The organism is Parabacteroides sp. FAFU027, from assembly GCF_022808675.1.
GTDB lineage: Bacteria > Bacteroidota > Bacteroidia > Bacteroidales > UBA7332 > CAXXIC01.
On the sequence record NZ_JAKZKV010000009.1, the window covers coordinates 57672 to 115342 of the forward strand.

Here is a 57671-nt window from a genome sequence, read left to right on the forward strand (position 1 = left end):
CAACTGGTTGTCTGGATGGATAAAGTAATGGATAGATTTGCTCGATATTATCAGAAGTAATATCCGGAGTCTCCTGTGTAACCACAGGCACATCTCCCCACAAACGAACCATATCAAATAACATCCAGGCTCTCCATATTCTGGCTTCCGCTTTCCACTGTACTCTTTCAGCTGATGTAAGAGCCGGGTCAGGCACTGAATCTATGTTACAAATGATACGGTTGGCTGTAGTTATCTGACCCAGAAATGAATTCCAGTCTCGCTCAATGTTTTTGTTGGTGCCGTCCTGTGTCTGTTGTTCCAGACTGGTCAGTTCGCTACCGGAGGTTCCGCAATACGCATTGTCAGCATGTGTCTCTGTATAGACCAGGAAATCAAGATACCACCCTTCCTGTGAATTAGTGATGCTATTATACATGCTCTGATATTGCGCCAGCATTTCAGCCCGGGTTGCATATTTCACACTCGATGTATCGGTTTTCTGTCCGACTGTAAGTTCACTAAAACCGGAAATCGGATTTCTGTTCAGATCACAGGAAGCCAGCGAATAAACTACTGTTCCCAGCACCAATATATGTTTGAATACTTTTCTCATGGCATTTTACATTATAATTCGACATTTACCCCAAAAATGAAGGTTTTTACCTGTGGGTATGAGCCCCAGTCTATTCCCTGAACCATTGAACTTCCTCCCCATTGGTTAACCTCAGGGTCAAAGCCTTTGTATTTAGTCAGAGTCAACAGATTCTGAGCGGTAAGATAGGGTTGGATCTTTCCTATTGACCATTTCTTCAGTAGCCTGGAAGGTACATTATAAGATAGGGTCAGTGTTTTCAATCTCAGGTAACTGCCATCTTCAATAAAGCGGGTTGAAGTTCTGATGTTATCCGTATTTCTGACAGCTCTTGGTATATCGGTAATTTGTCCCAGAATCTTCCAGCGGCGAAGCACCTCGGTCGATTGGTTTTTAGCATCATACATACCTTCTGTTTCAATGCGTGAAGCGTTGTAAATGTCATTACCGTAAGACCCCTGGAAAAAGACATTCAGATTGAAGCCTTTATAAGAGAAATTGTTAGTCAGGCCATAGGTAAACTTCGGATTAGGATTACCGATATATGTTTTATCGCTGGATGTTATTTTGCCATTACCATCCAGATCTTTGTATTTGATATCACCGGTTTCAGGATCAACACCTTCACTGACATATCCCCAGAACATACCCAGCGGTTTACCTTCTGTCATGCGAACGGCATATTCGCTGGTTGCTTCAGAAGTAACCCCATCATAATATATCTTCTGCAATGTAAGTTTAGTCACTTTGTTTCGGTTCATCGAGAAATTAAAATCCGTTTCCCACTGGAATTTCCCGGTAATATTCTTGGAATTGATTCCAAATTCAAGACCTTTGTTTTGCATTTCACCCTCATTTCTATAGATGCTGCTTACTGAAGCGGTTGACGGAAGAGGCACATTCATCAACAGATTAGTTGTGTATTTGTAATATGCATCTGCATTCAGGGTTAATCTGTTGTTTAGCATCGTGAAATCCACACCGATATTGGATTGAGTGGTAGTTTCCCAGGTCAGATCTTCATTTTTCAAATTTGATGGATAAAGGGTCACCATCGCATCTGCTTTTCCGGTCTCCCACCAGTTTTGACGACTGATTCCGTAAAGCTGCAAATAGGAATAATCACCGATCCCCGATTGGTTACCTGTTTTACCCCAACCGCCACGCAATTTCAGGTCATTGATCCAGGAATAGGATTTCATAAAATCTTCCGATGAAATACGCCATGCCACTGAAGCTGATGGGAAATATCCCCAACGGCCTTTAGGGGCAAGTTTGGAAGAACCGTCTGAACGGAAATTTATGGTTGCCAGATATTTGCTGTTATAGTTGTACGCCAGACGTCCGATATAAGACATAATGGCCCAATCGGAAGCTGATGTTCCGTTACCCTGTGATACTTTATTCGCCGCATTCAGCGTTTTGATATCAGAACCGGAGAAGTGATCTGCTGTCTGATAGGATTGAGACCATTGCGAAGTTGTATAGGATGTACCTCCTAAGGCTGAAACAGTGTGTTTTCCAAATACTTTGTCATAAGTCAGAATGTTATCCATGATCAGGATGGTACTTAATGAGCGGGTATCGGATGCCGAACCATACTGTGAGCGTCCATACGAAGTAGATACCGGGTCTAGAAAGCTGGTATAGTTATAATAAACCCGGTCCAAAGAATTGGTTGTTTTATACTTCAATGCTGGAGAAAAAGTAATCTCTCCGGTTGCTGTTCCCAGAAAACGGTTATTATCCGTATTGTTATCCTTTGTCCGGGACATATTCTCTACCGGATGTGTTACATTGGCTCCGTAAAAATTATTATAGTACCAGCCCGGATTGGTTTCATCCCAGATTTTACCGTAAGTCGGAGTATTGATCACTGACAATACCACACCGGCACGGTTTGCCCCTGTACCTGAAATAATACCATTGCTGGAATAGTCTGAATAAGCCATATTGGTAGACAGTTTAAACCAGCTTCTGATTTGATTCTCGAGATTCGCTCTCAGGTTATACCGTTCGTAATAGGCTACTTTGATTACTCCGGCATCTTTGGTATAACCACCTGAGATAAAATATCTCATCTTGTCGTTTCCATTTGAAACGGACAACTGATAGTTTTGATTCAACCCTGTACGGTAGGTTTCATTAAACCAATCGGTTTCATCTTTCAGGCCGTCAGGCAACACTACTGCTCCGTTTTCATCCATCAGCTCTTTATATTGTGCCACGTTCAATGATTTCATGTGTTTAATCACATTACTGACCCCATAGTAAGAGCTTAGTGAAATTTTCGCATCTCCTTTGGCACCGTTTTTGGTCGTAATCAAAACCACACCATTTGATGCTCTTGAACCGTATATGGCTGCCGAAGAGGCATCTTTCAATATCTGCATTGATTCGATATCAGATGGTGCCAGAAAGTTAATCTCAGTCATGGGCACACCATCCACTACATACAACGGATCATTACTGGCAGTAATAGAAGAAGATCCGCGTACCCGCACCACCATACCGGCTCCGGGCTGTCCACTCGGCTGCATGACCTGTACTCCGGCAGCTTTACCTTGTATAGCTTGTGCTGCTGAAACGATCGGACGTTCTGTGATATCTTTTGTTGAAACAGTAGTAACAGCAGTAGTTACATCTTTGCGTTTCATCGTACCGTAACCCACTACCACAACTTCTTCCAGTTGTTTTGTATCTTCCTGCAGAATGATAGATACCGCTCCCGACTTACCGATATTCTTTTCTGCCGGTAAGAAACCGATGTATGAAACCGTTAATACGGTATTTTCCGGTGCCTGCATCGAGAAATTACCATTGACATCCGTAATCGTACCGTTTGTGGTTCCTTTTATCACAATATTAGCGCCAATAATGGGCTCACCTTTGGAATCTTTCACGGTCCCGGTAATCCCTTTTGACGACTTTTTTTCAACATTGATGATTTTATCGGGAGTCAGCACGATCAGGTTATTTTCTTTCTTCTCCCAGCTAATGCCAGTCCCGGTGAACAACTGTTTCAAGGCATTATCGATCGTTGAGTTCTTTACAGAAAGGGATGAGACTTTGTTGAGGGCAACAAAATCATTATTATAGAAGAACCGGTATTCTGTATTTTTCTCAATTGTCTTAAGTATCTGGCGAATAGGCTGATTTTTCACATTCACAGTAACCTGTGCAAACAGCCCTGATACGGCAAAAAAGCTCAAGACCACCAGACAGAAAAAGCGGGTATAATGACTTTTCCTGAAGATAGAATTGTTTTTCATAGTTTAATTCTTACATTTGTAAATTAGATGATTGACAATAAGTTGCTTAAAGTTTTTGCGGACATAAGCACACTACACAAATCATTGGCAAAGGGGAATGAGTTATGCGTTCCCCTCTTTTTTTTAAGGAGGAATCCGGTAAATTTTTCTCATAGATAACTGTATTATTTATTTACTCAGAATCGATTTGTAGAAAGAAGCCGTCTGCGTATTCTCCGACAAATAGATTATGGAGTCTTTCATGGAATATTTCAGGGGGGAAGTCATCGTAAATACCTGCAATATGCTTTCCAGACTGGTATTGCTGATTCTTCCCGTATAATGGTAGTCCTTAAGTTTTGACGATTTAAATATGATCCTTATGTTATAGTTACGTTCAAGAATAGAAGCGATATTTCCAAAGGATTCCCCTTCAAAGTTAAGTTCATTATTCCGCCATCCCGAATAAAGCTCCGCATCATCGACCTCCATCTTTTTCATACTCTGGTCACTTTTATCGTATACCACTTTTTGATTCGGGATTAACCTGATTTTATTTTTTGAATCACCCACCTCTACTTTTCCGTGAACCAACACTGCCGAAATCAGGTTTTCATCCGGATAAGCCTTCACATCAAAAGCGGTCCCCAGCGCCTCAACGGAAAAATCTCCGCTTTGAACAATAAAAGGAGCGTCTTTCTTTTTGGCCACTTCAAAATAGGCTTCTCCCTCTAGATTGACAATCCGCTCTTTTTGATTGAATCGGGTACCATAAGTGACCTTTGATCCTGAGTTTATCCACACATGACTTCCATCCGGTAATGTTATGCGTGCTTTCTGTCCCTTATCCACCGATATATTCATATCCGCCAAAGGTGCAAGCGTTGTGGTCCGGTTGTATAAAAACAGGGAGAGTCCGGTTGTCAATACCAGTAATACCGACGCAGCAATCAGACTGATTTGTTTCCAGTTTATAACCGGACGACCGGTTACTGCCGTCTTTTGCTGTATGTTCCGGAAAATGCGCTTTTGCACTTCCGGGTTCATTTTATCGGAAGCCTCTTCCCATTGTTTATCCATCCACCCTTTTTCGAAATCCTCTTTTCTGAGTTGAGACAACAAATGCAGGACTTCATCCCGCGTTGCCTTTCCTTCAAAGAATCGTTCCAGCAATATGATGTTATTATCTTTTTCCATTGTTTTCTTTCTTATAAGCCCGTTATCACCCGGTCTGTTCTGACTGAACTCCGGTTCTGATTTCCGGCCATCTGTATATTACACAATCCAAATCAAGTTATCCGTTACGCCCGATTAAAATATTCACTCTATTTAACTCACATAGAATTGAAAGAGTCCCAGCGCGATTATTTCACAATAAGGAGACAGATTTTCTCTCATAAACCGGGTTGCTTTTGTCAATTGGGACTCTACCGTATTTTCAGAGATATCCAGTAACGCTGCAATCTCTTTATTCGGCAAATGTTTTACCCGGCTCAGGATATACACCTTACGACGGGCAGGCGGTAATTGTTCGATCAGCTTATTGATCTGCTCCTCCAGCATTTTATACTCTACCTCTTTTTCCACCGTATTATCCAGCTCCGACGCATGCTCTATGATGTAATCGTGGTATAGATATTCCTGCATACGGTTCTTGATTACATTCAAAAACATATTCTTCCCCACGGTATATACAAATGAACCGAACGAACCTTCGGTCTCAATATGCCTGTGGATTTCCCAAATCCGGACAAATACATTTTGTACAATCTCTTCGGCCAGGTAAAAATCGCCCTTCGATATATTCAGGACATAGTTATAAAGCTTACCGCTGTATTTGCTGTATAGAATTTCGAAGCAAGAGATATCTCCGTTCTTTAATCTTTCGAGAAGTATCCGGTCATTATTTATATCTTCTTTCATAGTACTGGATATATTTTGCTCAGGTAAAAAGGGTTCAATTTAATCAATAAGGTCAATAAATAATCCCGGGTAAATGTAGGTTATCTATTCTGCTTATCAGATAAAGGTTAATTTGATGCCGGTTATTAGTGAATGATAGTATCCGATCCCTGATACATCATTATTTGTCGTTCACTACTGTAATACACAAACAATGAGGGAAGATCCGTTACGCTCTAATTGTTAATTAATCACAATACAATTTCAGAGGATAATGTTTCGCTTTTTGTCCGTAATCAGAAAGGAGCATCATTGTTACAAATATAATCAAAACGGCTGTATGACAGCACTTACACTGTTATAATAAAAAATTGCCCCTGTGACTAGCAGGGGCAATTTCGTTCTCACTTTAAGCTCTTCTATTTACAAAAGACAAATATTGAAATAATCCGGGAATTCAGTTGTCAGGACTTGTTGCTCTTTTCTATTTCATGACCTTAATACTACAATTAATACTCTTAGAACTAACCTTTACAATGCAGGATGGCATAGAATTAAAAGTCGATAAATTGGATGTTGCCGTCTGTTTTGCCAATAAAGTTCCCACAAACGAATAAACCGATACGGTAGAACCCGGTTCAAGCCCGGTCACAACCAGGTTATTATTCTCAAAATAAGCATTAACCGGTGAAGTATTAGCTGAAATGATTTGAGTCGGAACACCACTGAATACAGCAATTGATTCAGAACTTAATGCACCAGACTCGGCTACAGCAGTCACCTTGTAGGTTGCTCCGGATGTATAAGCCGCATCGGTAAAGCTGGCGTTCTTCGTAAAACCGATTACCTTATTGTTTTTCTTAACAACGTAACAAATAGCATAATCAGTCGCATTCCAGCTGATTGCGCCACCGGATGTAACAATGACGTTAGATGGGGCATTTGTCGGCTCGATGATGGCTCTCGGGTCCCAACCGTCTGAACCTGACATCACATTTTCATAAGTATATTGGGCAGCCTCTGCATCGGTAAACGAGCTCTTAGCAGTGCCTTTAACGGTATTGATAACGTTTCCGTTGGCATCTTTCACATCGTACTCATAGTTTGAGATACGTTGACTCATGTCAACCGGATTGCCGTTGGCATCCATCGTGTTGTAATCGGCAAAAATGGCCGGAATCGCTCCCATTTTGTACCACCAACCGGCTGGATATACCCCAATCTTAAGCGTGGTATTGAAGAACGATGCCATCGGAGAATTTGCCCACGGACGGCCTAAATATGTAGTATAAGAAGCATTCGGTCCATCGACTGTACAATTCTGGAATACATACCCCCATTTTGTACCAGCCAGATTTCCTGGAGCTACGATATATCCACCTGAAGGACGTGTACAGTAAATCAGACATTTATCAAAATAGACATCTCCACTTCCATAGATAAAGTCAACAGCTCCTTCAATACGACAATCCTTCACATAATGACGGTAAGAAGTACTTCCATAAGCCGTTAGGTAAGTATCCTGATAACTTCTCATCCAGCAATTGTTGAAAATAACACGGTCATTAAGCGCATACAGAGCCAATGCCTGAGGGCCGCTTACCGTTTCGTATCCGAATTGGTTTTCAAAACAAATGTTCTCAAAGTAACAGTTTGCTGATTTTACAACAACAGTTGCCCCCGGGTCAACCGCATACACTGTCGAATCAGGGAAAACAGTTGATTTACCGCATAATCTGGAATCGGTGATAATTACACTATCACGGCTCTGACCTATCAGGTTAAGATAAGGCTTGTTGGCCGGGATGTCAACGTGTCCTTTATATCGTCCGTTTTTAACAAAAATCAGCCATGGAATAGCCCGTCCCTCCGGAGCTGCATCAATTGCCCCCTGAACGGTGGAATAATCCCCTGTACCATCTTTGGCAACAACGGCATCAAACAGTTTGGCTGCCGGAACCGGACGGTTCATTGTGCGGAAATTCAGAGTCAATCCCGGATAAGCATTTCCGGACATATCGGTCAATGCTCCCGCTGGAATAGTAACGGCATAACCGGTATTGTAAGCGAGTTTACTATAGGTAAATGAGACGGTTTTGGAGCCAAATAATGGAGTCAGAACCGTAGAGCCAAGCGTGCAGTTTCCTGTTCCTGACTTTACCCTCTCATCGAAAGTTAGCACAATCGTACCATTTGCCGGAGCTGAAAAGGAACCTTCTGCCGGTACAGCAGAAACAAGAGTCGGAGGAGTAACATCATTGGCCTGAACTTTATCTGCATATACAAATACATTTGTGAGTGCAGTTCCGTCAGCATCAGTTGTATTTCCAAACAATGTGCTGGTTACATCAGGTACCCAACGGATATAGACTCTGTTCTGGTTTGAGTACTGAGCCGGAAGCGTATCATTAAAGTCGCTCCACGTAGTCGTTGAGACATTCATAGTCTTCAGGTCGGTGAAGTTGGTTCCATCCAGGGAAGCTTGCATTTTCTGTGTCAGGTAATGCTGGTAGTTACCGGCAATCTGTGATTTCACAACGATATTGTTATATCCGGTTGTCGAAAATGAAGTCTGGAAGTAACGTTGATTGGTTGCAAAACTGGTACCCGCAGTCCATTTGTAAGCACATGGCAAAGAGGGATTAAATGCTCCGGTATGAGACAACCAGCTGGCCACCGAACCATCCTGATTCAACATATCGAAAACGCCCTTATTCGCACTATCCGAATAATAATCCCCGGTTCTTGATGATTTGGGAGAATCCACCCGGAAATCCCAACCTGCAATAAACGGAATCTCGTCAAAAGTTGCAGCATAAGTGACATCGTTGTTAACCAACACAGTACGGGAAGTTGTAGTTGACAAATCATCCCAATAGCTGAATTTGGTTACATTGTTTGGAACGACAGTCATAGTCACCGTAGTTCCGGCCTCATACTTACCTCCGGTGGGAGCTGGACTTAACGATACCTGCCCCCATTGGCTTCCGGTCACATTTACATTAAAATTGTAAGTGGTCAGAGGTTGATAAACGGCAACCACAGAGGTGTCGGTCATCAGCTTAAAGGTAAATGGAGACGTGGATGACAATACATTTCCTTTTGAATCCTGCCACTCCTTAAACTGGTACCCAAAGCTACGGCTTGAAGCGGTCAGTGTCACATTTGTACCTTCATCAAACTCGTTACCTACCGGAGAAATGGAGATTCCACCCGCTCCTGCCGGAGATACCGTAGTCGTTACTTTATGCACTGGATTTACTGGAGGCACGTAAACAGTCCCTGAAATCCGGAGATAATCGATATTTAAATTAGCAGACGTACTTGTGGACGCAGTATTGGTCAATAACCGAACGATGACCTTATCTTTATTTTTCGCCGCAATGGTAGTTGAATAAGCTTTGTACAACCACCAACCAGCCAGTGCATTATAGTTGACTCCGGCATCTATCCATGAAGCGCCATTATCGGTTGAATAAACTAACCTCAGGAAATCGGCTGTATTACTTTGTCCTCCGGCAAAACTGAAGTTCACTGTAATATTATCATATCCTTTGGTCGGGAAAATAAACTGGAAAAAGTTCTTATGAACCGTTCCGTCCGTATAAACAGTATAAGTACAAGGTCCGGCATACTGGACTCTTGCCACATAGTTATTGTAACCGGAGCGCTGTTGCAGGGTAGTTCCCACTTCATTAAAGGCATAATTCAGAATCGCCGTTACAGCGGTATCCGGATAAACCTTAAATTTAGAGTTGCTGTTAAACGAGAGCGATGATGTCGCGGCAGTGGTAGTCGGGGTATAAACCGTACTATCGCCACTGGTTGACGTGGTGTACGTGTTGTTGAAGTTCCATGAGGCCAGCTTGATTTGCGCTTTCAGCCCCATGGAGGTTAACACTAAAATGGTGTACAACAGACACCGAAATAGAGATTTTCTCATAAATACTGGATTTAAAGTTAGCTATAGGTATTATTCAGAGTATTTTTTTCACCACAGAGAGGCTCGGAGAACTATAGAGATTCGGTAAGCCCTCGCTGTGACTCTCTGTGATAGAAAGATTTGAACAGCCGGATTTACTTTTTAATGATTCGGATAGTCTGAATGTGATTTTCTGAAATTACAGAACAGAGATAAATACCGGATGGGAATGCTGACAAATCGAGCTCTTCCCGATACATATCCGGAGCCTGATTACTCTTCCGGATAGTTTTGAGAATGCGTCCGTCAATCGTCATTAATGAGATATTCACATCAGATGTATTGGAAAGACCGTATTGTAAAGTCGTTTTACCGGTCGTCTGTGCCGGGAAACAGGAAATATTCCGGTTATCGGTTTTAAAAGCATTTACAGCCATCGGACTTGTTGATACCACACCTTTAATCAAAACTCCATACAAACAAATGGTTTTTCCCGATGCAGAACTGGTGTACCAGGGATATACACGCAGATAAAGGCTCTGACCGGCTGTAAGTTCGACCAGTTTATTATAAGTTACAGGATACATTTGGTTACTGGTATTAGCCACAGTACCACGATCACCAATCATTACCGTTGAATTTGGGTCGCTGAATAACGAGTCCTTTGAAATGTAAACTTTAAAACGCATTCCGCTACCTCCGGCGCCACCGCCATAAAGGCCAATCGAGTCAATATCAAAAACGGTTCCTTCAATGGCTGTTACCCCAAACTGCATAAAACGGTTATTTACGATGTCGATATCCCCTGCCGGCCATGTTCCGGCCGGATTGGAATTGGCAATCAGGTTACGTTGGTTTTTTGTTGTCGACGTCAAAGCAACACCCGTCCAACTGGTAGTTGCACCACTCCAGGTCGCGGTAGAGCCTGGTGCAGCGTAACTTTGCAAAGCCATATTGCTATATGTTTCAGGAATCACGTTTATCGGTCCCTGTGATACAGCGGCACCCGGTGCGGCTGAAAGTTCCCAGTAAGCACTGGCATTCTGACCGGTCAATGTAATACATTGCCCTGTCACACTAATCTTTTTGGTTTTAACACCATTCGTCAGGACAATACTGTCGTTGTAATTTCCTTCGACAGATGGTTTGAATTTCACATAGAAATTGGTCAGATTAATCGTCCCCAAAGTATAGTTAAACTGAAGTGTCTGACTGTAGGTTCCGTTTTGCGAAGTGGAAAGTGTATATCCATTCGGAGCCGTAACTGTTAAAGTTCCACTTTCCGGGGTCAAATCAGTACCACTTAAACTCAGCTGTGAAACCGAAGAAGCATTGACATAGCATTTTCCATAGGACAGACCGGTCGGACTCACCAGGATATCAGGATTAGCATTCAGGTAATTAGCAAGTATCCCCTGACGAATCAACTCTTTGACAGCCAAACGCGCATAAGTAGTGGCTCCGAAAATTCCTAAGTGAGTTCCATCACCCACGTTATAAATCAACGAGGTGGTTTGACTTTGACCAATACTTTCGCAATATGCTTTGGTCAGCAAGGTATGGTCAACCAACGCCACATTCATATCCGAAGCCACTTTTCGCATAGCCGCAGGATAATCAAGCGGACGACCAATTGAATCGGTGCCGATGTTGTGACAGGCTGTTGCTGTCATGGTACTGCCGGTGAATCCGTTACGCACAATCGGGGTAAACAGAATCGGAGTTGCACCCAGAGCACGCACTTCATTCACATACTTAATCAGGTATTGGGTATATTGTTCCCACGGATTTGTACCGATACCGGTGTAAGCTACTCCATAGTGTGCGCTTTGCCAACCAGCATCTTTTTCATCATTATGGCCAAACTGGATAATCACATAATCTCCGGATTTAATCTGAGGTTTTACGGTAGCCCAGAAACGGTAGTTGCCATAAGAATCTTTGTCTTCGTAAAAAGTTTTGGAACTAGTACCACTCTTTGCGCGGTCATTGACCACAGCGCCATTGACTACAAACTGAGTAAGCATTTGAGCCCATCCCCTTTGTCCGTTTGGATTAGAGGTAGAATCGGTCGATTTCTGTTCCATTGTTGAATCTCCGATAGTATGGATGGTCAACTGGGCATAGAGTAGGTTACAACAGAATGCAACCAAAAGGAACGCTGTAAAAATTCTGGATTTCATTTGTCTTTATTTATTTTGGATTAAACCTAACAGGTTTTTGAAACCTGTTAGGTTTTGTACAAGAGTCAACCTCTGTTTGTAAGTCTGAGTTAGCGGTTCAGAAGTTTAAATACCTTTACCGCATCTGGTGTGATTACCTGTAAAACTAAATTCTGATTTACCGGAATGGTAATATTATCGGTGGTACATTTCTTGCTGTAAAGCAACATTCCACTAAAGTTAAATACGTTGATTCTGGCGTTCTCAGGCAAATTATTCAGCAGGGCATATCCGGCATATTGACTAATCCGGATTTCATCACCGGTATTGGGTTTGACCGCAGACGCCACATTATTGATTTGCACGCTGTTTGACATTACACTTAAAGCTCCGAACTCGGATACAGCCTGAACTTTAACAGCCCCGCTTGTCATTGGCTGGTAGCTGGTCGATGTATTTACATTTACCACTTTACCATTTAGTGTTACGACATAGCAGATGGCATAATCAACCGCGTTCCAGGATACAGAACTACCGGATACAGTAACCACCGGAGCTTCTGTTTTTTCCGTTTTAACCTTCGGGTCCCAACCGTCAGTTCCTTTAGTCACATTTTCATAAGTAAACTGAGCGGCTTCGGCATCAGTAAATGAGTTTTTAGCAGTACCTTTAACAGTGGTTATTGACCCGTCCGTGTTAGTCACATCATATTCATATTGTGAAATACGCTGGCTCAAGTCAAGAAGATTGCCATTGGCATCCATCGTGTTGTAATCGGCAAAAATGGCAGGAATTCCACCCATCTTATACCACCATCCGGCAGGATAAATACTGATTTTGCAAATAGTATTGAAGAATGAGGTTTTAGGAGCCTCGTGCCATGGACGTCCGAGATAGGTTACAACCCCTTTGTTTCCATCAATGGTACAATTGCTGAATACATAACCCCACTGAGTACCCACACTATGATTCGGCGCTACAATGTAACCTCCGGTCGGACGTACACAGTAAATTGTACATTTATCAAAGTAGAAATCGCCTTGTCCGTAGATAAAGTCAACGGCTCCTTCTATTTTACAATCTGCCACGTAACCACGGTAGCCCATCTTACTGGCGGTCAGGTAGGTATCCTGATAGCTACGCATCCAACAGTTTTTGAAAATCATTTTATCATTATTAGTATATAATGCTAATGCCTGAGGACCTGCCTGTGATAGGTAGCCATAGCTGTTGCTAAAGGTGATATTCTCAAAATAGCAGTCGTTTGATTTGACCACTACGGTTGCACCCGGGTCAACACTATAAGTCGGAGTATTAGGGTCACCATCCTCACCTGACAAACGATTATCGGTAATCACCACACTGTCACGATACTGGCCAATCATGTGGATAAACGGCTTGGTTGAAGGAATATCAACGTGTTCGTTATAGGTGCCGTTTTTCACAAAAATCAGATACGGATTTGTGGCACCCGACGGAGCCGCATCAATAGCTGCCTGAATAGTTGTGTAAGTCCCGCTTCCATCTTTTGCGACAATGGCATCAAATACCTTAGCAATCGGTTGCGGACGGTTCATGGTTTTGAAATGAATGGTTATTCCGGCATAAGGATTTCCGGCAATATCGGTCAACGCACCGGCTGGTACCGTAAAGGTATAATCGGTATTATAGCTTAGTTTGCTATAGGCGAATGTTACTGTTTTTGACCCAAATGAAGGAGTTAAAGCAGTCGAGCCCAGTGTACAGCTTCCGGTTCCGGCTTTCAGCTTCTCATCAAAAGTCAATACAATCGACCCGTTTGCAGAAGCACTGGTCGAACCTTCAGCCGGTACGGTTGAAATAAGCGTAGGAGCAATCTCATCATTGATAACTACCTTGTCGGCATACACATAAATATTAGTCAGGGTAGTTCCATCTATGTCGGTGGCATTGCCTAACAATGGAGAACTGTTTGTATCTTCAATCCAGCGAACATATAATCTCGTCAGTCCTTCAGCTTCAGCCGGTAATGTGTCATTCAGATTCACCCAACCGGAGTTATAGACCGGAGTTACATCCACCTGTTTGCGGTCGGTAAAGGTTACCCCATCGACAGAGTATTGGAGCTTAACAACCGGATACATGTGATAGGAACCTCCCACCATCGACTTAATGCGAATATTCCTGTAACCCACTGTTGAAAAAGAGGTCTGGCAATATCGCGGAGTAGAAAAATTTGCTGCCGGATTTGACATACGGATGCAGGGATACGAAGGAGAAAAGAGCCCCGTACTGGCAGACCAGTTAGCGGTAGTTCCATCGGCATTCTTCAAAGAGAACAAGCCTATATTGGAAGTCTCGGAATAATAGTCACCCTGACGTTCAGAGTTAGGAGTCTGCGCGCTAAAATTCCAGCCGACAATAAACGGTATTTCATCGAATGAGGCGGTAAAGGTTGTATCTGATATAACCTGAATAGTGCGTGACAGTCCGGTCGTCTGGTCTTCCCAATTGAGGAAGTTTGTAACGGCATTCGGAATCGCTGACATAGTCACCACTGTACCCGTTTCATATTTTCCGTTAGTCGGAGATGGATTCAATGTCACCTTCCCCCACTGGCTTCCCTGAATATTTACGTTATAATTAAATGTAGAGACCGGTTCAAATACCGCTTTTATAGTCTTATCGGCATCAAGCACAACATTATAGGGATTATCAGTTGATAGTTCGTTATCCGAGCCATCCACCCACTTGATAAATTTATAGCCGAATGCTTTTGCGGCGGTAAGCTTTACCGAAGTATTTATATCGTATTTATCGCTGGCAGGGGTTCGGATAATCGTTCCGGCTTCTGCGATATTGCCGGATGTCAAAAGAGTTACCTGTTGGGCAGTCGATGTATAATCCCCCCATATTTTCAAATCAGTAAGATATGCGTTCTGAGCTGAATTGAGATTGGTAAATTTCAATTGGACGTTAGTGTTGTTCCCCGGGATGGAAATGGTGGTACTGTCACCACCTGCAGGGGTTGCATAACTATTATAAATCGAAACCCAATCGGCATCGCCATCTGCTTTTTTCCATACCTGGAAACCGCGGGAACTACCGGTAGCTGCTTCAACAAAATAGATTCGTGTAACTGACTTTAAAGCTGATGTCTGAATATACGGAGTAGTCGTTTTGGCACACATTAGATAACCGGCGGTACAGATGTTATAATTAAACTTCGTATTTGTTCCGGCAGAATCCACCGATACTTCACTTAAAGTAAATGTCAGTGTTTCTTTTGAGAAATCAGTGGTTTTGTCTATTGCTGTAGGCGTTGTCGACGACGCTGTCGTGGCCCAGGTTTGAAAGTTGTCAGAATAGAGCAGTTTTTCTTCTGACCATGAATTGATTGCAGCAAATAGCATTGCAATCAAAAAAACGGAAATTTTTTTCATGCGTAATGTTTTAAGAATTAGATACAAGAGAGCATACAGCAAGGACTATAACAGCCCTTTTGCTTTGGCAAATGTAGCAGTTGGGTTTGCCGGGCAACGGAGGTAAACGGGTAAAAACAGGTAGATGAACTGGTACAAGGTGAACTACAGTAGAAGTAGACCAAAAAACACTACATTTTGTACCAATTATTAGAAGTGGTAAGTTGTGAGTTATAAGTTGTAAGTTACGATTGTACCCTTTAGCGCAGGTTTGGTGTAGCATAACCCGTGCTGGAAATCCAAACAGCTTGCATCTGTTTTAGAGTTCGGAGAATTCTCTATTAATAAAATAATCCGGCAAATAGCCTTTCTTGGTATGTGACAGCTACAAGCTGTCTTTGTTTTGGGTACGTTACGCTTTCGTTAATCCCGCGCCAGCGGGAGAAAAAAAACCGTGCCCATCCGTCCAAATCCGTGTCATCCGTGTGCCATAAACAGCCCAATCCTACACTTTTCATGCGATCGCGCACAAAAAGTGTGCGATGTTTAACACTTTTACTGTGATCACGCACGGAAAGTGTGCGACGTTTAACACTTGGCGTGCGATTGCGCACCCAATTACTGCGTGATCGCACACTTTTGGTGCGTGCACGCATACTTTTTATACGTGAACGCAATAAAAGTGTGCGATAACGCACTCTTTTACTGCGATGATGCATTTCCGGTGAGGAATCCCCTTTAGCGTGGGTTTAGCGTAGCATAACCCATGCTGGAAATCCAAACAGCTTGTAGCTGTTTTAGAATTCAGAGAATTCTCTGTTATAAAATAGTCCGACAAATAACCTTGCTTTGGATGCAGCAGCTACAAGCTGTCTTTGTTTTTTGCACGGGTTACGCTTTCGCTAAAACCCGCGCCAGCGGGAGGCTAAACATCCTCGCATTATTCAGTGCCGCTCACCGGTGTTTCTGTAGTAACTTTACAATAAGATTACTCCTGCAACCATCATTTCCGGAGATTCCCTTTAATCCAATCCAAGATATGATGGCGGGTTATCTGTGAAATCCAATGTTCAGTCACAGGTGTAATCAATGCCTCTTTCTTACATTGCAGGGTATTATAGACAATATAGCTGGTGGTAGGCGGACAGACATTGTCGTTGTACCCCCAGGTCATAAATACCGGAACTTTTATTTGTCTTGCAAAATTGACAACATCGTAATACTCCAGCGTTTTGAGTTTCTCCGGGGTATCCATGCCCGTAAAATTGGTAAACAAATGAGGGTAACCACCGGCTCTGTTGTCCTTATAGCCGGCCATATCACTTAATGCCGGATGATTTGCGGCACAAGCCGTTACTCTGGAATCAAGCCCGGTGGCAACCAACGCGAGTGCGCCACCCTGACTTCCACCCTGGGCAATGACATTTTCACCATCCCATTGAGGCAAAGAGGTCAGGTAGTCAATTACACGCGGAAATGAAAGATAAACCTTTTTCATATAGTAGGAATCCCGGTCTTCAAGACCGTTCACTAAATAGCTGTTATTGCCATTTCCAAATGCCTTACTGATGGATTGATAGGTTTCGGTATCCAGATTCGGACGAATACCATGAATTTCCATATCGAAACGAATGCATCCGTTCTCGGCATAGAAGAGGTCCTTTGACGGCTCCATCGGTTTAATGCCTGCTCCGGGTGGAGATACCACTACCGGATATTTTCCCTCTTTTTTGGGCATAGTCAGGTAACCGTATATGTAACTTCCCTTTTTATACACCTGTAGTTTAACCAGATAACAGTCCACCTTATCATTGGAATATTCAGGAATAAATACTTTCACAACCTCCATCGGGCATTTTGCAGCTTCTGCCTTCGCCTTTTCCCAATAATCGGTAAAATCGGATGGATACTTTGTATAAGGAGTCAGTTTTTCAGGCTCAAAACCCAGTTTGATGTGATGTTTATACTCTTCACCATTCAGCGTTACGGTCAATTGGCAATCTTTAAATCCGGGACGGGACAGTGTACCCAACGATATTTCCGCCTTTCCGTTTTTCAGGATTACTGTTCCTGTTTTGGTAACAGGCATCATGTCCGGGCCAATACTGTATTCTATTTTTACATCACTTTTTAGAACACCGTATTCATAAAGTGACACCGTTATTTTGGCTTCTTCATTTAACCTGTATAGCCAGTTTGCATGGCTGGGTGTTGTCACCCAGAGTACATCGCTTTGGTAGGGATAGTTCTCTGCAAACGTAGAGACGAAAAGCAGGAAAGAAAATAGGAATAAGAAGGTTCGTTTCATTTGTCATTATATTTTTTAATTGTTTTCACCGGGAGCTCAGGACATGGAATATGATTCAGATTTATTAAAACAAAAATACGAGATAGCCTGATGCTAAATAAGAGTCAATCCGGTAAAAACAGGTAGATAAACTGGTATTATAGATTATGAAACATTCTTTTTCAGGCTCTATTCCCCTGATTTTTTGCCCGATTTGTATTCACTCGGATTCACACCGAATTTCTGTTTAAAGCAACGGCTGAAATACTTAGGGTCATTCATCCCGACATTAAAGGCGACCTGACTGATATTGGTTTCTCCGGCCTCGAGCATTTGAGCAGCCTTTTGCAGACGAAACTCCCGGATAAAATCAACCGGTGCCATTCCTGTCAGGCCTTTTATCTTTTTGAAAAATGAAGAGCGGCTGACTCCGATACTTGCTGAGATATCGTCGATGTTCATTTCGGCATTATCATAGTTTTCTTCGATAAACTTCATCGTTTTTTGGATAAATACTTCGTCCAGATTCGTCACTTCCGGTTTGGATAAAGCGATGACTCCGCCCGACAATGATGATTTGAAATAATCCTGAAGTTGCCCCCTGATTTTCAACAAATTCTCAATCCGGGCTTCGAGATAGGTCAGGCTAAACGGCTTGGTGATGTAATCGTCAACGCAAAGAGACATCGCATCCAGCTTGGTTTCCATGTCCGTCTTGGCAGTCAGGAGAATAAACGGAATATGGCTGGTATTCAGGTCTTGTTTGATAATGCGGGCAAAAGCAATACCATCCATATCCGGCATCATAATATCGGAAATTATCAAATCCGGCACATACGAAAGCGCCAACTCACAAGCTTCCCGTCCATTCTCTGCTTCATAGATTTCGTATTGCTGACATAACGACGACTTCAGGAAAGCGCGCAGTTCGCTATTGTCCTCTGCTATCAGAATTGAAAAACGCTCTTTGGTCTGCTCATTCGCCTCTTTTAGACTCACGTGCTGTTCAGCTGAGTTCTGTAAAGAAACTTCAGCGGCTTCAACCACCGGCTCCTTATCCTGCAACAGATACTCAACATCAGCACCAAAATGACTATTTCCTTTCCGGAAAATAACCATGAAAGCCGAACCTTTACCCGACTCACTTTCCACGTCAATGCTGGCTCGATGTAGTTCAACCAGCTCTTTAGTCAATGCAAGCCCGATGCCTGTTCCGGATTGAGTAGTCACATTTCTGGAGGCAAAGCTTTCGAATCGCTCAAATAGCAGTTTCAGCCGTTCCCGCGCAATTCCAGTTCCCTGGTCTTTTACCGTGACGGAAACACGATCTATATCTTCGTAAATGATTACATCAATACTCTTATCCGCCGGGGTGAATTTAAAGGCATTGGACAACAGGTTAAACAGTATCTTCTCAAACTTATCCTTATCCAACCACAAATGCGCACCGTTAGATTGGTCAACAATATTCAACCGGATATGCTTTTCTTCTGCCAGTTTGGTGAAACCCGAACAGATTTCCTCCACATAAGGAGCCACAGCGACCTCTTCAATAATGAGTTTCATCTTTTCACTCTGTATCTTTCGGAAATCCAAAATCTGATTGATAAGCCTCAACATCCGGTTCGTATTTTTCTGCACAATTTCCAGTTGGCTCTTTGCATTTTCAGAAAGCGATTCTTTCATAAGCAAGTACTCAACCGGAGAAGCAATCAGGGTCAGAGGCGTCCGTAGTTCATGCGAGATATCGGTAAAGAAGCGGAGCTTCATATTGGTGATGCGCTGCTCTATGGCCACTTCATTTCTTAACTTGTAAATCGTAAACCAAACATAAGCCACCACCAAAGTAAACAGGGCAAACATCAACAGATAAAAAACAAATCCCCAGGCCGATTCCCAGAAAGAGGGCATTTTCACAATCGTGACCGACTTCTCGTTATTCACCCAAAGTCCGTCGGAATTTGTTGATTTTACCCGAAACGTGTATGTTCCTTTGGGCAAATTAATATAGGTTGCCATCCGTTGGTTACCCACATAATTCCACCCTTTTTCCAGTCCATCCAGCTTATAGGCATACTGAATCGCCTGCGGATTTACATAATCAATAGCTGCGAATTCTATTGAAAAGGTATTTTGCTTGTGAGTCAGTTTCAGCTTCCGGGTTTCATCAATCGTTTGCTGTAACGGTGAGTCCTCCTCTCCTACCCGCACCTCTTTATTGAAAAGCTGCAAGCGGGTCAGGTATATCCGGGGTACAAAAGTGTTTTTCTTGATCCGGTATGGGTCAAAAAAGACGAATCCATTCGAACTTCCATATACAATTTTGCCGTCAGCAGTCTGACAAACCGCCGCTTCACTGAAATAGTAGTTATTTTCAGCAGTTGGTTTGTAGACATCAAATTTCTGAGTGGAGGGATGATAACTGAGTACCTGTGTCTGGGAGGACATCCACACATTCCCGTGCACGTCTTCCTGTAATGTATAGACAGCTGTGACCTCCTGCCCCTCGTTACTCTTCAAGGCTTCAAAGCGGACATTCTTTTCATCTCTTATGCCACCTTTAACGATATTAACACCACCGCCAATGGTTGTTACATAGAGATCTCCTTTTCGTGTTGGTAAAATACCCTGAACATCATTTCCGAAAATCGAATAAGAATCATCCGCCTGATGAATATAGCGTTTGAAGCGAATATCCTCCGGCTTACCGGTCATCGAACCGGAAACCAGCAATCCCTGAGTAGTTCCGATCAGCAAATGGCCGAAATTATCCCTCACAATACAACGGACTTTGGAACAATCTTTTATCGGAAAATTCCTCAACAAGTTATTGCTATTCACGAAACGCATCTGCCCCGAACCGGCATCCAGCAGATTGAGCCCTCCGCCATAAGTTCCAATCCACAACTGGTGACGGTTATCCTCATACATCCAATATACCTGGTCTGAACTGAGACTATATTTATCCCCCGGCACATTCCTGTAATTGGTTATGGAATATGCGCCCGGTGATTTCCGGACAAGTTTAAAGAGCCCCTTTCCTTTGGTTGCCAACCAGATAGCACCGGTGTAATCCTGCATAATATGATAAACCTGAGCCTCAAAGGGAAGATTTCCTCCCAGCTTTCCGTCAGCACCTAAAAGCCTTTTACTCTTCCGCTCTTTATCATACACATAAACATACCCTTTCTTGGAGCCTACCCATAATTGCCTTTCCGCATCTTCATAAACCGACCTGATTTCATTTATGGGAGAAAAAGAGGAAGTTTCAACCGGTTTAACAAAGGCAAATGGCTCATGCCGGAAAACCACCTTATCCACCCCCTGCAAATAGGTATTCAGCCATAAGTTGCCCTGTTTGTCGGGCAGAAAGGCGTGTACAAGATTGGTGATGCTTTTTCTGTCCCCACCCGATACAGGAAGTGGTTCCAGTCGTTTTTCAAGTTTATTGTACCTGAAAATTCCGCCCATTCGGGTTTTTAGCCAGAGATTATTGTTGATATCTTCGGTAATATTCCATTTGGTAACACGGGGATTTACAAATCCGGAAATATCAACCGGCAGATAACGTATGGTATGCGAAGATAATTCAAATAAAATCCCACCGGGATAACCGGCATCAATCCAGATATTTCCATCCCGGTCTTTATAGCTTCCCAATGCCGATTTATCCGGAATATTATTTATCTGATACGAATTAAATTGTCCGGTCGAAAAACGATAGGTATAAAAAACGGAGCTATTCGTCAAAATAAAAAGCTCATTCTGCCCTATACTCTGAAGGTCTGAAATATATTCGGAAAAAGGTGTTACGATTCGTCTGAGATTATCTGTTTTTGGGTCATAGACCAACAGAGTCCCTTTTTCCCCTCCGATATAGAGCTTTCCGGCATTTTCTGTAATAGCATAAAACGAGGTGCGGCCTTTACCTGCTACAAATGTGCGACTACCACCGTTTTTATTTAGCCGACAGATTCCTTTGGGTGTTAAGATCCAGGTATTTGAATGCTTATCTACAAAAATCTTATTGATTTTACCTGACGGAAGAACGCCTTTTTTAGGGGAATAATGAGTCAGTCTGAGATGATTAGAAGGTTCCGTATCCTTTACCCGAAAACAATCGTGTTCATTGTAAATCCACACAGAGCCATCCGGCTGCACCGAAACATTATTTTGCGGAAATGGCAGGTTATAGTTTTTATAATCACTTTCACATTGGGGAACCGGAAGAAACTGCTCGGTCTTAGGGTTGAATCTGTAAACGCGATCATCATCGGTTTGTAACCACAAATAGCCCTGTTTATCCTCCTTTATCCGGTCAACGCGTAAATTCGACAATGGGTAACTCCCATTCAATCCACCTTTAAAGCATCTGAAAGTATATCCGTCAAAATTATTCAATCCATCATACGTTCCAAACCACATCATGCCTTTACGATCCTGATGCATGCAGAGGAGGTGATTCTCTGACAATCCATGGTCAACGGAGTAATGGGTAATTTGAGGTGAAACCTGAGAACTTATTCCCCTGACTGATATCAATATCAGAACTGTAAAAAATAATGTTCTTAATGGCAATGAAAACAAAGGCATGACTGGTATATGAACTATGGTTGGATTTTGGGAGATAAAGGTATTAATTATTTTGTTCGACCAATTATCTGAGGAATAAATCATTTGTTTATCTAAAGAGTGAGTCTTTAAAGAGTTCAAAGCTAAACTCACTATAGTTCTCTTTGGGCTTTCTCCATGTTTACTCTATTTTGACTTTATGATAAAACAGGATGATACAGTGGTTACATAGAGATAAAATACTTTTTTCAAAGACTATTTCATCTCTGTTTCATAAGTGTATTTCTATCATATTTGATACATTTGTTCCTAAAGTCAATATAGAATAATCCTATACACAATCCTGACTCAAGGGAGTATTCACGCAACTGTATTTAACGTTCCTAATTGGATACGCGATTTTCGAAAGAATAAAAATTCGTCAGAATAAAGGGCAAAAAAAAAGAGCGACTCGTACGAATCGCTCTTTTTTGTTATTTATCTATCAGATAACAATTATTTTGCGCTATCACCTTTTTGTTGAGTTGCAGCAGCAGGAGTTTTAGTTTCGAAACCCGGATTAGCAACACCTGGTGTTGTTTGAGCGGCTTGTTGTACCTGTTGTTTCAAGGCGGCATCCTCTTCTGAAACAGTACCTGCTTTTGGGAAGAAAGCTGCAGACATAACGCTCAGCAACAAGATAGCAGCCGCAAGTCCCCAGGTAGCTTTTTCAAGAAAGTCGGTCGTTTTTCTAACGCCCATAATCTGATTGGTTGACGAAAATCCGGAAGCAAGGCCTCCTCCTTTAGAGTTTTGCACCAACACGATCAGTATCATGAACACTGCTGCAAGAACAACAAGAATGGTAATTAAAGTGTACATTTTTATTTATGCTTTTTTGACGTTATAAATGAGTTTCTCCAAAAAACGGATTTGGTCGGCAAAGTAAACACTTTTTTCCGGATATTTCAAGCTTAATTTTCGAATAATTTCGATGGCCCTGTAGTAGCGTTTTTGCTTAATGTAAATTTTAGCAAGACTTTCGGTGAGCAGATCATCATCATCGAGAATATTTACATCTTCGGCAAGCGGCAGTTCCTCCGGCTCAGGTTCATCCTTTAATACCGACAGGTTTTCCCGGATAGAATCGCCGGTACTGGCAAAATTGATAAATTCGTCAATCAACTCGTGATGCTTAAGCTTTGGCTCATCCTTTACCTCTTCACCGGATCCGGCAGGTGACTCTTCATTAACCAGCAAACTGGCATAATCCTGCGTAGCTATAGCCATACGGGCCGCTTTCTGGGTGGGCTGATTGGCGGTTGGCTGTAAAAGATTCGGGGCAAAATCCTGAAGGAAGGAGTCAATCATGGCAAAAGTATCCGCTGAAGCCGTCTCACTCTTTTGCTTTTTCTGCCGGGAATAAAACTCAAACACTTCGTTCCAGAGCTCCTCTTTGATTGCCAGGTAATAAAAAAGGTGGCGTCTGTCGGCAATAAAAACCGAGGCATGCTGCAATTCGGCAAAAAAATCAGGATGCCGCAACAGGTAAAGGTTCTTCAGATAAAGAATTCGGACCGGCTGACAATAGGGAGACTCATCCAATGCCTGTTTCAGTTGTCCCAACGTCTCTGTATTCAGCAACGAGGGATCATTTACCCATTTCAGTATATTTTCTACCATCACCTGTAAATTACCAGTTAGCCACCGTTGCATTATAGATATTATCGGTCAATTCATCGACAATCTCTTTAATAAGATCATCCTGCACCTGAGTCAGCATCTTGGTGCTTGGAAAATCGCGATAGGCCGAAAAGGACTGGTCAAAGCTCTGTTTTGGATCAATGCGGTTGGTGTATTTCACCCTGACGGTTACAGTCAGACGGGTTTCGGATGCATACGCATTCTCCTTTACCGCCTGGGGGGTCAGGTTGTATCCGGTAATTTCACCTTCAAGGGTAAGATCTCCATTTTGCTTCACAGGACGAAGGCGTGTCTGACGGTTGTAGATATCCCGTAGTCCTTCGGTAAACGCCTGCGACAAGGGCGCATACACCAGTGCCGCTTTTATCGGAAACTCGGTTATGGTGAAGGTTTTCACTTTAGTATAGTCAATGGATGCGCCATTAAACTTATAAGCAACAGTGCAGGCTTGCATCAGGAAAAGAATGGCAGAGGCCAGAATAATTTTCTTCATCAGGTAAATATTGTGCCGGTTTGTCACCAGATGTCTCTCTAAACCGGGGTATTTTAATTTTCTAATCCGTACTCTTTGATTTTACGGTAAAGTGTCCGCTCTGAAATATTCAGCTCTTTGGCAGCAGGACGGCGTTTGCCTTTGTATTTCTCCAGCACCTTTTTAATGAGGTCCTTTTCAACATCATTCAGTGTAAAGACCGGATCTTGTTCCACCTCGTAATCCTCAGTATATTGAATGTGCTCTACCGGTTCCGGTGTTTTGATCTGAATAGTTGGGACATGGGTTACGGGAGCCTGCACTACCGGTTCGGCATTGGTAAAAATGTTGACTTTAGACAAATCCGGCTCATTGCCCGACATGATATCATGAACCAGTTGTTTCAGTTCATGAATCTCTTTGCGCATATCAAACAACACCTGATAGAGAATTTCCCGTTCAGAGCCAAATGTCCGCTCCTCTTTCCCTTTGCCCAATATAGCAGGCAGACGTTCCATATCATAATTGGGAAGATAATTTCGCAGGATATCCGAACTGATCTCCCGGTTTTGCTCTATAATAGAAATCTGCTCGGTGATATTTTTCAACTGGCGGATATTCCCCGGGAAACGATACGATACCAGCATACGCTGGGCATCAGGAGTCAGATAGATAGCCGGCATGCGATATTTTTCGGCAAAATCAGCGGCAAATTTACGGAATAGCAGGTAAATATCGTCTCCCCGCTCACGTAAAGGAGGTACCTGAATGGGCACTGAATTTAAGCGGTAGAAAAGGTCTTCACGGAAACGGCCATCGGAAATGGCCTGTTCCATATTGAGGTTAGTAGCGGCAACGATACGCACATTAGTCTTCTGAACTTTGGAAGAACCTACCTTGATAAATTCGCCGGACTCCAACACACGCAACAGACGGGCCTGCGTAGGCAAAGGCAACTCCCCTACCTCATCCAGAAAAATGGTACCACCATCAGCCACCTCAAAATAACCTTTGCGGTCAGACAATGCTCCGGTAAAAGAGCCCTTTTCATGACCAAACAACTCGGAATCAATCGTACCTTCGGGAATAGCACCGCAGTTTACGGCAATGTAACTGCCATGTTTACGTCTGCTATTCTGATGAATAATCTGGGGAAAATACTCTTTCCCGACACCACTTTCACCGGTAATCAATACGGAAAGGTCTGTAGGTGCGACCTGTATCGCTATATCAATCGCCCGGTGGAGTCCCGGAGCATTTCCTATAATACCAAAACGTTGTTTTATCTGAACTATTTCTGATGCCGCCATCGCTGTTTTATTGAATTAAATCACTGAAAAACATTCTTCAAATCCTACCACCACCGTCTCCTGAACCGATGAATAACCTTTGTCCCCTTAAACATCCGTTTCAGGCGAATGCGTACAAACTGCTTCGTTACAAAATGTTCGTTCCATCCGATCCACAACAAAAAGAGCAATCCGTAATAAGAGAGCCGGAAAAGCTCATGCCAGAATTCAAATGAATAATATCCGTTCCCGGCAAACCATGGAATCAGTCCGATACGTAACAGGTTGTATAAATAAAGAACCACAAGACATATCGGCGTGTACCACACTTTTGCCCAAAAAGGTCCGCAATAAAAAATCATAATCAGCAAAAAGAGGTAAAGTTCTTTCACTGCTGTACATCCCCAGATGACCATAACGGTGTAGCCATTTTGCAGATAAAGCTCATCATTACGGGCGAAAACCTCAAAACCAAGCATCTGCATCAGCGAGGCACTCCAGTTAGCCGTATGACACGACAAAGCATACATCATTGCCGTAAAATCGTGTCCGAACAGGGCAAAATAATGTCCGTACGGGTTGGCATCGATAGCCATCTTCCAGGTCAGGAAGGCAAACATCAGCAATGCCCAGAACCATACAATTCCGACAAAGGGAGCATTCCTTCGCAACCAACGGGATGATATTTGCGGAAAATCAAGCATACATTACACTTATATCCACGCAAAGTTAATAAAATCGGGACGGATATGACAAAACGTGTGGCTATTTCGGAAATTTTGGCAGAAAAACAAGGCTTAATGCCTATCCGTTTTCAGTCCGAAACGATGTCGTACGGATTACCTTTTGCTGTCTTTGCCTTGTTGAAAAACGACATGATAGAAATCTCACTGAAAACAAAAACCAACTGCTCACCCCAATCGTTTTATAGTTGATTACCAGAACATTTACAATACTACTCCCCAAATAAGCATTAAACACAAATCTCATTTAACCCTCACTCACCATGCAAACCAACTATTCCATCTCTGCATTACTCTTTGTAGTCATTGAGTTGGCAGGAATCGGCATTACCTATGCCACAACGGGCAATCTGGAATCGCCGGACAGCGCAAAGATAATGATCCTGTTTACTGTAATTGCTTTAATTGCAGCCTCAGCAACAAAAGTAGCAAACCAATGGACCCGGGCCGTGGTACTCCGACTGGGCAAATTTCAGTCATTACGTGGTCCCGGTATCTTTTTCATCATTCCCATCGTGGACAATATTGCCTACTGGATTGACATCCGGGTGATCAGTACATCCTTTAAAGCCGAAAAAACATTGACCAAAGATACCGTTCCGGTGGATGTAGATGCCGTGCTATTCTGGAAAGTGATTGACCCGATTAAAGCAGCGCTGGACGTGGCCGACTATTACAGCGCCATCAGTTGGGCTTCACAGACCGCCCTGCGCGACGTAATCGGAAAAACCCTGCTATCAGACATGCTGGAAGGCCGAGATAAAATGAGCACCTTGCTGCAACGCATTATTGACGAACGAACCGAGCCCTGGGGCATAAACGTGATTTCAGTAGAGGTAAAAGATGTATTGATTCCTCAGGGACTGGAAGCTGCCATGTCCATGGAAGCTCAGGCAGAACGGGAACGCCAGGCGAGAGTTATCCTCGGGGATTCAGAGCGTCAGATTGCCTGTAAATTTGAAGAAGCCTCTAAAACCTATAGTGAAAATCCGACTGCATTCCACCTGCGCGCCATGAATATGCTGTACGAAGGACTCAAGACCAATTCCACCATCGTGATTGTACCGAGTACAGCGGTTGAAAGCATGGGGCTCGGCAGCATGCTGGGAACAACTGCATTTGCCCAAAACATTCAAAAGGGAAAGAACAAGCCGGATTTGCCTCCGGAAGACGTTTTCCCATTCAGGGAGATATAAAATTTCCAGCACACAGAAAGAGCGTGTCCCACAAGTCTTAACTGACTTTTGGGACTCACTCGTATGCAAACGGTTCTATTTTCGAAGCACAACTGAACGTACTCTTGATTCGCACCGCGCAACATATCCAAAGCCTGAAACTTTGGATATGTTTTTTCCCAAGATCGTATTCTCGCCTTCATTTCAACGAAATCCTATCCATTACCGCCGATGTTGACTATCTTTGCCGAAAATAGTGAACGAAAACAACATGAATCTCATCATTGATCAGGGAAATACCCAGGCTAAACTGGCTATTTTTAAGAATGGCCAAATGATAGCTCAAATCAAAACAGCAGCATTGACTAGCCGTTTTATTGAAGAGTTTATCGATGGGCATCAGATTGATGCAACCATATTATCCTCAGTGATCGAGATACCAGAATCAGTTTTATTCGGTATCAAGAAACTTGCGCCACTATTTTTCACACTCAGTCACACCCTAAAACTCCCCTTTACAATTACTTACCATACACCGGAAACGTTGGGGCATGATCGCATAGCGGCTGTAGCCGGCGCCTGGGCAATGCATCCGAACCAAAACATTCTGGTGATAGATGCCGGAACCGCCATTACTTACGACTTCATTGACTCCTCGGGGAATTATCCTGGGGGCAATATTGCTCCCGGACTTGAAATGCGATTTAAGGCACTACACAAGTTTACGGGGAAATTACCGTTAATCTCTAAAACCGGGGATACCCCTCTGCTTGGATATAACACGGAAACCGCCATCCGTGCGGGAGTTGCACAGGGTATGATTTTTGAAATAGAATCCTATATCCACCACTTCAGAGAGCGAAATCAGAACCTTTTGATTTTTTTAACCGGAGGCGACGCTTTTTATTTTGGCGAAAGGTTAAAAAGCTCCATCTTTGCAGATGAATATCTTGTTTTGAAAGGCTTAAACAGTTTACTCGAATACAATGCAAAAAATTAAATCCATCGCGCTAGGCTTCTTTGCTTTAGCCATTGCTATTCCCTCTTTTTCACAGAACAGCACCTATTCTCCTTACACCCGATATGGTTATGGACAATTGGCCGAAAGCGGATTTGGCGCCAGCCGAGCCATGGGGGGAACTTCATTAGGAACGCGCGACAAGAAACAAATCAACCCGAACAACCCGGCATCGTATTCGGTAATTGACTCCACCACCTTCCTGTTTGATTTCGGTCTGAAAGGTGAAATTGGCAACTTCAAACAAGGCGCCATGAAATCCACCAATTACAACGGCAACATTGACTATATCGCCATGCAATTCCCAATCGCAAAAGGGATTGGAGCCAGTGTGGGAATCCTACCCTATTCTTTTGTCGGTTACCAGTTCGGGGATTCCATCAAACCCAAAGGACAGACCAGTAACTTTGCTGAAAACAGTTATTACGGTAGCGGAGGATTCTCTCAGGCATATCTGGGTATCGCCGGCAGATTATTTAACCACGTATCTCTCGGGGTTAACCTGAACTATCTGTTCGGTACAATCAGCCACACCAGCCAAACCTATTTTACAGGTAGCACAACCGCCTCAATCATCACCAATGAAATTCGGGTAAGAGCATTTAAGCCGGAATTCGGAGCCCAATTTTTTACGAATATCAGTAAAGACCGGAGCATTTGCATAGGACTTAAATACATCCCAAAGGTCAATCTGAACTCCACGGCTAAAAAGCTGGTGTACAAGGGGGATTCTGTCACACTGGCAAAAAAATTCGAACTTGCCGAAACCTATGGAGCCGGTCTGTCTATGCAGCTAAATAAGCAATGGCATGTCGCACTGGACGGTACGTATCAGAAATGGGCTGATGCTCAATATTACAGCTACAAGGATACACTCAACAACCGCACCAGAATTTCAGCCGGCGCTGAATTCACGCCTAATGCTTTAGGACGCCGCTATTATGAAAGAATGCGCTATCGCTTTGGAGGTTATTATTCAAATAATTACCTGAATGTAAAAAACAGCAACCTTAGCGAATTTGGGGTAAGTGCCGGTCTTGGATTACCGTTAAAGAAAATACCGACACAATCATCTTTCCTAAACATATCTGTTGAGTACAGCAGAATGAAACCGGAATATTCGTCTTTCTTGTATGAAAACTATCTCAAATTCACCGTCAGCCTGACTTTGGATGAGTTCTGGTTCTTTAAACGCAAACTGGAGTAATCAATAATGCACTTTCATCATAGTTTCCGTAACAACCTAAAACATCGTTTTTTCTTCAATCTGGTTATTTTCGGCACCATTTTGACAATCGCATCCTGCTCAAAACAGGAGAGTGAAACCATACGGTCATTTAAAGACGTAAGCAAGGTACCAACCTTGCTTACCAAAAATGTATCCTCGTTAATTTCTGATTCAGGAATCACCCGCTATCGTCTGGTAGCAGATGAATGGGCTATATTTGAACGGAGTGCGGAGGCTTACTGGAGTTTTCCGAAAGGCATCTACGTAGAAAAGTTTGACTCGGCCTTGCATGTGGAAGCAAGCATAAAAGCAGACTCTGCATTTTTCTATGTGCCCCGGAAATTGTGGAGACTAAAGAAAAACGTCAAAATCCTCAATCTGGTTGGTGAAACCTTTGAAACTGACGAACTTTTCTGGGACCAGTACCAACAGAAAATATACTCAAACAAGCAGATTAAAATCAACCAGATCAGCAAAATTATAACAGGTATCGGCTTCGAATCAAACGAACAGATGACCAGTTACAAAATCCATAAAATACAGGGGATATTTTATATCAACGATTCAAAATAGCTCCCTGGCACCACACGTATGCTTTTTCCCGGTTTAGTCATATTTCTGACCTTTTCCGTATTTTTTGCTGGCATCGAAATTTCATTTCTGTCGGCCAATAAACTACGGCTGGAGCTCTGTATGAAAGAAAACGGGATATCCGGCAGCATACTGAAGCACTATTTCAAACATCCAGTCAACTTCATCACAACTCTCCAGGTCGGATATTTCATCTCAATCGTCGGCTTCATCCTCTTTTTCAGCAAGATTGCGCTTCCATTCCTGCAATCTTTCTGTCACAGCAATTTCACGTTGACACTCATTTTAATATTAATCAATGCGTTTGCGGTTCTCATTATCGGTGAATTTATTCCCCGCACGCTCTTCCGGTTAAATTCCATCGGCTGGATACGTACACTTTCCTATCCGCTGGCCCTACTCTATTTAATACTTACCCCATGCTGCAAAGCAGCCTCATTTATTAGCATTAAACTGCTTGCCTTATGTGGCGTAAAACGAACCGGCAGCGACAGACAAGAGTCTTTTGGAAAAGTCGACCTGGATAATATGATCCGGAAAAGCATTGACGAAGCCTCTAATACTGCAGAAATTGAACCGGAAGTAAAAATATTCCGGAACGCACTTGACTTCTCCAAAATCAGACTCAGGGATTGCATCGTCCCCCGCTCTGAAATCGTGGCCGTGGAATGGAACGAAAAGCTGGAGCATCTGCTGGATATTTTTATCGAAACCGGCTTATCCAAGATAATCGTCTTCCGCGAAAACCTTGACAATATTCTGGGATATATCCATACCTCGGAGATGTTTGAGAAGCCGGTCGATTGGCATTCTTGCATCACTCAGATCCCAATGGTCCCCGAGACAATGACAGCCAACAAGCTCATGAAGCAATTGATGGCAGAAAAGAAAAGCATTGCGGCCGTCCTTGATGAATTCGGCGCCGTGGCCGGTATTGTTACGATGGAAGACCTGGTAGAAGAGATTTTCGGGGAAATTGAAGATGAACATGACACGCAAACCTACATCTCGAAACAGGTAGGCAACAACGAATATATTTTCTCCGGAAAAATAGAAATCGATAAAATCAACGCCCAATACCACCTGAATCTTGAAGAAAACGAAGCCTACACGACACTGGCAGGCTTAATACTGTTTCACCACCACAAATTCCCTAAACCAAACGAAACCATTGATATAAGGACACATAGCTTTAAAATCATCAAAGTATCGGCCACCAGAATCGACCTGATACGGCTTAAAGTGACATAAAGGGTTCGTTTTTTTTCACAGCTCCATTTGTATTCATAGCATTTTTTGTATCTTCGTGCCCTAACTTAAAATTAATACCCTAATTAAATCCAGAAAATTAAATAAATGGCTACATTAGAACGAATCCGAAGCAGAGCCGGCCTCATTGTTGGTGTCATCGGCTTGGCTTTATTTGCTTTCATCATCGGGGACTTCCTGAACTCCGGACAGACCTTTTTCCGCCAATCGAAAGATAAAGTGGTAGTAGTAAACGGAAAATCATTTTCTTCAAACGAATTCCAAAGCCGTATAGAAGAACTGACTACAGTTTACAAAATGGAAACCGGACAATCTACTCTTCCTGAAGAGTATGTTTCAAACATCCGTGAATCGGTGTATGAAAGCTTAGTACGCGAAACCCTGATTAACGAACATGCAACGGCTGTAGGCCTGAGCGTTTCATCTGAAGAGATGTTTGACATGATTCAGGGCGAGCACATTTCCCCTATGATTCAGCGCCTGCGCATTTTTGCAAATCCTCAGACCGGTATGTTCGACAAAGCAGCGCTGCTGAATTTCCTCAAAGTTATCAACGATGACAACAAGGATAAATACAAAGGCGAACAGGCTGAACAAATCCAGGAACTGAAAAAATACTGGGCTTACTGGCAAAAAACCATCAAGCAACAACGTCTGGAAGAGAAATACAGCATGTTGCTGGCTAAATCGGTTGCTCCTAATACACTTGAAGCTAAAAACGCATTCGAAGGAGGTAAAAAAAGCGTAGATTTCCTTTACGCAATGAAGCCATACTTCTCTATTCCTGATTCATCGATCCAGGTAACTGAAAGCGAACTGAAAGCTCTTTACGACAAACGCAAAGAAAGCTTCAAACAGGATGAAACCCGTGCGGTTAAATACATTGCAGTTAAAGTTGCTCCAAGCAAGGACGACTTCAAAGAAGTTGAAACTAAAATCAACGCGGTTAAACAGGAATTCTCTACTACAACTTCAGTATCTGACGTTGTAAACGAAAACTCGGATGTTCAATATGTTGACGCATTCATGCCTGTAAGAACCCTTCCTGAAAACGTTAAAGCATTCGTTAACGGAGGCTCAGACGGACAGGTGATGGGACCATACCTGAATGGAAACTCTTATATGATGCACCGCATTGTTGCTAAATCTGTTTCTCCGGACTCTGTTAAAGCCCGTCATATCTTACTTCAAATCACCGATGAAGCTAAAACCAACCAATTGGCTGACAGTATCATGAATGTATTGAAAAACGGTGGTGACTTCAATGCCCTTTCAGCTAAGTTCTCAATCGCTCAAAACGCTCGTCAGGGCGGCGACTTCGGTTGGTTCAACGAAGAAATTGCAGTGAAGAGCATGGGTGCAGAATTCAAGGATGCATGTTTCAGCACTCCGGTTAATGGCTATACCAAAGTTAAAACAATGTACGGCATCGACGTAATTCAGGTTACTGAAAAAACGGCTGCTATCCAGAAAGTAAAACTGGCTTCTATCATTAATGAAGTTATCCCAAGTAAAAAGACAACCGGTTCTCTTTACGGTAAACTCAGCCAGTATATCATCAACAACAACTCAAGTTCGGCATTTGCGGAAAACGCGCCAAAAAGCGGTTACGTTGTTCTTGACAATAAAGTAGTAGGACAAAACGATTACAATCTCGGAGAGGTACGAAATGCCCGTCAGATTGTACACTGGATATTCCAAGCATCTAAAGGTGATGTTTCAAATATCTTCGAAGTAGGAAGTTATCTGGTAGCTGCTGCTGTCGATGGTATCGTGAAAAAAGGATACTCTCCGCTTGAAGTGGTTAAAGACAGACTGAAAGCAGAAATCCTGGCTGACAAGAAAGGGGATAAAATCATTGCAGACCTGAAAGCGAAAAACATCAATTCACTCGCCGGCTATGCACAAGCGTTTGGAAGTCGTCTTGACACAGCGAAATTTGTAAGCTTCAACACTGCCCGCATCACCGGTATCGGCGATGAACCTGCCCTGTGTGGTATCGCACCTTACACTGCTAAAGGAAAACTAACAGGCCCAATCAAAGGTAAAAGTGGTGTATACGTTATCACTGTTACCAACGAAACTGTAGGCAACCAGAAGTTTGACGCCAAAGCAGAGATAAAAAATCTTCAGGGCAACTACATGTATCGCCTGATGTATCAGATGATGGAAACCCTGAAAAAAGGAGCTGACATCGAAGACAACAGAATCAGATTCTATTAATCAGCGAAATATAGTATTGAAACGAGGACATTTCTTTTTGAGATGTCCTCGTTTTTATTTTACCAACGTCTCAATCAAAGCGGAAATCGTTATATGGTAAAATCTTCGTACCTTTGCCCTTAACAATCAGAATTTAATGTCGTTATGACTCAAGATACTTTATTAGGCAAAACACTCAACGAACTGACAGATATTGTAAAACTCCTTGGACTGCCGGGATTTACATCTAAGCAAATATGTGACTGGCTTTACCAAAAGCGGGTTACATCAATTGATGAAATGACGAACCTTTCCTTAAAGGCCAGAAATCAGCTTAAAGAGAAATACATTGTCGGACGCTCCACTCCTGTCTCTGCTCAAAAGTCTCAGGATGGAACCATCAAATACCTGTTTGGAGCAAATGAAAACCAATTCATCGAATCGGTTTATATCCCTGACAAAGAACGGGCAACGCTGTGCGTATCTTCACAAGTCGGGTGCAAGATGAATTGTCTCTTTTGCATGACCGGCAAACAAGGCTTTAGCGGCAACCTAACCTCCGGTGAAATCATCAATCAGATAGAATCAATTCCGGAAAGTGAGTCGTTGACCAATCTCGTATTTATGGGGATGGGCGAACCGCTCGACAATACGGAAAATGTATTTAAAGCGCTGGAAATCCTAACAGCTACGTGGGGATTTGCCTGGAGCCCCAAAAGAATCACCGTATCAAGCAGTGGGTTAAAAAAAGGATTGCTCCGCTTTTTGGAAGAGAGCCAATGCCATGTGGCAATTAGCCTCCACTCCCCTTTCCCCGATGAACGGTTATCTATCATGCCGGCTGAAAAAGCATTCCCCATCAAAGAGCTGGTTGAAATGCTGAGACAATATGACTTTTCCAAACAGCGAAGGCTTTCTTTTGAATATATCATGTTCAAAGATTTCAATGACAGTCCTCGTCATGCAAACGCATTAGCTCAATTGCTGAAAGGGCTGGACTGCCGGATTAACCTGATTCGCTTTCATGCAATTCCCGGCATTAACCTGAACTCATCAGATGAAAAACGGATGTTCGAATTCAGGGACTTTCTAACGAAGAGTGGATTACACACAACAATCAGAGCTTCACGCGGGGAAGATATTTTTGCTGCGTGCGGAATGCTTTCGACCGAGGAATCAAAAAAGAAAGCCGACGAATAGAAGCTATTTCTTCAAAATGTTGTAATTTAGGGCGAATTTCAAAGCATTTTGCTGCGAATCAAATTACACTTAAACATTAACATACCTGATCCAATTCAATATGCAAGAAAACAAGATAAAAGTAGCGATAACCCATGGTGACATCAACGGTATCGGATATGAAGTAATCCTGAAAGCATTTTCAGACCCACGGATTACGGAAATCTGCACTCCGGTTATCTACGGTTCACCCAAAGTTATGGCCTATCACCGTAAAACACTCGAACTGCCCAGCATTAACTATAGCATTATCAACTCAGCATCTGAAGCGGCTGAAAACCGCATCAACATTGTAAACTGTGTAGATGAAGAGCTGAAAGTAGAACTGGGAAAGCCAACCGCGGCTGCCGGAGAAGCTGCTTTTCTGGCTTTGAAAAGGGCATCCGAAGAGTATGAAAAAGGGCTTTTCGATGTATTTGTAACTGCTCCTATCAACAAAGAGACAATCCAGTCCAGTGAATTTGAATTTCCGGGACACACAGAATTCTTCCAGGAAAAATTGGGCAAAGGCCGTAAAGCGATGATGATTCTGCTCAAAGATTCACTTCGTGTTGCATTGGTTACCGGTCATATTCCGCTGTCCAACGTAGCTTCGGCCATCAACAAAACAGACCTTATCAATAAAATCAAAGCTTTCCATAATACGCTAACCATTGATTTCGGTTTGCAAAAGCCACGCATTGCTGTATTGGCTCTTAATCCTCATGCCGGCGACGGTGGCGTAATCGGCACTGAAGAGCAAGAAATCATTATCCCTGCCCTGAAACAAACCCAGGAGATGGGAATTATGAGCTTTGGACCTTTCCCTGCTGACGGCTTTTTCGGAGCGGGTCAGTTCGCTAAGTACGATGGAATACTGGCCATGTATCACGATCAGGGCTTAGCTCCATTCAAAACCCTGGCAATGGATCTTGGTGTCAATTATACAGCCGGATTGCCTGTTATCAGGACATCACCTGCACATGGTACCGCTTATGACATTGCCGGTCAAAACAAAGCATCAGAGGAATCATTCCTCCAGGCTCTTTATCTGGCCATTGATGTATTCAAATCCCGGAAAAGGTATTTCGAAGCCAAAGCCAATCCGCTTCGCAAACAATACTTCGATAAAGGCAACGACAACGAAGTATTGAACCTGAAAGGAGATGATTCTGTAGAATAAGCTTATTTCATTTAATAATTCATTAAGACACAAAGAATATGTACAAATGCAGATTCATTGTGTCTTATTCTTTTCATACCGATTATGGAACATATTGAAAATAAAGATGAATTCGGTGGTCTGAGTGTAAACAAGGGTATCGAACAACCACCCACAGTCAATCCGTATTTAAAAAAACGACAAAAGAAAAAACATTATACTCCGGATGAATATGTAGAGGGCATTTTGCGGGGAGACCGTACCATCCTGAGTCAGGCTGTAACATTGGTGGAAAGCTCAAAAACCGAACACCAGGCAGTAGCCCAGGAGGTGATTGAGAAATGTCTTCCTCATGCGGGAAATGCAATACGTGTCGGCATAACAGGTGTTCCCGGGGCCGGAAAAAGCACCTCCATCGACACTTTTGGCATGCACTTAATTGCGAAAGGGAAAAAACTAGCTGTATTGGCCATCGACCCCAGTAGTGAGCGTTCCAAAGGAAGTATCCTTGGTGATAAAACCCGTATGGAGCAATTATCCGTTCAGGAAAATGCCTTTATTCGCCCCTCGCCTTCGGCAGGGTCATTAGGTGGGGTTGCCCGTAAAACCCGCGAAACGATTATTCTTTGCGAAGCGGCTGGGTTTGATACCATTGTTGTCGAAACAGTCGGCGTAGGACAGTCTGAGACCGCTGTACACTCTATGGTGGATTTCTTTATGCTGTTGCAGGTTCCCGGCACCGGAGACGAACTGCAAGGCATAAAACGAGGTATCATGGAGCTTGCCGATGGCGTTGTCATTAATAAAGCTGATGGAAATAACATTGAAAAGGCTCAGTTAGCCCAGGCTCAATTCCGCAATGCCCTTCACCTCTTTCCGGCTACCCAGTCCGGATGGTCACCTAAAGTTCTGACTTACTCCGGCTATTACGGATTAGGAATCACTGAAATCTGGGATATGGTCTATGAGTATATGGATTTCACCAAGATCAATGGCTATTTTGATTTCCGAAGAAGTGAACAGGCGAAGTATTGGATGTATGAATCCATCAATGAAAACCTGAAAAACCACTTCTATAAAAACCACCATCGTGAGACGGAACTCAAACATATGGAACAAAAAGTCCTCAAAGGTGAAATCAGCTCCTTCATTGCAGCAAAAAGAATGCTGGATGAGTATTTCAGGGAGAAATAAATACCGACATTCGACTGATAATAAAAGCCGAATCGAAAACAAAAATCGATTCGGCTTTTCTATTTTAATATTTCAGAAGTTACACCCATACTGAACTAAAAAAGAGGCAACCATCACGGCTGCCTCTTTTCATATAGAAAGAAATGAAATATACTATTCTACGTTCAGAGTAACACGTTTGAATGCTGTAGCAGTCAAACCTTTGCTTTGAGAGTTCATGTAATCAGCAACGCTTACTTTGCCATCTTTGATGAAAGCCTGAGCCAACAACGTTGAATCCTGATAGAATTTGTTCAAACGGCCCTGAGCGATTTTGTCCAACATGTTTTCAGGTTTACCTTCTTCACGTGCTTTTTCGCGACCGATAGACAATTCTTTTTCAACGATTTCAGCAGGAACATCTTCTTTGCTCAATGAAACAGGGTTCATCGCAGCAACCTGCATAGCAACGTCTTTTGCAACCTGAGTATCAACACCAGCCTGGTTGAAAGCAACAATAGTAGCCAGTTTGTTACCCGGGTGGATGTATGCTACAGTAGAAGCAGCTTCAACGATTTCGTAGAAACCTAATTCCATTTTTTCGCCGGTGATACCTGAGCGGTCAGTGATGATTTCTGCAATAGTACGACCATCAACAGTAACAGCTGCCAATTCTTCGATTGTTTTAGGTTGGTTAGCCAAGGCTGCATCCAAAACCAATTTAGTCATAGCAACGAAGTCTGCGTTGATTGCAACGAAGTCAGTTTCACATTTGATAGCCACGATTGCAGCGAAGCCATCTTTAGCACCTGCCAATACGCAACCTTCAGCCGCTTCTCGGTCAGAACGTTTAGCTGCGAAAGCCTGTCCTTTTTTACGGATTACTTCGATTGCTTTTTCGATATCGCCTTCTGCTTCAGCTAAAGCGTTTTTACAATCCATCATACCTGCTCCGGTCATTTTACGAAGCTTGGTAATATCAGCCAATGATACTGCCATAATATTTTATCTAATTTAAAAGGTTATGATTCTATTTGAAATAAAAAAAGCCACTGAACACAAGTGACGAGCTACAAGCATCCTATTGGAAAGCCGGTAGCTCGTTACTCATATCTGGTAGCTAAAAGATATTACTCTTCGTCTGCTTTGAATTTATCAACCACTTTAGCATTCAATGCTTCAGTGTCTTCTTTCTGAATGATTTCTTTTTTAGCAGGCTTAGCTTTTCTTTCTCTTTTTTGAGCAGGAGCTTCAGCAGCTTCAGTGTCTACTTTTTCTGCTTTTCTTTCCTCAAGACCTTCAGCCATTGCGCGACAAACTGCATCAAGAATTACTTCGATTGATTTAGTTGCATCGTCATTAGCCGGGATTACGAAGTCGATATCTTTAGGATCAGAGTTAGTATCTACGATACCGAAAACTGGAATACCCAGACGTTTTGCTTCAGCGATTGCGATGTGCTCTTTCATTACGTCAATAACGAAGATAGCAGCCGGAAGGCGAGTCAAATCAGCGATGCTACCCAAGTTTTTCTCAAGTTTAGCACGTTGACGGGTAATTTGAAGTTTCTCTCTTTTAGAAAGGTTATCGAAAGTACCATCTTTCTCCATTTTGTCAATTACTGACATTTTCTTAACAGATTTACGGATGGTAGTGAAGTTGGTAAGCATACCGCCTGGCCAACGTTCGATTACAAAGGGCATATTTACGTTTGCTGCTTTGTCGGCAACAACTTGTTTAGCTTGTTTTTTAGTTGCAACAAAAAGAACTCTTCTTCCTGATTTCGCAATCGATTTAAGAGCGTTTGCTGCCTCGTCTACTTTAGCAACTGTTTTGTAAAGGTCAATGATATGAATACCATTGCGCTCCATGAAGATATAAGGAGCCATAGCTGGGTTCCACTTTCTTTTCAAGTGTCCGAAGTGACAACCTGCTTCTAATAACTGATCAAAATCTACTCTTGACATTGTTTTGTTTTTTATTCGTTTACATTCTACTGAATCAATTACCAGGTAGTTTTGTTATGCACAATAAGTCCTGATAATTTGGATACTAAACGTACTATGCCCGCCAGTACCGCTGGTACAAACATTAACGTTTGCTGAACTGGAATCTTTTTCTTGCTTTTGGTTGACCCGGTTTTTTACGCTCAACTTCACGTGGATCGCGAGTAACGAAACCTTCTTTTCTCAAAGCAGATTTGTCTTCCGGATTAATTTTAATCAAAGCACGAGCGATTGCCAAACGCAAAGCTTCTGCCTGGCCTTTGTAACCACCACCACCAACATTTACTTTGATATCGTATTGTTCAGCAACACCCAGTTTGTTCAACGGCTGTTTTACGATATACTGAAGGATAGTTGAAGGGAAATAATTTTCAAGTTCGCGTTTGTTAATAGTAACTTTACCGCTTCCTGCGCTAACGAAAACGCGAGCAACTGCTGCTTTTCGTCTTCCGATTGCATTAACTACTTCCATTTTTCTTATTTAAGTAAGTTTATATCAATTGATTTAGGAGTTTGAGCCTGGTGAGGATGCTCAGTTCCTGCATAAACATAAAGGTTGCCCAATAATTTGTCTCCCAGTTTGTTTTTAGGAAGCATACCTTTAACTACTTTTTTGTAGAGACGCTCTTCTCCTTTTTTCAGGATAGTTGCTGGAGTGTTCTCTCTTTGACCACCCGGGTAGCCAGTGTGTGACAAATACACACGGTCATTCCATTTGTTACCGGTCAATTTCACTTTGTCGGCGTTGATGATAATTACATTATCGCCGCAATCAACGTGGGGAGTAAAGCTAGGTTTGTATTTGCCTCTCAAAAGTTTTGCAACTTTTGAAGCAAGACGACCCAAAACCTGGTCTGTAGCATCAACTACAACCCACTCTTTTTGTACAGTTGCTTTGTTAGCAGAAATGGTCTTATAACTTAAAGTATCCACTGCTTGTTTGTTTTTAAAATTGTTAGTTACTAAAAATCAGGCATTTTCGAACATCGGACACAACATTCTCAATACCTTTTAAATCTTTCCTCTCGGTTAGATAATAATCGGACTGCAAAAGTATTGTTTTTCTTTGAATTACACAAATACAGGAATAAAAAAATCACCAAACCAGAGGTACCGGTTCGGTGATTTCGTTTATTTAATTATTCGGAATACGATTAATCAACCTTGATTTTGAACACCACTTTACGCACAAGGGCTTTTTCCCCGTATTGAAGGTTTGTGATGTGAATATCATTTGGGAAATAAATGGAAAAGCGCTGTGGAGTTGCCACATAATAGGTAATCACAGGCACGGTACAATGACCAACATCCTTTCCTTCATTATACGGATTCACCACCGTCCCTTCGCTCAAATTCGCAGAACCGTGTAATTCTTTTCCGGTTACCATATACTGTAAGTCAATGTATTTGCGATGCCCTTCCAGCCATTCATTTCCGGGTTCTCGGGTGGTATATTCCTGTACATTTACAGTCACATCATCACTTAAGACCTGTTTACCCAAAGGCAATGTGGTCAGGTCATGTTCTTTGATAAACTTAAATGCCAACTGCCATCTCTCAGGATGAGCTTTATAATGACGGGCAAATGTAGCAATATCTATAGAAGGATTAGGCTGGGCTGCTATCCCCTGCAACCATTCTTTTTTATCAAACCAGGCTTTTTCTGCTTTTGTCAGGGGCTTTTCTTTACCTCCGGCATTTGCCGCGAAAGAGACAATCAATGCAAATGCGACGAATAATTTAAGTCTAATGAATTTCATGGTTATGGTGATTAGTAATTATTTAAACGAGAATTTATCTGCAATAATAATGTTTTGAAATCGTCTGTATCGACAATATCTCCTATCGATCGAATTCTTTGGGGCCGTTCCGGAAGTTGAGCAAACTGGTTCTGCATCCAAAGAACATCCAACCATCGCCCAAATTTAAAGCCGACTTTTTCTAAACGGGCAGATTCATGATAGCCCATTTTACGGTGAAATCCGACACTTACCATATTTTCAGCTGTAATCACGCCAATCCCCTGACAGATACCTTGTAATTTCAGCACTTCAATCAATGCTAAGTAAAGCAGTTGCCCCAGGCCATGTCCACCACAATCCGGACGAAGATAAATGACTGTTTCAGCCACCCACTGATAGGCTGCCCTCGGCTTAAATGAAGCAGCATAAGCATACCCGATAATCCTCTCATCGACTTCTAAAACCAAAATCGGATAAGTCTGAGCAATAGTTTCCAATCGTGCTGCAAATTCCGATATCGGGGGAACATCATACTCGAAGGTTACTGTAGTATCTGTGATAAATGGAGTATATACAAATAAAATTGCCGGATAATCATCTGTCCTAGCCAAACGAATCTGCTTTTTCGCCAATGGATTCTCCATAATATATGTATTTGGCAAAACCACTTTCTCTATCTTTTTATAGTAAACATCCATCAAATCAGCATTTACCTTATTGTATTATCAACCCGGCAAAGATAAGGGAAAATGCAGTTCTACCGCAGGTGTTCATCCATTTATTGCGACACCTTATGCCGAATTAAACAGCGTCGCATTTTTCCATTCCCCCAAAATATGTTGTAGTTTTGCATAAAAATAGAAGAGATGAATAGCAATCACGATAACGGGAAAGGATTTCTGGGCGGCTGGAAGGGGCTTATCGAGCTGATACCCAACAATACAGAGGCTATTCTGGGAGCCTTTTCATCGCTTCGTTCGCGCAACTACCGACTCTATTTTTATGGCCAATGGATTTCACTAATTGGTACTTTTATCCAACAGATAGCATTGAGCTGGTTGGTGTACCGATTAACAGGTTCTGTGATTCTACTCGCCTCTGTAACTCTGGCCGCACAATTGCCCAGCTTCTTCCTGACACCGGTTACAGGTGTATTGATTGACCGATTCGACCGTTATAAGCTACTGGTGGTCACCCAATCTATGTATATGTTGCAGGCTACCATACTGGCAGCTCTCGTCCTGACCAACCACATTCAGGTATGGCACATCATGACGCTTAGCCTGTTTGTGGGAATTATCAGCGCTTTCGACATGCCGGCACGACATTCTTTTACGGTACAATTGGTTGACCGCAAAGAAGATTTGAGTAATGCCATTGCCCTGAACTCTGCGATTTTCAACGCTGCCCGACTTATCGGCCCATCTATTGGTGGAATTCTGATTGGCATTATCGGAGAAGGATTATGTTTTTCTATAAATGCAATTTCCTACATTGCCGTTTTAGCATCTTTTTTCCGAATGAGTATTACCCCTTTGGTCAAAAAGATATCGCATAAAAGCGTGGTACAGGAAATGAACGAAGGAATCAGCTATGCCGTCAATTCACTGACCATAAGGAGCATATTAATCATGGTGACGGTCATCAGCTTTTTCGGATTTTCGCTATTGGTTATATTGCCCGCATTTGCCAAAGACACCTTAGGTGGGAATAGCGACACGCTGGGCTATATGATGTCATCCATCGGAGCCGGAGCTTTGGTTGCAGCGCTTTACCTGGCCGCCCGCAAGAGCGTAATCGGTTTGGGAAAAGTTATCATGATATCCACCTTTATATTGGGAGCCGCAACGGTTATTCTGGCATTTACCCAAATATCAGGAATTGCTTACCTGGTCTGTTTTCCCATCGGCTTTTCATTTATTGCGTCAGTGGCATCATTGAACACACAACTTCAAACCATCTCAGACGAAAGGATGAGAGGCCGCGTGATGAGCTTCTATACCATGGCGCTAATGGGCACCAGCCCCATTGGTGGTATGTTGCTCGGAGTTCTGGAAAAATGGATTGGCATTCCTTACGTAATCCTGATGAATGGTGTTATTTGCATCCTGGCTGCTTTCATTTACGAAAAACGTCGTCCGCTTTTGCGTAAACACATGCGTCGCATTTATGTTGAAAAAGGGATTATCCCTGAAATTGCGACAGGTATTGAGTCTGTAAACGGAAAGAACTAAATCTGAACTTAAATAAATATCTAAAATGATTCACGAAGAAACAATTTGTGCCGTATCCACAGCACCCGGCGCGGGAGGTGTTGCTCTTATCCGTGTTTCGGGAGAAGAAGCATTAACGATATGTGATAAAATATTCCGCCCGGTAAAACAGGGAAAATCGGTATCCACCCAAAAACCCTACACCCTCAGTTATGGTTCTATCATTAAAAATGAAGAACCGATTGATGATGTGCTGATTGCCGTTTTTCATGGGCCAAATTCATTTACCGGAGAAAATACGGTGGAAATCACCTGCCACGGGTCATTATATATCCAACAACAAATTCTGCAACTACTGATTGAAAACGGTTGTCGCTCAGCCTTGCCGGGAGAATTTACCCAGCGAGCCTTTATGAATGGAAAAATGGACCTATCACAAGCTGAAGCGGTAGCCGACTTGATTGCATCGACCTCAGCAGCCACCCATCGGTTAGCAATGAATCAGATGCGTGGAGGATTCAGCTCCGAACTGGAAAACCTACGTGGCAGAATGCTTGACTTCGTCTCATTGGTCGAGCTGGAGCTTGATTTTAGCGAAGAAGATGTGGAATTTGCTGACCGCTCTCAACTACGCATATTAGCCGATGAAATCGAAGGCATCATCCGCAATCTGGCTGATTCTTTCAGCGTGGGAAATGCCATCAAGAATGGAGTTCCGGTTGCTATTATTGGTGAAACCAATGCCGGAAAATCGACTCTTCTCAATCTGCTACTCAATGAAGAAAAAGCCATTGTCTCAGATATCCACGGTACAACACGGGATGTGATTGAAGATACAATTAATATAGGTGGAATCACTTTCCGCTTCATCGACACTGCCGGTATTCGCGAAACCTCCGATGTTATCGAATCACTCGGAATCCAACGTACCTTCCGCAAACTGGAACAGGCTAGTGTTGTCCTTTGGATGATTGACGGAACCAGCGACAAAGAACAGATTCTTGCTTTAGCTAAAAAGGTCCTTCCAATGACTGAGGATAAACACCTCGTTGTGATTTTCAATAAAGCAGACCTGATCTCTGAGACTCAGAAAGCAGACTTAACTGCATTAATCCCCGGTCAAGAACCACTTTTCATTTCGGCTAAAAACAAAATCAACACCGATAGTCTACATCAAAAGTTGATGGAAGCTGCTCATATTCCATCTGTCGGACAAAATGATGTAATCGTCACCAACCTCCGCCACTATGAGGCATTGGTCAAAGCGCTTGCCGCCATCGAACGGGTACAAAATGGCCTACAGATGCATATTTCAGGGGATTTCCTTAGCCAGGATATCAGAGAATGCATGTACTATCTTGGAGAGATATCTGGCCGTATCAGTACCGATGATATCCTGGGGTCTATATTTTCGAAGTTCTGCATCGGAAAGTAAATCGCCACCAACAAAGACAAACAACCTCCACAAAATGCAAATATAGCCCTGTTTTTCAGGGCTATATCTTTTTTAGCCCTATCCTCCTCTCGCCATTCTTCAGCTATATTTGTATACTATTTTGTACCCTATTTGTCCCTTGGGATTAATCAATCCTCTTAAATGGAATAAATTCCAAATAATTATCCCATTAGTGCACGTCATTACAATATGGTACAATATGGTACAATATAGTACACTAAAACAGGGCGAAATGACAAAATCTATAATCACATTTACTCAAATATGTGAGTACTGCAAACAAGAATTTATAGCATTCACATCTACTACCAAATATTGCAGCCACACATGCAATTCTCGTCATTACAAGTTAAAAAAACGATTGGCCACAAAAAAAATCATTGATGAGAAAAATCAACTTAAAAGGGATGCCAACTATACAGAACTAAATTCAAAGCCATACTTAACCATCAGAGAAACAGCTCAATTGCTTGGTGTATGCAATAAAACCATCTATAACTTAATCTACTCAGGAAGGCTAAAAGCGACTAAACTATCTTCACGCCTCACAATTATTTCAAAAGAAAAAATAAACTTTTTATTCAGCGAAGTATATAATTACAAAAAGATGGATCGACCGCTTTACAATATGGTTGATGGCTTCTATACAATTGTAGAGATCAAGGATAAATACAACTTAAAAGAAAGGCGTATTTGGAAGATAATTAAAGACAATGATATCCCTACAACAAAAATTGGGAAGTTCAGTCATATCAGCAAGAAGCACATTGACAATTATTTCGGGAAACATCCATCACGCAATAAAATCATTAATACACTAAATAACAATGAAGTATGACGAAAGTAAAGGTTAGAGAGAGAGTTCTAAAAAACGGTTCTGAAAAGAGTTTATATCTGGATTTCTACCCGCCTATTAGAGATCCAAGAACAGGAAAAGCACACAGAAAAGAATATTTAAAAATATACCCTCTCGTAAATCCAAAAACTGAGGCTGAAAAAGAATTAAATAAAATAAAGTATTTTGCAGCAGAAACAGAAAGGCTCACCCGTGAGCGTGAAATTATAAATAGACAATATAGTCTTTATGACCGAAACAACGCAAACAGATCATTCACCGATTATTATAGTCAAATATCTACTCAGAAAGGACAGCAAGTATGGAAATCTGCATTAGGTCATTTCAAGAACTTTTCAGGAAGAGACATCAAGATGGGAGAAATAAACCAAGATTTAATTGATGGGTTTCGAACTTACTTACAGAGTACAAAACAAATTAAAACCACAAAGAACCCTCAAAAATTGACATCGGCAGCAGCATCTGCTTATTTCAATAAATTCATTGAGCTATTAAAGATGGCAAGAAAAATGAAATATATAACCGAGGACTATTCAACTGAAAACATCAAAGTCCTTCAAAACAAACGTCAATTCCTCAATTTAGATGAGATAAAAAAATTGGTAGCGACAGACTGTAATATTGAAGTACTTAAAAGAGCATCATTATTTAGCTGCATGACTGGATTTCGCTTCGGAGATATAAAAAAGTTACGGTGGGGAGATATTGAATATCTTAACGCTGAAAAACCTTATATTACAATAAGACAATCTAAGACTGGCTCATTGGTAAATATCCCTCTATTTAAGGATGCTATTACACTTTGTGGAGAAAAGAAAGAAAATAACGATTTAATATTTGGGGGATTAGCGAAAAAACACATTGATATGCCCCTTAAAAAATGGCTAAACGACGCTCAAATACAGAAAAAAATCACCTTTCATTGTTTTAGGCATTCTTTCGCCACGTTACTAATCCAGAATGGGTTCGAAATTTACGCTGTTCAAAAGTTATTAGGACACAAATCAGTTAATACGACACAGATATACACATCCTTAAATGCAGAGCAGTTTAGAGCCCCCCTTGAAAATATATTCAAATAAATATCCTATTTGCGTCAACTTTTGGAGCAAAACCAGATATAATATATGTTTAATCTAAAAAATAAAATTATGACAGAAAAAAAAACTGATTTCTCAAATCTATTCCAAAGAATAGATTTAATCCTTGACAATCAAGATAGAATAGAAACTTTATTCAACTCGTTTGTCCAGAAAGACACAACACAGTCTAATAAGAATGATATTCTGCAAATAGACGCTGTAAGTACCTTAATAGGAAGATCCAAAAACACCATCTACAAACTTGTAGAACAAAGGAAAATCCCTCATTTTAAAAAAGGAAAACGCCTATATTTCTTTGAATATGAAATACTTGAATGGATAAAATCAGGTAAAAGAAAGACTAACTATGATGTTTCAAATTTTGCAATAGAAAATATATATGGGCGAAACAAGTTTACATCCTAAAAAGAGCTATCCGATTAGAGGGCTCAATCAGTTATGTAAAACAATGTGTTATCCATTTAGATTAGAAACACAGGACAAATTAAGTGCTACGATTTTGTTGAAGAAACAATCTCGTAGCATTTATATATTACAGCATATCTATAATCGTAAAATTACACACTCTACTATTGCTAACGCAAGCCAGAAATTCAAGACAATTCAAAACGGCGCAACATATATATGATTAGGATTGTGCATGAAAAACATTATTAATTACCATCCGTTTTTTGTCCGCAATAACAATCTAAATATAAGCACAATACAAAATGGCGCAACATATATATGATAAGGATTGTGCATGAAAAAAATATTTTATAATTTTCATCCGCCCCTACCTTCTTAATAACAACCTGAATATGTGCACAATACAAAATGGCGCAACATGTATATGATTAGGGTTGTGCAAAACAAAATAAACTTATTTCTTCTTTTGGTATATATAAAGAAAAACATAAGATTTATGAACGAATTGAATTTTAACATCAATGACACCACCTTTGGAATAAAAGGGAAGCCTAAAAAAATAAAGGCAAAACACATCAACAAATTACTATCTTTTATTGTAAATAGGCTTGTTCACCCCAAGTATGAAGAAAGTATTCAAAATGGCTATATTGAAATACCTGCAATGTCAATAAAAAAAATCTACGATAAGTATGGGAATTACATGAAATACTTTGTAAAAAAAGGCATTTTAGAAAGAAGCCCTTATTCAAAAGTAGATCACAAATGCATGGGATATCGCTTTACTAATGATTTCATGCAACAAGTACAAATCAATGGTATTATACTTGATGAAAAATCAACCATTTTTGATTTGATTAATAACGAGCCTATTGAAGAAAACGAAGAGGTTGTTATACCGACAAAACATACAGAAGTATTAAATCGGCTAAAAGCGGATTTTGACAGTGTTGTTATTGATTTAAGTCACATAGACAAAGTGAAAGTTGATAAAACCTATTATATAGATGCTGGTAAATGGTTTAGAAATGTCATTTCTCTAAACAAATGGGAAAAAGGAGGGCTGCATATTACTTTCAAATTTAAGTCTAATCGGTTGTATACTAATTTCACTTCTTTATCATCTCATTATAGGAAAAACAATGTAATTATTAATGGTGAAAAACTTAATGAATTTGATATTAGTTCTTCTTTCCCTTTGATGCTTGCTTTATATGCAAAGCAACAATACCCAGACATAGTGAAAGATCCTGATTTTATAAGATATTGCACTTCCTTGAAAACACAATCATTCTATGATGATCTAAAAGAAAGATTAAACATCACCCTGAATTGCGACAGTAGCAAACAACGAAAGAATTCACAAAATGAGGATATTAGACATCGTCTATTAAGTAAAAAAGCGGCAAAGAAGCTATTTCAAATGTACTTGAATGGAGACACCAAAAGAACACCATACCTTGAGGGTTATTCAAATTCATTTATCCGAGAACAATTCACACTTATGTATCCAGAGCTTAATAGGATAATTGAAGAAGTAAAAAATAGTAATCAGGAGATATACTTTAAACTTGTTGAAATTGAAACAGACTTTATTTTTAGCACATTAGAAGAGCTTTATCTGGAATATCCTGACATCCGCATTTTAACTTGCCACGATGCTATTTATGTACCTAAATCCTTTTCAGAGAGGACTAATATCATCTGGGCAGCAAAAATGCAAGAGCTTTATGACCAACTCCCAGATGAAATAAATGACATCAAGACCATATTACCAGAAGAGGATGAAGGAATAGATGTATTTTGTGTTGAGAAAGATTTTTGTACGAACACCAAAAATCATCCACCTCTATATGGCGGCTGGTCAAAAGAAGATAAAATATGGTGGGATGAATTTATTCGTGATGAAGACTTTGATGATTTATAATAGATATCAACCCCTAAATCCCAAAGGATTAGGGGTTAAATTACATAATTAACCTTGATTTTTTTCATCATTCAGATAATCATTCCATTCGTTTTGGACATATTCAAAATCATCATTATCTTCAATCAAATACATCCCATCATTGAAATAGATTAATCCGACAATCTTCTTTGGTGATTTAAATAAATCCCCGACGTTTACATTTAACTGATTGGCAATTTTGTCTAATATGGCAATGGTATAATTATTGATTGAAAGATAGTTATATAGATTTGTCCGACTCAACCCTATTTTATCTGCTAATTGTGTCATATTCATATCTTTTTGATGCAATAATTCATCAATTCTAAATTTATCATCCATATCGTATTGATTTTTCTTTATATATTAAATCTGTCAGATTGTTTTTTGACACTATTTCAGATCAGATGATTTTCAACAAAGAGGATGGTGATGATAATGTCAACCTACTGACAAAAAAGCCCCTAATCATAAGATTAGAGGCTTACTTATATACAAGGGGTAAAGTCAATAAAATTCCATCTTTGTGCACATCAGAACTGCTACTACAATAATAAAGCAACTTAATGTTGATATCGCAATTATTATTGTTTTCTTTTATTGATCTTATAGCCAATATATTCCATTATAAGCTTATAAAGTAAATATCCCAAGCTGCTGCCCAACACAAAGCTGAAGACTGCTCCAATTGTATAATTATTTATCGCCAGAATGTATATCAGAGCAATAACAATTAATGCAAAAGCTACATATACTATTGTATTTATCCGCAGTAATATTGCAGCTAAAGGTCTATTTTGAGATTTGAGTAAGGCTGCTTTTTGTATTTTGTTCATCTGGGATAGGTTATCGTTTTCTCTTTACAGAAGAATTTGCAGTAGATTTTGCAGTAGTCGGAGCGTCTTTTACACAGCGGACTGCTAACCCTGTGTATTTTACAGAAGTGTTATCCTTTGAGGCAAGTACAGTACCTCTGTCACTGTTAAATATAGTGTACCATAAAGATGTAGTTGCTGAAGTTTCATTGATTGTTGAAGTCCAGAAACCGCTCAATTTGTCATAATATTCATATATCTCCCCACGATATCCTGTATTTATCATGAATTTCATCTTATTATCAGTATCCTGTATTTCTGCAAGATGCACTCCGTTGGTATTGGTATTTGCTCCTGTAAGGTAATCAATCATTTCTTGCCATTCCTTGTCCGTTGCTACATGCCAACCTTTGGGGGCAATATTTCGTTTGTCTTTTACTGCGAAGAAATTGTATAACTTTCCAGGCTTAGTATAATCAATCATATTACTATAAGCAGATTGCGTTGCTTTTGCCCAGGCTAAAGTATCTAATGTGTTGTCTAAATTAGGAATTGCATCCCCATTCTGAAAATGAACTACTCGTAAATTCTCTGCCATCCAAATTCGCTTTCCAATCTTCACCGTTTTATATACATTTCCATCAATGTCCTTAACAGATGACTGGTTGACTATTTCAGGTTCATCAGGTGAAAGGATTGCAAGAGCCCTTTGAGCTCTTTGTAGCTGATTTAAATAAGCCCTTTGGGCAAAGAATAATTGATTAAATCCCAAGAGACAAAATAGTAAAATAAACTTTGTTGTTTTCATATTCTAATTGTGTAATTAATAGTATATTACCTGCATCTCATTGCACATCCTTTTGAGCAGTAAGGCCCCCCAGAGGCTGTCATAAAATCCCAATAGCCAGATGAGAAACCTCTTGGCAATGAACACCAACCTTCATTGTAATTATAGTATCTGTTGCAGCAATCACATCTTCTCAATGTTTTACCACTCGCATATTTGGTTTGGGTATCTATACCGCCATCCATGTAGTACCAGACCCAATCTCCATCACGATTGCCATTCTTGAAATTGCCCTTCTGTTTAATATTTCCATTGTTATAATAATCAACAAACGAGTAGTTGTTATACCCGTTAGTGTAAGTCTTGGTTTCTTTTAGTTTCCCGCTTCCGAAATAATACTTCCAAGTTCCTTTGTTTTTGCCTTTATCAAAAGATCCCTCATGACTTACTTTTCCATTGTCATTATAATACACCCATTTTCCGTCCATCATATCATCATGGTACTGCCCAACCATCCGCATTTTTCCATTTAAATAATAAGACACAGATTTCCCATTCTTCTTGTCATCCATGTAGTTAGTTATTCCAGACATCTTCCTTGTATTACCTTTCTGAAAATACTCAATTGCCTCTCCATTGATAGTCCCATTGAGGTAGTTTTTCTCAACATAGTAAAAGCCTGCCGATGGGTTAAATCTCCCAGTGATTGTATCAACTATATCTTTCATAGTGTCAATAGCCAGACCTGTAAATAAAGTCAGGTCTTTTTTATCCTCTTTAAAATATGCCTTGCCATTTTTGTGAATAAGCAGCTTTTCCGATATTTTATTGATATCCCCATTAGGCAGAAATCGTTTGTGCATACTTTCTATCCCTTTATTATACAGCACACTATCCTTTATCTTCCCATTTTCAAAATAGGTTAGATAATAGCCATTAAATCTACCGCTGTCAATTTTTGCAGTTAATGAGGTTTGCCCTGACGGAAAAGTCTCTTTTACCTTACCCGTAAAAGGAATAGTATCTGTTTTATAACAGAGAATTCCATTTCTACAGGTTAGCTCGTTAAGCTTAACCTCATTTTGAGTGCAACTTACAAGTAAAATTGTCATCCCTAAAAATAACATTACCCAAAGCTTGTTTTGTTTTAATGATTTCATAATACTATCTATTGGTGAAAATTATATTTGAATTGAATTGTTAGCCATTCGTGATAGAAATACCTCTTTTCTACTTTTTGAAAGAGGTATCTTCTGATTGTTTTTCAGAATGATTATACCATCATTTTCAACCAGCTCGCAAACATGGGCTAAATTGATAAGATATGATTTGTGTGATCTGTAGAAGTTATTTCGTGATGCCAAAGCTTCAAACTCTTTCAATGTTTTTGACAAAGTAATTTTCTTACAGTCAATCGTATATACTTCGCAATAAGCACCATCGGCTTTGGCATATAAGAATATGAATTCCTCAATATACTTTATTCCATTTGAGGTTGCTAATGGTATTTTAGGAAGGATTTTGGGATATACAGGAAAATGATGAGTTGTGCCAATTTGTTTTTCAGATAATTTCCGCTCATATTTTTTCACTATGGATAAAATATCAATTTTATTTATCGGTTTTATTAGATAATCAAAGGCATTCCTCTTAATTGCGTTAAAAGCATGTCTTTTGCTATTCGCCATAATTACTATTTCAAAATCTAAAGTGTCTTTGAAATAATCATTTAAAAAGCAATTACTTTCTTCCTCCAAATCTGCATTTAAAAAAACAATATCAGGGTTATTGGTTTTGATGAGTTCAACACCACATAACACAGTTGTAGCAACTTCATAGAGCTTTATTTGACTTTCAAAATAGTTGCTTATGAGGTTTGCTATACACTCTTTAGTTGTGTCTGTGTCAAGTATTATAGCTGTAATCATGAAAATTAACCCGTGTTGATACTTCGTAAAAATAGGTCTAAATACTATCCTGAATTCTGCCAATTTGCAAAGTGCGCATATGAGTTTGTGTAGCTATTGTATTAGTTATTGTGTTGAATTATTACTACTTATTTAGCCACTTTGGAAAGTGGATTAGTTATTCATTCTTGCACAAAATTCACCTAATAAGAATTGGTGTTTAGTGTATATAAAATATGATATACTCCCCAACCCTAATTAAGATGCAATATATAAACGATTATACTATGAATAGTTCGCACTGAAGCAAACTATAGTTAATATCCAGGTAATTAGGCCTTTAACAAATTGTAAACATTCATTTTTACTTGCAAATTGAATGTTTTTGACCATATATTTGGCCCGAGCAATAAATATATCTTGAAATAATTATATATAGAGTATGGATAATAAAGGGTTAAAACAATTGAGACAAGCGCACAAAGGGAAAAAGACCATATTTGATTTGGGCATTAAATATAACCACCACCGAGTGAAGCATTTTATTCGGTTTGATAGGTTTGACGAATACGCCAAACTACTTGAAAATGATTTGATAAAAAACGGAAGGACGCTGCTTTATTTAGCTTCGGGTATAGAGCAGATTGAACGTTATGACAATCTACAATATGACAATATTATTCTTGTTGATTATATGTTCAAAGAATACAAATGTTCAATTATGCCTGATGGCAAAAAGATAATCAGTTTAAATCTGGATGCTTTCGTGGCTATTCAAACACTATTAATGATAAATCATCAAATTGATGCTGTTGTTGAAATAAACACAGGGTTCATACATGGTGGAGCAAATTATTGTCTCGCAGGATATGCTCTGGGACTATTATTCCCAATACTAACAGAAGACGTATTAATTATTACATCTCGGAAGTATTATCAGAATTGTGCCATGTACAACATATCAAGTAAAAAAACTTGGCTCAATCTACCTTTTGCGGAAAAGAAAACCCTCAAACCTGTTGACCTTAATAATTATGATGCTGATGATGAAAAGTACCTTAATCCAGACCTATTTACTCTATATGACTTCTGCAAAGGAATTAGCGAGGTTGTTTTGCTTAAAAAGAAAGTTCGCAATATCCATACATTCAAACAAGGGGAACTAAATATTCATGTAATCCATTCTTCAATTTTCAGCCATTTAGATAAGATTGATGCTGGAGTAATGTTGTTTGAAAACGGGTTCCAAGAGGAAATTATAAGGAATAAAACACCATACATTTTAAACGGAAAAGCAACTTATTCAAGTATAAAATGGTCTGGGGAAAACATCTCTAAAGAGACGATTTATGATATGACAGACATAGATCAATTAAACATGTTATGTCAGGATTTCAAATTGAATAGTATTGGTATTACACCGATTGGTTGTGATTATTTAGAGCTAATCAATCGCTTATCCGTAATGGAAAATGATTTGGAAAATGTCTATTTTTTCCATCTTAATCATGGCGATTATAAGTCATTGTACAATATGCAATAAACGCTCAAAAAATTGATCAGACATGGAAAAATTCAAATTATCAGATTTCAAAACCGCAGAATATGTACATCAGAGATGTTTCACTAAATCCAAACATTATTCACGATCTATACTATACCCACTATCAGCTGAAGGGAAATATAATCTACAATCAGATTTAGTATTACTTGGGGAAAATGAAATACCAATATTTGAAAGCTATACCTCTAAAGGATACCTATTGATAACAACATCACATATTTATTCTTTTGTGGATAACCTACGGTATCAGGTGAGAATTGAAGAAATTGTGCTCTCCCAATCCATATGGGATATTATTAAAGAGAGAGATACCAGAACCGAATATGAAGAATTTATATATAAAGAAATTGAGACAAAAGAAGGTACTATAGTGCCTTATTATATAGAAAGCGGTGTCGCTGAAAATATAACTCATCAAGTCCTTACAGAACTGGTATTCATGTGTAAGAAATATCAGAATAGTATAACCTATCAAGAAAAATAGAAATAGCAATTATGAGAAACAAAAACAAAATATACCTCCGACGAGTTATTGACTACTATTTTAACCCCGAGCGAGATGAAAGTATTGAAGAAAAGCCGAAACTCAAAGAAGCCAAAGAATTTTTATCTCAAAAACTGGATATTCCCGAGATGTCAGTTTCTATCCTGGCAATCTTGTTTAATAGACAATTTTTGCTTGAAAAAATCACTTCGTTCTACACGATCTCAATCTATATAAGAATAGATGATGAGGTTCTTCTCTATAAACACAAACAAGCTTTTGAGGCTTTAATTGACAAAGGGCTGATAGAGGTTGATACACCATATGATTTGGCAAATGCAAAGTTGACAATAACAGATAAAATACTAAATGAACTGAATATTGATCTTATTAAATTCAAAAATAGTGCAATGTTCATTCTTTTATTTCATCCGTATTTGACAGAAGATGACATTGCTTTCTTCAAAAGTAACATACATAATGAGTGTTTGGATTTAGGTGAACTTCATCGTACAGCTGTTGTAAATGGATTTTATGTACTTGCCGAGATGATAGCAAATCAAAACATATACAACATAAACAGGGACGAGCACATGGTGGAATATCTTATAAATTGTGTTTCATTTGAACTGCTTGATTGCATTGAGTACTTCTTCAAGGACGCAAAATATTTTATAACGCAGAAAACATATGATAGCCTAATTAATCACTTTAAAGGTCGGGAACTATCGGAAGAAAAAGAAGTAATAATTAAATACATCAGACAAGAATTTAAGCGACAGAAGCTTGAACGCTTATTGAACAAAACATCAAATAACTAAAGGACAAAGATCCTCCTTGTTCTATCTTGAATATTTCATTAATCATTTAAAATTGAATATATGGACGAAATACCTATTCTTAATCAAAAAGATTTTGAGATGGCTCAATACATCACTCATATTCTGTTTACCCAGCCTTATGTCATATTCTCATGGGGATATAATAGTCCTGTTGTTGTGAATAATGGAATGTATTTTAAAGTAAATGGGTTCAAACATCAAGGGTATATTGAAATTAAGTATATAGAACGATATGATTTGTTTGACCTTAAGTTTTTCAATTTTAGGAACAGGATTACTCATTCAGTTAGTATGGTATACGTAGATCAGCTAATAAGCATTATTGACGATTATGTTGAGCGAGTAGATAATTACGAGCAAGCGGTAAAAGATGAATATAACAAGCTTTGTCCAATTACCGATAACTGAATATTCACTTCTGATAAATCTGAATATTATTTTATATCAATCAGATAATCAACTAAATACAAAACAGGCAACTAAAAGAAAAATAAAAAACATTCACTTTTGACTTAATCACATAAAACTGAATATTATATGAGCCGAAAATACAGCCATACCACAGCCGATGTATTGCAGTGGTCAGATGCCATTAATTTAATCGCAAAACTTGAGAAAGATGAAAATTACAAGATGTCATTATTTATATCTGTATCAATTTTCTTTGGGTTAAGAGTAAGCGATACTTTAAGCATTACATGGGAACAAATATTGAATAAAGACCAAACCATCAAAGTAGACTTTGAAGTAATTGAGAAAAAGACGAAAAAATATCGGATAATCAAGATAAATCCAGAACTGGCAAAACATATACTTTCTTGTTATCAAAAGATGCGTCCGAAATCACTTCAAGAGTTTGTTTTTGTAAGCAATAAGAGATCTGTTTATTCTGTACAAAGAATAAATATCATACTAAAAGAGATAAGAGAGAAATATAAAATTGAAATTAAGAACTTCAGTTGCCACTCACTACGTAAATGTTTCGGGGCAGAGCTTTATCGGAGAGGTGATAAATCGGAACATATGTTGCTGAAATTGTCAATGATTTTCAACCACAGTTCAACTCAAATCACACGCAGGTATATTGGCATACAGAGTGCCGATATTTCAAATATGTATGATGTGCTTACTTTCTGACCCAACAATATTACAAGACAATTGTCTCTTTACTACTTTATAGCGGGATGCTAACTTGTCATCCCGCTTTCATTTTCCAATATTTTGAAACTTCACAGCATGGCACAAAGAATAAAAAGAATACATGCAGGCCTGATAATTATTCTCTGAATACAGATTTATTGAATACACATCCATTATGAGCAAATCTTCTACTTTTGATTCTAGCCTAAAAACGCTACTTTTGCGAACTAATTAAACAGCAAAATTTAGGCTATTACATTCATGTCAGACGACCAAAAGCGACAACTAGAACAGCAACTTTGGAATATAGCAAACACACTCAGAGGAAAAATGCACGCAGATGAATTTCGGGACTATATACTGGGATTCATTTTTTACAAATATTTATCAGAACGGATGAGTTTTTATGCAGACCTCATCTTAACCCAAGACAAAATTAAATATATAGACATCGACGAGTCTAGTGAGACGGGAAAAGAATATCTGGAAGCTATCAAAGATGAGTCTTTGGAAAAGCTGGGCTACTTTTTAAAACCGTCCGAACTATTCAGTGAAATAGCTAAACGGGGCAACAACAAAGAAGGTGCGGACAATTTTATTCTGGAAGACTTAAAAAAGATCCTCACCAACATAGAGCAGTCCACTATGGGAACAGCAAGTGAGGATGATTTCGACAACTTGTTTGAAGACCTCGACATGACCAGTACCAAGCTCGGACGGACAGAATCTGCGAAAAACGAACTCATCGCTAAAGTACTGTATCACCTCGACCAGATAGACTTCAAACTTCATGAAACGGATTCGGATGTGCTTGGGGATGCCTACGAATACCTGATTGGTATGTTTGCCAGTGGTGCGGGAAAGAAAGCGGGGGAGTTCTACACTCCGCAACAGGTGAGTAAGATCCTGGCGAAGATCGTGACCACGGGTAAGACCAAGTTGAAATCAGCCTATGACCCGACCTGTGGCTCGGCATCCTTACTATTACGATTGGCTAAAGAGACGGAGGTGAGCAACTTCTTCGGTCAGGAGATGAACCGTACCACCTACAACCTTGCCCGAATGAACATGATCCTGCATGGTGTACATTACCGTCAATTCGATAT

Annotated in this window: 47 protein-coding genes (2 of these 47 cut by a window edge); 22 read left to right on the forward strand and 25 right to left on the reverse strand. The window is 40.5% G+C overall.

From position 1 onward, the window contains the following. From MLE17_RS13915 to MLE17_RS13980, 14 genes are all read right to left on the reverse strand, one after another. Nucleotides 1–595, reverse strand: partial view of a RagB/SusD family nutrient uptake outer membrane protein gene (locus tag MLE17_RS13915; RefSeq protein WP_243349319.1) — the beginning only. It extends 914 nt beyond the left edge of the window; the window shows 595 of its 1509 coding nt (coding positions 1–595); it begins with the start codon at nt 593–595; the stop codon falls past the left edge of the window. An 11-nt stretch (nt 596–606) separates the two neighbouring features. Then, complete coding sequence (locus tag MLE17_RS13920) at nt 607–3846, reverse strand: TonB-dependent receptor (RefSeq protein WP_243349320.1); 3240 nt, start codon at nt 3844–3846, stop codon at nt 607–609. Between the two features lie 168 nt (nt 3847–4014). After that, complete coding sequence (locus MLE17_RS13925) at nt 4015–5022, reverse strand: FecR family protein (RefSeq protein WP_243349321.1); 1008 nt, start codon at nt 5020–5022, stop codon at nt 4015–4017. 132 nt (nt 5023–5154) lie between these two features. Beyond that, on the reverse strand, nt 5155–5748 hold the full coding sequence (locus MLE17_RS13930; RefSeq protein WP_243349322.1) for an RNA polymerase sigma factor: 594 nt from the start codon (nt 5746–5748) through the stop codon (nt 5155–5157). A gap of 463 nt (nt 5749–6211) precedes the next feature. Further along, a complete protein-coding gene (locus tag MLE17_RS13935) occupies nt 6212–9670 on the reverse strand; it encodes a pectinesterase family protein (protein ID WP_243349323.1) in 3459 nt (1152 codons plus the stop codon). Nucleotides 9671–9804: 134 nt separating this feature from the next. After that, nucleotides 9805–11832 carry a GDSL-type esterase/lipase family protein gene (locus tag MLE17_RS13940; protein WP_243349324.1) on the reverse strand — a complete coding sequence of 676 codons (2028 nt, stop codon included), beginning with the start codon at nt 11830–11832 and terminating at the stop codon, nt 9805–9807. An 89-nt stretch (nt 11833–11921) separates the two neighbouring features. Beyond that, the gene (locus tag MLE17_RS13945; RefSeq protein ID WP_243349325.1) at nt 11922–15233 is read right to left on the reverse strand and encodes a pectinesterase family protein; all 3312 of its coding nucleotides are present in this window, start codon (nt 15231–15233) and stop codon (nt 11922–11924) included. Between the two features lie 982 nt (nt 15234–16215). Further along, nucleotides 16216–17520 carry an acetylxylan esterase gene (locus MLE17_RS13950; protein WP_243349326.1) on the reverse strand — a complete coding sequence of 435 codons (1305 nt, stop codon included), beginning with the start codon at nt 17518–17520 and terminating at the stop codon, nt 16216–16218. A gap of 168 nt (nt 17521–17688) precedes the next feature. Further along, nucleotides 17689–22176, reverse strand: coding sequence for a two-component regulator propeller domain-containing protein (locus MLE17_RS13955; RefSeq protein ID WP_410795634.1), 4488 nt, complete (start codon nt 22174–22176; stop codon nt 17689–17691). A gap of 390 nt (nt 22177–22566) precedes the next feature. Beyond that, nucleotides 22567–22932 carry a preprotein translocase subunit SecG gene (secG, locus tag MLE17_RS13960; RefSeq protein ID WP_243349328.1) on the reverse strand — a complete coding sequence of 122 codons (366 nt, stop codon included), beginning with the start codon at nt 22930–22932 and terminating at the stop codon, nt 22567–22569. Nucleotides 22933–22938: 6 nt separating this feature from the next. Further along, nucleotides 22939–23766, reverse strand: a complete 828-nt coding sequence (locus MLE17_RS13965) for a tetratricopeptide repeat protein (RefSeq protein ID WP_243349329.1) — start codon at nt 23764–23766, stop codon at nt 22939–22941. Next, entirely contained in the window at nt 23744–24247 is a 504-nt protein-coding gene (locus MLE17_RS13970; RefSeq protein ID WP_243349330.1) for an LptE family protein, read from the reverse strand. The genes MLE17_RS13965 and MLE17_RS13970 overlap by 23 nt, the downstream gene beginning before the upstream one ends. Nucleotides 24248–24300: 53 nt before the next feature. Then, nucleotides 24301–25536: a sigma-54 interaction domain-containing protein gene (locus tag MLE17_RS13975; RefSeq protein WP_243349331.1), complete on the reverse strand. Its 1236-nt coding sequence runs from the start codon at nt 25534–25536 to the stop codon at nt 24301–24303. Between the two features lie 44 nt (nt 25537–25580). After that, a complete protein-coding gene (locus tag MLE17_RS13980; protein ID WP_243349332.1) occupies nt 25581–26219 on the reverse strand; it encodes a hypothetical protein in 639 nt (212 codons plus the stop codon). 45 nt (nt 26220–26264) lie between these two features. On the opposite strand from MLE17_RS13980, the gene MLE17_RS13985 reads away from it, so the two are divergent. From MLE17_RS13985 to meaB, 10 genes are all read left to right on the forward strand, one after another. Next, a complete protein-coding gene (locus tag MLE17_RS13985; RefSeq protein ID WP_243349333.1) occupies nt 26265–26450 on the forward strand; it encodes a hypothetical protein in 186 nt (61 codons plus the stop codon). Between the two features lie 71 nt (nt 26451–26521). Beyond that, nucleotides 26522–27454 carry a slipin family protein gene (locus MLE17_RS13990; RefSeq protein ID WP_243349334.1) on the forward strand — a complete coding sequence of 311 codons (933 nt, stop codon included), beginning with the start codon at nt 26522–26524 and terminating at the stop codon, nt 27452–27454. Nucleotides 27455–27704: 250 nt separating this feature from the next. After that, nucleotides 27705–28433, forward strand: coding sequence for a type III pantothenate kinase (locus MLE17_RS13995; RefSeq protein WP_262920327.1), 729 nt, complete (start codon nt 27705–27707; stop codon nt 28431–28433). Then, nucleotides 28420–29658 carry a hypothetical protein gene (locus MLE17_RS14000; protein ID WP_243349336.1) on the forward strand — a complete coding sequence of 413 codons (1239 nt, stop codon included), beginning with the start codon at nt 28420–28422 and terminating at the stop codon, nt 29656–29658. Before MLE17_RS13995 ends, MLE17_RS14000 begins: the two co-directional genes overlap by 14 nt. Nucleotides 29659–29664: 6 nt before the next feature. After that, nucleotides 29665–30252 (forward strand): LPS export ABC transporter periplasmic protein LptC, encoded by a 588-nt coding sequence (gene lptC / locus MLE17_RS14005; protein WP_243349337.1) that lies wholly within the window; start codon nt 29665–29667, stop codon nt 30250–30252. An 18-nt stretch (nt 30253–30270) separates the two neighbouring features. Next, a complete protein-coding gene (locus MLE17_RS14010) occupies nt 30271–31521 on the forward strand; it encodes a hemolysin family protein (protein ID WP_243349338.1) in 1251 nt (416 codons plus the stop codon). Nucleotides 31522–31626: 105 nt separating this feature from the next. Beyond that, nucleotides 31627–33762 carry a peptidylprolyl isomerase gene (locus tag MLE17_RS14015; RefSeq protein WP_243349339.1) on the forward strand — a complete coding sequence of 712 codons (2136 nt, stop codon included), beginning with the start codon at nt 31627–31629 and terminating at the stop codon, nt 33760–33762. A 144-nt stretch (nt 33763–33906) separates the two neighbouring features. Then, a complete protein-coding gene (gene rlmN / locus MLE17_RS14020) occupies nt 33907–34941 on the forward strand; it encodes a 23S rRNA (adenine(2503)-C(2))-methyltransferase RlmN (RefSeq protein WP_243349340.1) in 1035 nt (344 codons plus the stop codon). Nucleotides 34942–35041: 100 nt separating this feature from the next. Then, nucleotides 35042–36142 carry a 4-hydroxythreonine-4-phosphate dehydrogenase PdxA gene (gene pdxA / locus MLE17_RS14025; RefSeq protein WP_243349341.1) on the forward strand — a complete coding sequence of 367 codons (1101 nt, stop codon included), beginning with the start codon at nt 35042–35044 and terminating at the stop codon, nt 36140–36142. A gap of 84 nt (nt 36143–36226) precedes the next feature. Further along, nucleotides 36227–37315 (forward strand): methylmalonyl Co-A mutase-associated GTPase MeaB, encoded by a 1089-nt coding sequence (gene meaB / locus MLE17_RS14030; RefSeq protein WP_243349342.1) that lies wholly within the window; start codon nt 36227–36229, stop codon nt 37313–37315. Between the two features lie 153 nt (nt 37316–37468). Here meaB and tsf read toward each other — a convergent pair whose 3' ends face one another. From tsf to MLE17_RS14060, 6 genes are all read right to left on the reverse strand, one after another. Next, nucleotides 37469–38293, reverse strand: a complete 825-nt coding sequence (tsf, locus tag MLE17_RS14035; protein ID WP_243349343.1) for a translation elongation factor Ts — start codon at nt 38291–38293, stop codon at nt 37469–37471. A 131-nt stretch (nt 38294–38424) separates the two neighbouring features. Further along, on the reverse strand, nt 38425–39261 hold the full coding sequence (gene rpsB / locus MLE17_RS14040) for a 30S ribosomal protein S2 (protein WP_243349344.1): 837 nt from the start codon (nt 39259–39261) through the stop codon (nt 38425–38427). 124 nt (nt 39262–39385) lie between these two features. Next, nucleotides 39386–39772 (reverse strand): 30S ribosomal protein S9, encoded by a 387-nt coding sequence (rpsI, locus tag MLE17_RS14045; protein WP_243349345.1) that lies wholly within the window; start codon nt 39770–39772, stop codon nt 39386–39388. Between the two features lie 5 nt (nt 39773–39777). Beyond that, nucleotides 39778–40233 carry a 50S ribosomal protein L13 gene (rplM, locus tag MLE17_RS14050; RefSeq protein WP_243349346.1) on the reverse strand — a complete coding sequence of 152 codons (456 nt, stop codon included), beginning with the start codon at nt 40231–40233 and terminating at the stop codon, nt 39778–39780. Nucleotides 40234–40454: 221 nt separating this feature from the next. Then, the gene (locus MLE17_RS14055) at nt 40455–41060 is read right to left on the reverse strand and encodes a YhcH/YjgK/YiaL family protein (RefSeq protein ID WP_243349347.1); all 606 of its coding nucleotides are present in this window, start codon (nt 41058–41060) and stop codon (nt 40455–40457) included. A gap of 11 nt (nt 41061–41071) precedes the next feature. Continuing rightward, nucleotides 41072–41740, reverse strand: a complete 669-nt coding sequence (locus MLE17_RS14060; protein ID WP_243349348.1) for a GNAT family N-acetyltransferase — start codon at nt 41738–41740, stop codon at nt 41072–41074. 168 nt (nt 41741–41908) lie between these two features. Between MLE17_RS14060 and MLE17_RS14065 the strand changes: the two genes are divergently transcribed. The 6 genes from MLE17_RS14065 (at nt 41909) to MLE17_RS14090 (ending at nt 49005) form a co-directional block, all read left to right on the forward strand. Further along, nucleotides 41909–43276, forward strand: coding sequence for an MFS transporter (locus MLE17_RS14065; RefSeq protein WP_243349349.1), 1368 nt, complete (start codon nt 41909–41911; stop codon nt 43274–43276). Between the two features lie 28 nt (nt 43277–43304). Beyond that, nucleotides 43305–44690 (forward strand): tRNA uridine-5-carboxymethylaminomethyl(34) synthesis GTPase MnmE, encoded by a 1386-nt coding sequence (gene mnmE, locus MLE17_RS14070; protein ID WP_243349388.1) that lies wholly within the window; start codon nt 43305–43307, stop codon nt 44688–44690. A 253-nt stretch (nt 44691–44943) separates the two neighbouring features. Beyond that, the gene (locus MLE17_RS14075) at nt 44944–45549 is read left to right on the forward strand and encodes a helix-turn-helix domain-containing protein (protein ID WP_243349350.1); all 606 of its coding nucleotides are present in this window, start codon (nt 44944–44946) and stop codon (nt 45547–45549) included. Beyond that, on the forward strand, nt 45546–46649 hold the full coding sequence (locus tag MLE17_RS14080) for a site-specific integrase (RefSeq protein ID WP_243349351.1): 1104 nt from the start codon (nt 45546–45548) through the stop codon (nt 46647–46649). Before MLE17_RS14075 ends, MLE17_RS14080 begins: the two co-directional genes overlap by 4 nt. A 69-nt stretch (nt 46650–46718) precedes the next feature. After that, on the forward strand, nt 46719–47075 hold the full coding sequence (locus MLE17_RS14085; RefSeq protein WP_243349352.1) for a helix-turn-helix domain-containing protein: 357 nt from the start codon (nt 46719–46721) through the stop codon (nt 47073–47075). Between the two features lie 499 nt (nt 47076–47574). Then, nucleotides 47575–49005, forward strand: a complete 1431-nt coding sequence (locus MLE17_RS14090) for a hypothetical protein (RefSeq protein WP_243349353.1) — start codon at nt 47575–47577, stop codon at nt 49003–49005. 48 nt (nt 49006–49053) lie between these two features. Here MLE17_RS14090 and MLE17_RS14095 read toward each other — a convergent pair whose 3' ends face one another. The 5 genes from MLE17_RS14095 to MLE17_RS14115 all read right to left on the reverse strand — a co-directional run bounded on the left by MLE17_RS14095 (nt 49054) and on the right by MLE17_RS14115 (nt 52556). Beyond that, on the reverse strand, nt 49054–49368 hold the full coding sequence (locus MLE17_RS14095) for a helix-turn-helix domain-containing protein (RefSeq protein WP_243349354.1): 315 nt from the start codon (nt 49366–49368) through the stop codon (nt 49054–49056). Between the two features lie 242 nt (nt 49369–49610). Further along, a complete protein-coding gene (locus MLE17_RS14100; RefSeq protein WP_243349355.1) occupies nt 49611–49862 on the reverse strand; it encodes a hypothetical protein in 252 nt (83 codons plus the stop codon). A 10-nt stretch (nt 49863–49872) separates the two neighbouring features. Further along, on the reverse strand, nt 49873–50649 hold the full coding sequence (locus tag MLE17_RS14105; RefSeq protein WP_243349356.1) for a fibrobacter succinogenes major paralogous domain-containing protein: 777 nt from the start codon (nt 50647–50649) through the stop codon (nt 49873–49875). A 26-nt stretch (nt 50650–50675) separates the two neighbouring features. Continuing rightward, nucleotides 50676–51788: a toxin-antitoxin system YwqK family antitoxin gene (locus MLE17_RS14110; RefSeq protein ID WP_243349357.1), complete on the reverse strand. Its 1113-nt coding sequence runs from the start codon at nt 51786–51788 to the stop codon at nt 50676–50678. Between the two features lie 21 nt (nt 51789–51809). After that, nucleotides 51810–52556 carry a LytR/AlgR family response regulator transcription factor gene (locus tag MLE17_RS14115; RefSeq protein WP_243349358.1) on the reverse strand — a complete coding sequence of 249 codons (747 nt, stop codon included), beginning with the start codon at nt 52554–52556 and terminating at the stop codon, nt 51810–51812. A gap of 421 nt (nt 52557–52977) precedes the next feature. Between MLE17_RS14115 and MLE17_RS14120 the strand changes: the two genes are divergently transcribed. The 6 genes from MLE17_RS14120 to MLE17_RS14145 all read left to right on the forward strand — a co-directional run. Further along, nucleotides 52978–54078: a hypothetical protein gene (locus MLE17_RS14120; RefSeq protein ID WP_243349359.1), complete on the forward strand. Its 1101-nt coding sequence runs from the start codon at nt 52978–52980 to the stop codon at nt 54076–54078. Nucleotides 54079–54100: 22 nt separating this feature from the next. Further along, nucleotides 54101–54583 (forward strand): hypothetical protein, encoded by a 483-nt coding sequence (locus tag MLE17_RS14125; RefSeq protein WP_243349360.1) that lies wholly within the window; start codon nt 54101–54103, stop codon nt 54581–54583. A gap of 11 nt (nt 54584–54594) precedes the next feature. Continuing rightward, nucleotides 54595–55404 carry a hypothetical protein gene (locus tag MLE17_RS14130; protein WP_243349361.1) on the forward strand — a complete coding sequence of 270 codons (810 nt, stop codon included), beginning with the start codon at nt 54595–54597 and terminating at the stop codon, nt 55402–55404. Nucleotides 55405–55464: 60 nt separating this feature from the next. After that, on the forward strand, nt 55465–55833 hold the full coding sequence (locus MLE17_RS14135; RefSeq protein ID WP_243349362.1) for a hypothetical protein: 369 nt from the start codon (nt 55465–55467) through the stop codon (nt 55831–55833). A 129-nt stretch (nt 55834–55962) separates the two neighbouring features. Next, nucleotides 55963–56562 (forward strand): tyrosine-type recombinase/integrase, encoded by a 600-nt coding sequence (locus tag MLE17_RS14140; protein WP_243349363.1) that lies wholly within the window; start codon nt 55963–55965, stop codon nt 56560–56562. A 264-nt stretch (nt 56563–56826) separates the two neighbouring features. Next, nucleotides 56827–57671, forward strand: partial view of a type I restriction-modification system subunit M gene (locus MLE17_RS14145; protein ID WP_243349364.1) — the 5' portion only. 721 nt of this gene lie beyond the right edge of the window; 845 of the gene's 1566 nt are visible here — the first part of the coding sequence; its start codon is at nt 56827–56829; its stop codon lies beyond the right edge, outside the window.

Excerpts from the sequence above, each read along its gene's own strand:
- MLE17_RS13920 (WP_243349320.1), bottom strand. The coding sequence starts at position 3,846 with ATGAAAAACAATTCTATCTTCAGGAAAAGTCATTATACCCGCTTTTTC.
- MLE17_RS13925 (WP_243349321.1), bottom strand. The coding sequence starts at position 5,022 with ATGGAAAAAGATAATAACATCATATTGCTGGAACGATTCTTTGAAGGA.
- MLE17_RS13930 (WP_243349322.1), bottom strand. The coding sequence starts at position 5,748 with ATGAAAGAAGATATAAATAATGACCGGATACTTCTCGAAAGATTAAAG.
- MLE17_RS13935 (WP_243349323.1), bottom strand. The coding sequence starts at position 9,670 with ATGAGAAAATCTCTATTTCGGTGTCTGTTGTACACCATTTTAGTGTTA.
- MLE17_RS13940 (WP_243349324.1), bottom strand. The coding sequence starts at position 11,832 with ATGAAATCCAGAATTTTTACAGCGTTCCTTTTGGTTGCATTCTGTTGT.
- MLE17_RS13945 (WP_243349325.1), bottom strand. The coding sequence starts at position 15,233 with ATGAAAAAAATTTCCGTTTTTTTGATTGCAATGCTATTTGCTGCAATC.
- MLE17_RS13950 (WP_243349326.1), bottom strand. The coding sequence starts at position 17,520 with ATGAAACGAACCTTCTTATTCCTATTTTCTTTCCTGCTTTTCGTCTCT.
- MLE17_RS13955 (WP_410795634.1), bottom strand. The coding sequence starts at position 22,176 with ATGATTTATTCCTCAGATAATTGGTCGAACAAAATAATTAATACCTTT.
- secG (WP_243349328.1), bottom strand. The coding sequence starts at position 22,932 with ATGTACACTTTAATTACCATTCTTGTTGTTCTTGCAGCAGTGTTCATG.
- MLE17_RS13965 (WP_243349329.1), bottom strand. The coding sequence starts at position 23,766 with ATGCAACGGTGGCTAACTGGTAATTTACAGGTGATGGTAGAAAATATA.
- MLE17_RS13970 (WP_243349330.1), bottom strand. The coding sequence starts at position 24,247 with ATGAAGAAAATTATTCTGGCCTCTGCCATTCTTTTCCTGATGCAAGCC.
- MLE17_RS13975 (WP_243349331.1), bottom strand. The coding sequence starts at position 25,536 with ATGGCGGCATCAGAAATAGTTCAGATAAAACAACGTTTTGGTATTATA.
- MLE17_RS13980 (WP_243349332.1), bottom strand. The coding sequence starts at position 26,219 with ATGCTTGATTTTCCGCAAATATCATCCCGTTGGTTGCGAAGGAATGCT.
- MLE17_RS13985 (WP_243349333.1), top strand. The coding sequence starts at position 26,265 with ATGACAAAACGTGTGGCTATTTCGGAAATTTTGGCAGAAAAACAAGGC.
- MLE17_RS13990 (WP_243349334.1), top strand. The coding sequence starts at position 26,522 with ATGCAAACCAACTATTCCATCTCTGCATTACTCTTTGTAGTCATTGAG.
- MLE17_RS13995 (WP_262920327.1), top strand. The coding sequence starts at position 27,705 with ATGAATCTCATCATTGATCAGGGAAATACCCAGGCTAAACTGGCTATT.
- MLE17_RS14000 (WP_243349336.1), top strand. The coding sequence starts at position 28,420 with ATGCAAAAAATTAAATCCATCGCGCTAGGCTTCTTTGCTTTAGCCATT.
- lptC (WP_243349337.1), top strand. The coding sequence starts at position 29,665 with ATGCACTTTCATCATAGTTTCCGTAACAACCTAAAACATCGTTTTTTC.
- MLE17_RS14010 (WP_243349338.1), top strand. The coding sequence starts at position 30,271 with ATGCTTTTTCCCGGTTTAGTCATATTTCTGACCTTTTCCGTATTTTTT.
- MLE17_RS14015 (WP_243349339.1), top strand. The coding sequence starts at position 31,627 with ATGGCTACATTAGAACGAATCCGAAGCAGAGCCGGCCTCATTGTTGGT.
- rlmN (WP_243349340.1), top strand. The coding sequence starts at position 33,907 with ATGACTCAAGATACTTTATTAGGCAAAACACTCAACGAACTGACAGAT.
- pdxA (WP_243349341.1), top strand. The coding sequence starts at position 35,042 with ATGCAAGAAAACAAGATAAAAGTAGCGATAACCCATGGTGACATCAAC.
- meaB (WP_243349342.1), top strand. The coding sequence starts at position 36,227 with ATGGAACATATTGAAAATAAAGATGAATTCGGTGGTCTGAGTGTAAAC.
- tsf (WP_243349343.1), bottom strand. The coding sequence starts at position 38,293 with ATGGCAGTATCATTGGCTGATATTACCAAGCTTCGTAAAATGACCGGA.
- rpsB (WP_243349344.1), bottom strand. The coding sequence starts at position 39,261 with ATGTCAAGAGTAGATTTTGATCAGTTATTAGAAGCAGGTTGTCACTTC.
- rpsI (WP_243349345.1), bottom strand. The coding sequence starts at position 39,772 with ATGGAAGTAGTTAATGCAATCGGAAGACGAAAAGCAGCAGTTGCTCGC.
- MLE17_RS14055 (WP_243349347.1), bottom strand. The coding sequence starts at position 41,060 with ATGAAATTCATTAGACTTAAATTATTCGTCGCATTTGCATTGATTGTC.
- MLE17_RS14060 (WP_243349348.1), bottom strand. The coding sequence starts at position 41,740 with ATGGATGTTTACTATAAAAAGATAGAGAAAGTGGTTTTGCCAAATACA.
- MLE17_RS14065 (WP_243349349.1), top strand. The coding sequence starts at position 41,909 with ATGAATAGCAATCACGATAACGGGAAAGGATTTCTGGGCGGCTGGAAG.
- MLE17_RS14075 (WP_243349350.1), top strand. The coding sequence starts at position 44,944 with ATGACAAAATCTATAATCACATTTACTCAAATATGTGAGTACTGCAAA.
- MLE17_RS14080 (WP_243349351.1), top strand. The coding sequence starts at position 45,546 with ATGACGAAAGTAAAGGTTAGAGAGAGAGTTCTAAAAAACGGTTCTGAA.
- MLE17_RS14085 (WP_243349352.1), top strand. The coding sequence starts at position 46,719 with ATGACAGAAAAAAAAACTGATTTCTCAAATCTATTCCAAAGAATAGAT.
- MLE17_RS14090 (WP_243349353.1), top strand. The coding sequence starts at position 47,575 with ATGAACGAATTGAATTTTAACATCAATGACACCACCTTTGGAATAAAA.
- MLE17_RS14095 (WP_243349354.1), bottom strand. The coding sequence starts at position 49,368 with ATGGATGATAAATTTAGAATTGATGAATTATTGCATCAAAAAGATATG.
- MLE17_RS14100 (WP_243349355.1), bottom strand. The coding sequence starts at position 49,862 with ATGAACAAAATACAAAAAGCAGCCTTACTCAAATCTCAAAATAGACCT.
- MLE17_RS14105 (WP_243349356.1), bottom strand. The coding sequence starts at position 50,649 with ATGAAAACAACAAAGTTTATTTTACTATTTTGTCTCTTGGGATTTAAT.
- MLE17_RS14110 (WP_243349357.1), bottom strand. The coding sequence starts at position 51,788 with ATGAAATCATTAAAACAAAACAAGCTTTGGGTAATGTTATTTTTAGGG.
- MLE17_RS14115 (WP_243349358.1), bottom strand. The coding sequence starts at position 52,556 with ATGATTACAGCTATAATACTTGACACAGACACAACTAAAGAGTGTATA.
- MLE17_RS14120 (WP_243349359.1), top strand. The coding sequence starts at position 52,978 with ATGGATAATAAAGGGTTAAAACAATTGAGACAAGCGCACAAAGGGAAA.
- MLE17_RS14125 (WP_243349360.1), top strand. The coding sequence starts at position 54,101 with ATGGAAAAATTCAAATTATCAGATTTCAAAACCGCAGAATATGTACAT.
- MLE17_RS14130 (WP_243349361.1), top strand. The coding sequence starts at position 54,595 with ATGAGAAACAAAAACAAAATATACCTCCGACGAGTTATTGACTACTAT.
- MLE17_RS14135 (WP_243349362.1), top strand. The coding sequence starts at position 55,465 with ATGGACGAAATACCTATTCTTAATCAAAAAGATTTTGAGATGGCTCAA.
- MLE17_RS14140 (WP_243349363.1), top strand. The coding sequence starts at position 55,963 with ATGAGCCGAAAATACAGCCATACCACAGCCGATGTATTGCAGTGGTCA.